Source organism: Undibacterium sp. TC4M20W (assembly GCF_049340245.1).
In the GTDB taxonomy this organism is placed as follows: Bacteria; Pseudomonadota; Gammaproteobacteria; order Burkholderiales; family Burkholderiaceae_D; genus Undibacterium.
On the sequence record NZ_JBMPPI010000037.1, the window covers coordinates 1 to 49,998 of the forward strand.

A 49,998-nucleotide genomic window follows, 5' to 3' on the forward strand; every position below is an offset into this window, starting at 1 on the left:
ATGTCACGTAAGGGCAATTGTATCGACAATGCGGCTATGGAGAGTTTCTTCGCCGTGTTGAAGTCAGAGTTCTTCTATCTCAACAAATTTAGCAGTGTTGAAGAACTGCAAGCAGGCATCAAGGATTATATTCACTACTATAATCACGACCGGATCAAGGTCAAACTAAAAGGACTGAGTCCTGTGCAATACAGAATTCAGTCCTTGGCTACTTAAATAATTAAACGTCCAACTTTACGGGGTCACTTCACAAGGTCCGCTTTTTTTCCTGCAGCCTGCATTAAGCTTAGCGCACTGCTGTATGCATGGATGCCGTATCCATCAAGAGTTCCGGGTCTTCGGCTTCTTCCACGGTTTCGTTATTCAAACGTCTTTGCATCTTGACGGTGTCCACATCATTCCCCCATTTGGCAACCACTACCGTGGCGACACCGTTGCCGATCAGGTTCGTCAGTGCACGTGCTTCTGACATGAAGCGGTCTATGCCGAGTATCAGTGCCAGGCCAGCAACCGGTACGCCGCCAACTGCAGACAGCGTCGCTGCAAGTACGATGAAACCACTACCTGTAATACCTGCCGCGCCTTTCGATGTCAGCAGCAAGACTGCCAGCAAAGTGATTTGCTGCATCAGGGTCATCGGTGTGTCTGTAGCCTGGGCAATAAATACCGCAGCCATGGTCAGATAGATAGACGTGCCATCCAGATTGAAAGAGTAACCGGTAGGGATCACCAGGCCAACTACAGATTTTTTCACACCCAGGTTTTCCAGCTTGGCCATCATGCGTGGCAACACTGATTCTGAAGAAGAAGTGCCGAGTACGATGAGCAATTCTTCCTTGATGTACTTGATGAATTTCCAGATGCTGAAACCATGCACCTTGGCGATAGTGCCAAGTACCACGAAGATGAAAATCAGGCAGGTTGCATAGAAAGTTGCCATCAGGAAACCGAGTTGCACCAGCGAACCGACACCATATTTACCTATCGTGAAAGCCATCGCACCAAAGGCACCGATAGGAGCAACTTTCATGATATAGCCAACGATGACAAACAGCACGTGGGAGAATTTTTCAACCAGATCAAATACCAGCGTGCCACGACCGCCAAAACGGTGCAAAGCAAAACCAAAGAAGATGGAGATCAACAAGACCTGCAGTATCTCACCCTTGGCAAAAGCATCGGTGAAAGTAGTAGGGATGATTGCCATCAGGAACTCTGTCGTGGTCTGCATCTTGCCAGGACCGGCAAAGGCAGCGATGCCCTTGGTGTCGAGCGTATGCACATCGATATGCATGCCGGCACCGGGTTGCACCAGATTCACAATGATGAGGCCAATGATCAGTGCCAGGGTGCTGACAACTTCAAAATACAGCAATGCCATGCCACCTGTCTTGCCGACTTTTTTCATGTCTTCCATACCGGCAATACCAACTACCACAGTACAGAAAATAATCGGTGCGATCATCATCTTGATGAGCTTGATGAAACCGTCACCAAGAGGCTTCATGGCGGCGCCGGATTCAGGATAAAAATGGCCAAGCATCACGCCCAGAATGATGGCGGTGATGACTTGAAAATACAGGGATTTGTAGAAGGCTTGAGCTTTCATCCTTGGTCTCCTTGGGATGGTAGAAAGTCTCGCACATCATGTAATCCGGTGGCGAGCACGTTGAGGGATATTTTTTCCCTTCAGTGCACGCATTATGGAAAATCCCAGTGGCAGCCACAATTGTGGCTTTCCACAGTGACTAATTTTTATGCAGCAATATGTTGTCTTGATGCAGAAGAATGCGTTGCCTGATGCTGAATAATGCGACCCAGTAAACGCATCGCATCATCCAGATCCTGGGTATATGGGATGCCGCAATTGAGACGCAAAAAATGATCAAAACGATTTGAATTGGAATACATCAAACCTGGCGAAACCAGGATACTCTCCTCTAGAGCGGCATCAAAAACAGCGCGGGAAGACGTGCCTGTCGGCATCTCCACCCACAAGGAAACACCACCGGCTGGCATGGTCACGCGCGTGTCTTCCGGGAAGTAAGTGGCTATCGCTTCAGCCATTTTTTCTCTTTGCACGGCGAGGCTGCTACGTAGTTTCCGCAGGTGCCTGTCATAAGCTGATGACAGCAAAAAAGTCGCTGTGACTATCTGTGACAATTCTTCGTTATAACGCGTGTGTGCATACTTCAGCATGTTCACCCGTTCTTGCCAGCGGCCTGCCAGTATCCAGCCTACGCGCATGCCGGGAGCAAGTATCTTGTGCACGGAGGCGCAGTAAATCACGTTGCCGCTATGGTCCCATTGTTTGAGTGCGGTTGGTATCTTGTCGCCATCGGCGAGCGCGCTGTAGGAGTCATCTTCTATCAGCGGTATGCCTTGCTTTTCACACAGCGCCACCAGCTTTTGCTTGTGCTGGTCAGGCATCATGCTGCCCAGCGGGTTTTGCAAATGCGGCACCACCACGACTGCCTTGATATTGTCATAGGTTTGCATCGCCAGCTCCAGCGCTTCGACAGAAATGCCGGTACTCGGACTGGTCGGTATTTCCAGCGCCTTCATGCCCAGGCTTTCGAGCACCTGCAAGAGGCCATAAAAAGTTGGCGATTCGACAGCGATGACATCGCCCGCTTGCGCCACCGCACGCAAGGCCAGGTTCAGGGCTTCGATACAGCCATTGGTGATGATGACCTGGTCAGCCGAGGTACTGATGCCAGAATCGAGTGCGCGCTTGGCCAGTGCCGCTTTCAGTTCGCGATTACCGCCCGGCGTAATTGCCTTGGTCAGCAGTTCAGGATAGCGGCGCAAGGTGCTGACAGTCAGGCTGCGTAATTGCTGGTGCGGGTACAGGGCAGGGCCGCCAGTTGCGCGTGCCAGATTGCATTTCACCAAGCGCTGGCCCTGAGCGATGATTTCAGAGACTTTTTCATGAATGCCGACAAACTGTGCCGGGTCGATGATCTTGCCTATGGTTGGTTCCTGCGCCGGTATCAGGCGCACCCGGCGTGGCTGCCGCACAAAATAGCCGGAACGCGGGCGCGCTTCCAGCCAGCCCTCGGTCTCCAGCTGGCGACAGAGCTGCAAGGCCGTCGATAGACTGACACCATGCACATGCATGAGTTTGCGCACCGAAGGCATGCGGTCACCCAGTTTGAGCGTTCCGCAACGGATAGCATTCAGATAATGGTCGGCCAGTTGCCTGTAGAGAGGTAGGGTTTGCATAGCTTGACGATGTAAAGATGCTCAGGGCCTGCACAGATACAGTTCAGGGCTAACGATACAATAACAGATTATGAATTCGCTGTCTGATGCGATACAGATGTGTATTTTCTGTGTCTGTGCAGGTCCGCAGGCCAGGCCTATCCTGATGCCTGTATCCAAAGCTCTTTTTGGATCATTTTCAGGAGCATTACCATGCATAGCAATAGCATCAGGCAAGACCAGAGCATGCACTGCCTGTTAGCGGCAGGCAGCACCTTATATGTAAAGACAGGGAAGCTGCGTTTAATTGCCTGGCCGCAATTTGTCGAGGGGCTGGCATGGCAGGCCGACACGGTATTGGACACAGGCAGTGTGTATCAGGTGCCCAATGATGGCTGGGTAGAATTGCGGGCGTTGCAGGCTAGTGATGTACTGTTGCATAAGCCAGAGCCTGCACACTGGCGGCACGCGCTGGTACAGGCCTGGCAATCATTACGGGCGGGCTGGCGTGGTCACCAGCCGCACTAAGGAAAATTAAGAGAAATTAAGGGAATTAAGGGAAAAACTCTTTCAGCAAAAAGTTTTCCAGCTCGGCAGAATCTTCTGGCCGGGCTGACTTGACGATGACGCGGCCCAGCCGGCGGGATTCCCAGTTGAAGTCGCCCTTGTATTCCATACGTATGATTTCTATCATGCGGCGCACTACTGCCAGGCGTACGTCACCACCAAGGCCGGCATCGACTTCAAAGGACTGCTTGCCATTCGAAGCAATGACACGGGTGTTCCAGCCACGGAAAGTGAAGTTGGCTACCCGCGTGCCTACTGTCCCCAGTTCAAACACCCCGCTGCCGCCACCACGGTTGGCTGCTTGCTGCATGCTGCGTTTGACATTGGCTTCGGCCACTTCCTGTGGAGTCATGCCGCGGCCTGCCTGACGCGCGCCTTCATTTTCCTGGGCGGCGGCCTGTTCTGCCGGACGGCGGCGTTCACGCGCAGCATTGGCCAGGGCCATCATGTCCATTTCTGGCGGCGTCTCTTTGGCTTGTGGCGGCGGCGGTTGTGCTATTGGCGAGTCTGTGACTGGCGGTGGCGGTATCTTGGGTCGGGTGATTGCGTTTTTGGATGGTGGCACCCGCACCGGCTTGGATTCAGCTTTTTGCTTTTGTGGCGCAGTTGCCTGCTTGGGGGCTTTGGCCACCTTGTCCATGATAAAGACCATGGGCTCACTGGAACCAGCCTTGTCGAGTTTCTTCTTGATCACATTCATATGCAGCAAGAAGTAAAGCAAGAGCCCGTGGACCAGCAAAGCCAGCAAGATGCCGAACATATTCGCAGGGCGAAACCGGATATGCAAATGAATCTCGCCCGGCAGGGCAACTTCATCCTCAGGCGCTTCTATGCTCAACTTCATGGACTATATGAACCGGTGTGCAGAATTTCAAGGTGGCAAGGATACCTCAAACTATGTCTCTCCCTGTAACAAAGATTGTCTGTCGCTGAATCGGCAAACCGGCGCATGCTGATAAAAAACGAAAGTGTAACAAATGACGCGCCCGGTTTTTGAATCTTTAATGCTATTTACATTTGCAAGTAACAAACTATATAGAAAATTAGCCTAACTCCTGACAACTGCTTACAAATGGGTAATAAGTAATTTACATGGCTGTTCTAGTCTGCATTCTGGGTAGCAAGAATGAATAATCTAGACCCACCTACCAATACAGGGAGACAGAACATGGAAGAGCAGCTAATCGCCACGGATATGAATACTCAGACCGTAGCGGATCAGAATACGTTCAATCAACAGGCAGAATTGAAGGCAGCGGCGCTGCTGGCATCGACGGCCTTGCTGGCCGCGTGCGGTGGCAGCAATACTACGGCGCAAAATGACACTGGCAGCAATGCTGCCATGGCGGCACCGCCGGAACAACCAGCGCCGGCGCCCGACCCCAGTGCGGCAGCAATTACCGCCAGCGAGGCTGCGCGCTTCCTGGCTCAGGCCAGCATGGGTACCAGCCGTGCCCAGATCGCCAGGGTACAGGCCCTCGGTTATGCAGGCTGGATAGATGAACAACTGAGCCTGCCTGGTAATGGCACGCGCTGGGATTGGCTGGTGTCCAAGGGCTTTAACGATATCAGCTACCGCAACAGTCAGGCAGGTTTTGATTCCACCGCCTGGCGCAAACTGATCAGCTCGCCCGATACCCTGCGCCAGCGCTTCACTCTGGCCTTGTCAGAAATTATCGTGGTTTCCATCGATGGCCTCATCGATGGTGGCTGGAAGGCATTTGCTGCAGCGGCCTGGCTGGACATGCTGGAAGTAAATTGTTTTGGCAATTACCGCGGCTTGCTGCAAATAGTCTCGACCAGCCCTGCCATGGGGCAATACCTGACCTTCCGTGGCAATGCCAAATATAATGCGCAAACCGGTGCCATGCCGGATGAAAACTATGCGCGTGAACTGATGCAATTGTTCAGCATAGGTTTGCTCGAACTCAAGCTCAATGGCACGCCGCGCCAGCAAGATGGCAAGAATATAGAAACCTATGATCTGACCGATATCACAGGTCTGGCACGTATCTTCACAGGCTGGGATTTTGACCTCGCTGGTGGCAAGGCCGACAAGCCTGACTTCTTGCACAGACCCATGACACAGGTACCGATCAGGCATGAGACCGGTGCTTCCACTTTTCTTGATAAAACCGTAGGCGAAGGGCTCAATGGAGCCGATGCACTGAGTGCCGCACTCGACATCATTTTTGCCCATGACAATGTGGCACCCTTCATCAGCCGCCAGCTGATACAAAGACTGGTGACCAGCAATCCCTCAACTGGCTATGTCTCCAGAGTTGCTACGGTATTCAATGATGATGGCAGCGGCTCAGCCAGCAAGAAAGGCAATCTGACAGCCGTATTGAAAGCCATATTGCTCGATGACGAGGCGCGCAAGCCAGCTAATCTCAGTGACCCGCAGTTTGGCAAATTGCGTGAACCCATGCTGCGTTTCCTGGCCTGGGCGCGTGCCTACAATGTCACGGCAACCAATGATATCTGGAACCTGGGCAACACCAGTGATCCTGCTACCAGGCTGGGGCAAAGCCCCTTGCGTTCACCATCGGTGTTCAATTACTTCCGCCCCGGTTATGTGCCGCCCAATACTGCTATAGCAGCAGCCAGCCTGGTCGCGCCCGAGTTACAGATCACCAATGAATCTTCAGTCGTTGGCTATGTAAATTACATGCAGCGCGCTATCAGCAGCGGCATCAGTGATCTCGTGCCTGATTACAGCAGCCTGACGCCGCTGGCAGATACCGCGCCCGCCCTGCTTGATGAAATCAACCTGGTGCTGGCAGCCGGGCAGTTAAGTGCGGCGACTTTGCAAAACCTCAGCACGGCTGTCGATAGCATGCCGCGTGGTACAGATACCCGCCGCAAACAAAGAATCTATGCGGCACTGACTCTGGTGCTGGCTGCTCCCGAATTCATCGTTCTCAAATGAGCGCACTTGCGCGCCAATAATAATTTGCTGCCATCACTACAGGAAAGCATCATGAAAAATTCAAATACGATGAATGCCTCACGCCGCGCATTCTTGCAACGTGCTTCTGCACTCTCCATCGCCGGTGTCGCCACACCCTGGGCGTTGAATCTCGCTGCCATGGCCGAAGCCTCAGCCGCCACGGCTGACGATTACAAAGCCATCGTCTGTGTATTTTTATATGGCGGTAATGATTACGCCAATACGCTCGTGCCTTACGACAGCGCCAACTACGCCGCTTATTCGCGTCTGCGCCCGACGCTGGCCTATGGACGCGACAAACTTGATGCAACAGCCTTGCAGGGTGTGAATGTGCCGGTCGATAGAAACGGTGTCAGTCACCAGTATGCGCTGGCACCTGAGCTGGCACCGCTGCTGCCCATCTTCAATACAGGCAAGATGGGTATCATGCTCAATGTCGGCACCCTGATACGGCCTACTACCAAGCTGGAATATACGAACAAGACCGCGATGTTGCCGCCCAAGCTGTTTTCGCATAATGACCAGCAATCGGTATGGCAATCATCTGCAGCCGAAGGGGCAACATCGGGCTGGGGCGGGCGCATGGGTGACCGCTTTGTGGCGGGCAATGGCAATGCGACTTTCACATGCGTGAATGTCTCCGGCAATGCAATTTACTTGTCTGGCAATACTGCCGTGCAATACCAGGTTTCGACCAATGGTTCCGTGCCACTTGCAGGTTTGCAGGCGCCGCTGTTTGGTTCTGCCGCCTGTTCCACGGCTTTGCAAAATCTGGTCACGCAGGCCCGCACGCATTTGTTTGAAAATGAATATACCCGCGTCAGCAAACGCTCGATCGATGCCAATGATGTCCTGACCACCGCATTGGCGGGGGCACCAGCAATCAACACGCCATTCAATGAAGACAACAACCTGGCCATGCAATTGAAGATGGTGGCGCGCATGATTTCCTGTGCCGGTGCCTTGGGCGCAAAACGCCAGGTGTTCTTTGTTTCCATGGGTGGCTTTGATACCCATGATGGTCTGGTCAGCACTCATCCGGGTTTGCTGGCCAGTGTAGCCGAAGCTCTCAATTCATTTTATGAAGCGACCAAGGAATTGAAGGTCGATAGCAAGGTTACCGCATTCACCGCTTCCGATTTTGGCCGCACCCTGACCGGTAATAATGATGGCTCTGACCATGGCTGGGGCAGCATGCATTTCATGCTCGGTGGTGCAGTCAACGGCAAGCGCTATTACGGTACCACCGCTGGTGGCTACCGATAGTGATGACGATGTAGGGCAGGGGCGTCTGTTGCCGACCACCTCGGTCGATCAATATGCCGCCACGCTGGGCAAGTGGCTGGGTGTATCAGATACGGACATGCTGGATTTGCTGCCCAACCTCAAGTATTACGATGCGAGCCAGCGTTATCTTGGATTTGTCTGACTGTTTTTGTCTTCAGATCAGGCCAAACCAGCCCAGTGCAGCACCACCCGCCAGTAGCCACAGCAAATGCAGGCGGGTGCGCCAGACTACGACGGTGCAGACTACGGTCATCAGCCATAAAGGCCAGTCCCTGCTGGCCTGGTCATGCGATGCTGCCATGATCCAGCCGGTAGCAAGCAAGAGGCCGATGACTATCGGTGCCATGCCCAGCTTGAACGCGCGCACACTGCGCAACTCACGGTTGGCATGGCCCCAGCTTGCTGCGACATAAGTCAGGGTGGTGCTGGGCAAGAGTATGCCTGTCATGGCGACGAAAACACCTATCAATGCTGTCCACATGCCACCTGCATTCATGCCCACGTTCCAGCCCATCAGGGCGATGAACAAGACATTCGGGCCGGGGGCAGCCTGGGCAATCGACACAGAGGCATTGAATTGCGCATCCGTCAGCCAGCTCTGTTGCGTGACCAGGTAACGGTGCATGTCAGGCAGAGTGGAAATCGCCCCGCCTATCGACAACAGGGAAAGCATCATGTAATGCAGGAACAACTGCAACCAGTCATGCCAGTTCATCGTAATGTGCAGGGCACCATGCAGGGTATCAGGCATTATTTCAGCCTCCGGTAAACCAGTGCGCAGGTGATGGTGCCGAGGGTGAACAAGACATAGGCCAGCGGCAGGCGCAAGAGAGCGATGCCGGCAAAACACAGTGCGCTGAAAACCAGCGCAGTAAGTCTGCCAACAGGATTATTTTTGAGCGCCGGTACCAGCTTGAGCGCTGTCGCAATGATCAGGCCGGCAGTCACCGCACTCATGCCACGTAGCGCACCGACTACCTGAGGATATTGTGAAAATTGCGCATACACCACCGCCAGCATCACGACGATCAGCAAGGGCACTGACAACATGCCAGCCAGCGCTGTCATGGCACCGGCAAAACCGAAATGGCGATGGCCTATCATCAGCGACAGATTCACGACATTCGGCCCCGGCAAAATCTGTGCAACAGCCCAGTCTTCGACGAATTCTTCCATCGTCATCCAGCGTTTCTTTTCCACGAGTTCGCGCTGTACAACCGCGAGTACGCCACCAAATCCTTGCAATGCCAATAAGGTAAATGAAATATACAAATCCGCAAGGGAGGTAGGTCGCTGGCTGGCAAGTTCTGTGGACATGATGATGGCAGCCTGGCGGCTTGGCATAGGGCAGGCTTACATTGTAAAGCAGGAGTGAAAATGCTGCTGGGCAAATATTTCATCTATTCAAATTTCCGCAGATATCGCCATGCCCAGCGAAGCACCTGATGCATAAAAAGTAAGGACTTGTATCAATTGAAACGAAGTCATGCACTTGCTTAATTGTCAGTCAACTTTGCGCTACAGTGTTTTTATTTTACTGGTCAAAATCATGAGCGAAGACAAGATAGTCATGTATGAAGGTGCCAGCCCTGCTATGCAGGCGGCGGCTGAACAGGCGCGCGAGACTTTCAAGTATTTCTGGCGCGAGCTGTCATGGGAGTACCGACGCATTATTCCCGGACTAGGCCTGGCTGCAGTCAAGGTCGCGTTTGCGACTGACCCGGGTAGTGAAGGGCCAGAAGTCGAGCACATGTGGATCAATGAAATACAGTTTGATGGCGACACCGTCTCAGGTGTTTTGCTGAACAATCCGCAATGGCTGGACAGCATTGGCGCTGGCGATCCTGTCAGTGTCCCGCTGGCGGAGATCGGTGACTGGATGTACACCATCAACGGTAAAGTATATGGTGGTTACAGTATTGATGTCATGCGCAGCGACATGTCAAAAGCCGAACGCGATGATCATGACCAGGCCTGGGGTCTGGACTTTGGCAAGCCAGGTGAAGTCATGATCGTGCCCACCGCTACGCAAGAAAAACAGGGCTTTTTATCTGGCCTGTTTGGTAAAAAAGAACAGCCCATTATTCTCAACACAGCAGACTTGCCTGAACATCCCATGAGTGAAAACATGGCTGAGAAAATGGAGCAGGGTTTGCGGGATGAACCAGCGTTTACCCGCAGCGTCGATGCTGATGGCTGGACCCTGCTTCAGAGAGACGCACTGGCAGGTAATCTCGCGCCGGTGAGTTTGCTGGTCAAACATGGTGCTGATCCAGGCGCGCTCAATCCCAAAGGCGAATCTGCACTGGATCTGGCACGCAAGATGGGCTGGCCGCGGATAGTTGCCTTGCTTGAAAAGAAATTCCATTAAGCGTTTTTTCAAACACAAGAAAAAATCACGATTCTCTTTGCTTATGGTGTGCGCGTATGCGCGCACGCCATTCACCCAGCACGGTCAGTGCACTCTGAAATTCTTTTTCTATCAGGTCGGCTTCTGCATCCGTAATCACACCATCGATCAAGGCAGTTGATACTGCCTCTGCTACGTCGCCAACGCGGCTCATGACGCGGCAGACTGTTTGCGACAAATCATCTTCACTGACCTGGTCAGGCTCAGGTATCACAAATGCTGCCATGCCATGACGGCTTAACAGCGCATGTAGTGGCAGATGGGCATCTTTGACGCCCGCGTCATGACAGAGTTCAACGATCAGCGAGAGTTCTTCAAACGAAGGGTAGTGTGACTCTATGCCCGGTGCCAGCTTGTTGCGCAAGACATTCACCGAGACTTCCATGCGGCCCGCCAGGGCTTCCAGGCCACCAGGATAGGCGCGCGCAATCTTGTACAAGGCGTCGTGCTGGTTCATGTCTGAATATTTTCGTGTCATGGTGAATTCCCTAATTTATTACCGATGATCTTTGTGTTTTTGCTCACTATGATGACATCCATCAAGCGTTGAGGGATTGTACAGATAGCTTAACCATATTTCTATAGATGAGAACCATGAACAGTTTTAATAACAAATTAATAGCAATCATGCTGGCGCTGGTCTTGCCACTCTCGGCCAGCCTTGCGCATGCTGCCGGGCGTTCATCCGCGTCTTCTGGCGGTTTTCGTGGTGGCTTCTCTTCGCAAAGAAGTATCAGCAAGCCTGCACCATCGGCACCCTCCAAGACAGGATTTGGCAGCTTCAATACCAGCAAGCCTGCGTATGCAAGCAAGAAGTCTGATTCTGCACTGAACCGTGACCTGGAAAAAAATCAGGCACAGGCAAATGCGCAAAAGAGCATGGATGCACGCCAGCAGACAGCGCAGCAAAGCCAGCGGGGCTTTGGCAATAGTGTCAGTGGCAACAATGGTGTTAATAACAGCGGCAATCAACAGGCTGCCAATCAGTCTGCCAACCAGCCTGCCAATCAGTCTACATATGCAACACCACCTGTGACGCAATCCGCACCGGTCATGATGCAGCCGCAGGTCGCGCAGAGAGGCAGTGGCATTTTGCCTGCCGTTGTCGGCGGCGTGATACTGGGTAGTGTTATGAGTCACCCTCAGGCAGCAGAAAACCGCCAGTCCCAGCAACTGGAACCGATTGCCAATATCGGGACAGGCAGTAGCAAGGATGAGGTCGCCAGCAGCGCTGCCGCAGTGGGTGACAAGACACTTGCACTGAGCAGTTCAGATGCAGAAAACGCAGCGGCCACAGTAACAGCGACAGCGACCAAAGTGACCCAGGAGAACGGTGATTTTAAATTGCTGCGCACCGTTCTCGTCATCTTGCTGTTCGCTGCGCTGGCCTGGGCAGGCTGGCAATTCCTGCTCAGCAGACGCAACAGGCGCAATAAGCGCAATAAGCAAGACAGTGCAGTTCATTACAGTTTAGGAGGAAATTAATACCATGGCCTGGAAAGATGCATATCAGTATGTAGGCAAGCTGTTCAACAAACACGACAAGGATGAACTGGTCGCAGATGACATGCATGCAGAGAGTGGCAGGCAGGATGCTTCCCTGCCACTGGGTGCGCGTATAGGCAGTGTCGTCAATTTGCAAAAGACACCGTTGATACGTGCCATCAGCCAGGGTTCGTTGATCGCCATGCCGGATGAAGCTGAAACCCGCATCGTTGCCATCAGCCGTGTGCAACTGCCGATCAGCGGCAAGATGTACCGCTATTACCTGAACCGCGACGCCGATGGTAACAATGGCGGCGAGAAATTCCTGCAGCTGTATTGCGATGCCAGCGGTGAATTGCAAGAGCTCTTGTATTGCAGCCACCTGACAAGACTGATACCGGAAACCGTCGAAGACCAGCAAGCCTTTCTCGGTGAAAACGGTGCTGGTCTGGGCGACCGCAATTACAGCCTGTGGCGCGAGCAACTGGTGGGCATAGGCTGGGATGAGGCCAGCCTCGACAGTGTATTTGCTGATGCTGACAGTCTGCAATATGAACGCGATGCCGGTGACCCGGCCCAGGAATTCGTTGCTCCCTTTAAAGGAGTGGAAACCCGCATCGATGATGCAGCAGGCAAACTCGGCTTGCAACAGGATGTGGTCTTCATGCCTTACCGCAGGAGTTTGAGTGAGGCTGGTGAGCAGTCCGAATTACTGCTGATCAGCACCGAGATTTTACGCAGCAAGGATGGCAGCAGCAAGCGCGACATCCATGTTGATTTTATGATTGCCCTACCCCTGGAGGCGGAAAGGCTGCTGGTGCAATAGCACCGTTTTGATGTAGTACCCGTAATACTGTATTTGACCATTACCGCATCACACACTGAGAGGATTACCATGAGCAATATGAATGGCTGGGGCCTGACCGCACGTTTGATTTCCAAACACTTTGGCGCACTCGGCGACAAGATCTCTGAAGCGATCGCCAATTTTGATCCTGAGACAGCGACCGAAGCTGACCGTGACCGTCTGGCAGCCGCCCTGCGTGATACGGCACAAAAACTGGCCGCGGCCCGCGCCTCTTTCGACAAAGAGCATAATGATGTAGTGCGCCTGCGTGAGCTGATTGCGAACGATGAAAAAGCCTCGGCAACACTGGCAGACCGTCTTGCGGCAGGCAAGATTTCTGAAGCAACGGTCAGCCTGTTCTGTGATGAGCTTGAAGCCAACAAGGCACGTCTGCCACTGGAAATTCAGGAAGAAGCAGATGCCAGAGAATACATGGATGAATTGCAGAAGATCGTCGATGCCTTCTCCAAACAACTGGCAGACTTTGATGCTGCTGCGAAAAAAGCCCTGCAAAGCCTGGCTGCGGCCAAGGCACAGAAAGACTTGCAGCAACTGCGCATGGACAGACAGGAGCAACTCAGCAGCCTGTCCAGCATGGCCAGCCATTCAAGTGCCTTGAATGCCCTGACCCGCCGTGCGCAGACAGTCAGTAACGAAGCAGCAGGTTTGCGCATCGTTGCCGATATTGCACAAAAACCGCTGGACCAGGCGGCAGAGATTGACGCCATCCGCAAATCGGTGGCGCAGGCTGATACCGCCGGTGAGAGCACGCTGGAAAGACTCAAGCGTCTGTCCAGCCAGACCGCAACAGCGGCCTAAGCCTGTCTGCTGACCCTTTGGGTCAGCAGTGTCAGCCAGCGGTCTGCACCGGTGACTTCGCTGATGACTTGCGAAAAGTCACAGACGGTGCGGGCCGCTCTTTCGAGTAACTGTATGTCGGCTTCATGCTGGCGTGCCACATGCGGGTCTTCGAGGAACAGGATGCGGCGTATCTGCCGGTCGAGCACCAGCTCTGCCAGTTGCGCATCCCCACCGAGGGGGCCGGAAAGATAAGGGGTGACCCAGTTCTTTCCAGCCTCTTCTCCCTTGATTTTTTGTGCCAGCTTGTTCAGCAGGCCACCGGTGGTGCCGGTTGCATAGCGGTGACCAAAGCTGTCGAGCAGCGCAAAGTGTTTCTCTGCCATGAGCAGCATGCTGTCCTTCATCGCATCATGGGCGATCAGGGCGATACCTTCATTTTGTAATTCAAAAGTCGGGTTCAGTTTGTGGTCTGTTGCTGCACCGCTTGCCGTGGCTTCGAGTTCCAGCCATTCCCTGGCGCTGGCCAGCGTCGCCAAAAAAGGTTTACGGTGTATCACGCACTGACGCTTGAGTGCATGGGCTTCCGGGAAAACCGAAGAAGGATCGACCGGATCTATCAGGTAAATCACCGCATCCACCGCCCTGGCCGGGTCTTTATCGACCACCCTTGATACCAGTTTCATGAGCCCACCTTCGCGGCCATAGGGAAAACGCTCGACCGCAGGGCAGCTTTCCAGCAGGCCATGTGAAATAATGGCGTCCAGAGTACGCCCGACGATGACTAGTTCAGCCTGCAGATGTCTTAGCGCTGGTCCGCCACCATGTAGTAGCTGCACCAGTGCAGAATTCGGGGCGTCCTGGTGAGATCGGTTGGCAATCAATCCTATGCGTAGCTTTTTTGCTGAGGTCACGGCATCTGCTTTCATGGCTGGTGGGGAAACTGTCTGTCCCTGTAGTTTACTCTCAGAGTGGCTGCACTTGCTGACTGGTGGCTACATTTTGTTACCTAATCCAACAGTCGAGACACACGCAAAAGGCAGGATAGGCGTAGCATTCTGTACATGAAGTAAAACAGGTGAGGATAAAATGAAAAAATGGCGGCATCTGCTGATGGTGCTCATGATCATGACGACCTGTGCCTCGGCTTTGGGTGACGATGATTTTGATGATGAAATGCAAGTCCGGCGCTGGGCCCTGCTAGGGGACACGCAGGCACAGAATATGTTGGGCTTGCTCTACCTTGAGCCCAGTGAGAACCTGCAAAATCCTCAGGAAGCAGCTTACTGGCTGGAACAGGCAGCCGACCAGGGACATGCCGGTGCCCAGGCTAACCTCGGTGTCATGTACCTGACAGGCGAGGGTGTCGACACTGATGAAGGCCAGGCCTTCCGCCTGTTCCGCCGCGCTGCCCTGCAAGGTCTGACTTCTGCCCAACTGGCCCTGGGCTATATGTATGCCAACGGCAAGGGCGTGGAAGAAAATCCCGAAGAAGCGGTATTCTGGTATCAACAGGCTGCTCATCAAGGTAATGCCAGTGCCCAGCATTACCTGGCGCTGGCCTTGCAGGATGGTACCGGGATAGAAAAAAATGTTGCGCAGGCTGCTCACTGGGAAACGCTGGCCGCTGACCAGGGTTTATCAAGTGCCCAGTTTCAAATGGGTTTGCGTTATTTACATGGTGATGGAGTAGAGCGTGACACGGTGACAGGCTACCGTTATCTGCTCAAAGCCAGTGTCAAGGTTGGCAGCATGGCGATGGATAGCCGCGAACTGGTCAGCAATGACCTGACCAGTGAACAGATTGCCGAGATTCGCGATGATTCACGCTACTGGAAAACGCATCTTTGATTTGCCCTGATGCTCAAATGCACAAATGAAAAAATGCCGCTCATTTTTAGCGGCATTTTTTTATGTGTCCGGCAATTTAGCTTATTTTCAGCGCAAATCTCAGCGCAAATAACGCTGTTCAAATTCTTCTGCCGACATCGCGTGGGCAAACAGATAGCCCTGCATTTCTTCGCATTGCAGTTGCTGCAAAAAATCCCTTTGCATCTGGGTTTCGACGCCTTCGGCAATCACGCGTAATTTCAGGGCATGGGCCAGGCTGATGATGGCGGTGACTATTGCGATATCGCTTTCATTGCCGGGCAAGTCATTGATGAATGAGCGGTCTATCTTGAGTTTGTAGATAGGGAAGCGTTTCAGGTAACTGAGGCTGGAATAACCGGTACCAAAATCATCAATCGCCAGCTTGACGCCGAGGGCTGCCAGGGCTTCCAGTTTTCTCAGTGCATCTTCTGCATCCTTGATGAGTATCGACTCTGTCAATTCCAGTTCTATGCATTGTGGCTGCAAGTCATGTTCCTGCAAGGCTGCCGCAATGCTATCGACAAAATTGGCTTGCTGGAATTGCAGTGCAGAGACATTGATCGCCACCCGCATGGACTTGCCATCACGGTTCCATAAGGCGGCCTGCCGTATCGCTGTTTGCAGGACCCAGTTACCTATGGGGACAATGACGCCCGATTCTTCTGCCACCGGTATGAATTGTGAAGGACTGACTTCGCCCAGGTCTTTGTCCGTCCAGCGCAATAAGGCTTCGACACCCAGCAACTTGCCGGTAGCCAGCTCTATCTGAGGCTGGTAATGCAAGCGGAATAACTCATGTTCCAGTGCTTGCCGCATGGCATGGTCGAGCTTCATGCGTGACAACAGACCGATATTCATCTGGCGCTGGTAAAAACGGAAGTCTGAACGCCCGCGTTCCTTGACGTGGTACATGGCACTGTCGGCATTCTTGATCAGGTCAGCCATGCTTTGTCCGTCTGCCGGATAAAGCGCAATGCCTATGCTGGCCGTCACAGTGAAATTCATGCCATCCAGTGAAAACGGTGCGGACAATTCTTCCAATACTCGCCTGGCACAAATCTCTGCGCCTTCGGCATCTGCTTCATGCAGGAGCAAGACAAATTCATCGCCGCCCAGTCGCGAGGCAGTATCCACCTGGCGTATGCATTTCTTCAACCGTTCTGTGACTTGCAATAGCACCCGGTCACCAAAGGGGTGGCCGAGGGCATCGTTGATTTGCTTGAAATGATCAAGGTCGAGAAATAGCAGGGCAAAGGTCGAATGATTGCGGCTGGAAATCGTGATCGCCTGGCGTATGCGTTCATCCAGCAAAAGTCGGTTGGGCAAGCCTGTCAGCACGTCTGTGAAAGCCAGTTCCTCTATCTTCTGTTTTGCCGTATGGGTTTCGGTCCTGTCCTTGAAAAAACCTATGTAGTGCAAAGCACCACCTTGGGCATCGGCGACCTTGACCAGCGAAATCATGCACAGATAAGCATGACCATTCTTGCGGCGGTTCCACAATTCTCCTTCCCAGAAACCCAGGTTTTCCAGCTCATTGAGCAGGTTCTCCACCTGGGTGGCATTGCCTTCCATGGAAAAAAATTCCCTTGGCGTCTTGCCCAGCATTTCCTGTTCGGTATAACTGCTGAGACGTTCGAAACTGGGGTTGGTAGTGACTATTTTCTGTTCTGCATCGGTAATGAAAATCGCATCGGTACTCGATTCAAATACCTTGGCTGCCAGGCGCAGGCGTGCCTCATCTGCCAGGCGCTGCGTGATATCGCGGTAAGAATAAACCCGGCCTATCGGGCGTCCCCGTGCATACTGCGGCAGCGTCACTCTCTCGAGTATCTTGCCAGAGCGCAGGGTCAGTACATCGGTGGCTTCCATCAACGGCGAGCGGGTGATGGTACCCAGTCTTTCTTCATACTGGCGGGCATCAAGCATGCTCTTGTCCATCCAGGCATAGATGGCTTTGTCATCACGCTGTGTCATCAACCCGTCTGGCAAGCCCCATAGTTCAGCGAACAAATGGTTGTAACTGCGTATCGCACCATCAAGATCGGTGACCAGTATGCCGTCTGCCGTGGATTCCAGTGTGGCGCGCAGTTCGGCGATCAATTTTTCAAGCTCGTTCTCGACCTGGCGCTGACTGGAATGGTCATTGATGGCGACCACATAGACTGAGCTGTCCAGCCCCATTCTGAGCAGGGTTACCCGCCTTTCTATCTGGACTATGCTGCCATCAGCACGTTTCAGCAAGGTTTCGGAATGGATGTTTTCTGATAAACCTGCCGCCACATCTTCCCAGAAGAACACATCTTCAGGTGCCGCCGCCAAATCAACGATGCCCTTGCCAAACAGGCTGCCGGGCGGGACTTGCAGCAAGTGATGGATAGACTTATTGGCCGCGACTATACGCAGCTGTATGGGATCGACCAGTATCACTGCTTCCAGCAAACCTTCTATTAGTGATTGCCAGGGATGGGCTTTCATACGGCTGCCCCATCTTCGGTACGCGTTTCGGCCTCCAGCCCGCGTTCGAAGAAATAGCACAGGCGTTTGCGCGGCGACAAATAATCATAAGCCGCCTTCGGCAGTTGCAGCGGCTTTAAGCTGCGGTGTATGCACAGCGTGCTTTCATGCTCCAGATTGATGACCAGTGCCTCGTCACGAGGTATGGCCGAATTGTGGATGACTACCTTGGGTTTGATGGGCCGCGCAGAATTGACCGATACCACCATGGCGTAACGTTCATCTGTCAGTTGCACGACTGAGCCCGGCGGATAAATACCCATCATGCGGATAAAGGCGGTCAGGGTGGGGGCATGAAAGCGTGGTTTATGCTGGGTAAAAATCTGCGACAGCGCCTCATGCGGCGTGACTGCAAATGCCGGGTTGGCCGGATTACACAGATTATCGTAATGATTGACCAGCGCAACGATGCGGCTGATCGCGCTCAGTTTGTCACCCTGTACCTTGCTGGGGTAGCCCGTGCCATCGGCATGCTCATGATGCTGGGCAATGGCCAGCATGACATTCGCCGACAAGCCCATTTTGCGTGCCATTGCCAGACTATGCAGTACATGTTCATGATACAGCTCACGCTCGGCATGATTGAAATGCTCATCCTGCCAGCGCAGGCGGTCGGGTAATTCCATCTTGCCTATGTCATGCAGAATGGTGGCGACACCCAGGTCCAGCATCTCTGCCTTGCTCAAATGCAGCGCCCGGCCCAGCAAGAGTGAAATGACGGTCACATTGATGGAATGCAGCGAGGTTTTTTCACCGGCTTTTTCTGACAGCAGGCGTATCGCTGCTTCATCTTCACCGAGTATCTGGCCCAAGAAACCTTGTATCAATTGTTCGGCCAGTTCTTTGGCCTGGGAAGGCTGGGAATGGAGCAGATCCGTGACCTGCTTGAAGGTTTGTGCCGCGTGGGCAAACTGGCGCTCACAGACTTGCAGGCTGGCTTGCTGGCTGGCCAGCAATTCTCTTCTTTGCCGGGCAGCAAAGGCCGCAGGACTTTCAGTGGCCTTGATTTCCTGTTGGGCGGGCTGTTGTTCGGCAGTGCTGCTGGTTTCCGGCGTGCTTTTATCCGGCGCATAGCGTATACGCTCCAGACCCAGCGAACGTATGGTATCGATTTGCGACTGATTGCTGATCTTGAAATTAGAAACCGGGAAGGGATGGTCCATCCAGCCCACGTCCAAATAGACAAACATGCCTATGCGCAGTTGGCCAAGCTCAATAAACTGTGTATGAATATCAGTCATGACACCGGTGTCCGGAAATGTGACGCTTGAGCTCGGTTTTTAGCGTAGCTACTGCTGGCAGCGCGATGTGTTACGCGCAGCTTTATTCTGCATGTTACATCAGCTTTTTGTGTGTCTGTCTACAATTCCGGGGTGAATGTGGGTTTTATGCTCAAATTGTGCTGGTTCTGATGCAAAACAGGGATTTTTTGCCTTATTCAAGGCTTGGCACACTCACAGACGTCATTTCCCTTATCGAAAATGATACGCCAGACCCCCGGGCTTTCTTGCCGCCATATTGAAGTAAAGGTTGCCACCAGTTTACCTTGCGGGTCACGCACCGGTCCACTGCTGAGTGCCAGCTTGCCCGATTCCAGCACTTCTACTGTTTCCGGTGCCCATGAAAAAGGGGCGGCAGCACCTTCATAAAAGCGTTTCCAGGCCGTTGCCACTTCCTGTTTGCCGTGCAAGACTTTTTTGGTCGAAAAAAAGATGGTTTCATCCGCCAGGAATTCAGTAAAAGCCTTGTGGTCACGCACTTCCATGGTCCTGGCGAAGGCGGCTTCAGTTTGCATGACTTGTTTGACCAGAGTGGCATTGTCATCAGCGGCATGTGCATGCAGGCTGATGATCATGCCAGCTAGCATGCAGGCGGCCAGCAGCAGGCGTGAGTAAATGGCAGTCATAAGAAACCCCTTCAGATAGACATCAGCTTACAGATTTAAAAGAAACTGGCAATTTGCTCCAGTGGCTTCTTTTGTATATTCGGTACCAGGCAATGCTCTGCCGGGTAGCCGACTACCAACAGGATATAAGGTTTTTCATTGTCTGGTCTTTGCAGCAACTGGTTCAAAAACCCCATGGGGCTGGGGGTATGGGTTAATGTTGCCAGGCCAGCCTGATGCAGGGCTGAAATCAAAAAGCCAGTCGCAATCGATACAGACTCAGGCACATAATAATTTTTGACAGCGCTGCCGTCATCCATGAGTGTGGCTTTTTGCCCAAAGATGGCGATCAGGTAAGGGGCAGTTTCCAGGAAAGGTTTGTCCGCGTCCGTGCCCAGTGGTGCCAGCGCATCTTTCCACTCCTGTGGGGCACGTCTGTCATAAAACTCGCGCTCTTCTATCTCTGCCTCTATGCGTATCTTGTGCTTCAGGGCGGGGTCGGTGACCACGGCAAAATGCCAGGGTTGGTGATTGGCACCTGACGGTGCTGTACCTGCTGTCAGCAAACAGGTTTCTATGACTGCGCGTGGTACGGGGCGGTCAGAAAATTCGCGTATGGTCTTGCGCCTTTTCATGTCCTCGTAAAAGCTTTGCGCACGTGCCAGCATTTCAGTTTCCGGGTAGGACTGATAAGTCGATAGCGGAATGAACTGTGGCGATCCCTGATTGAATGACAGTTTGCTCATGGCTTTTCCTTGCAATACTGGTGAAAGGGATGCGAAGCTTTAATCGTTACGGTTTTTCCTGAATGCCAGCCAACCGGCAATCGCAGTAAACGTCGCCACGATGGCAACGACTATCCAGAAACCATTTTCATGTTGCGCTAATGGCACGCCACCAACGTTCATGCCGAGCAGGCCGGCGATGATATTGATGGGCAGGGCCAGTACGGTGACGATCGTCAGCACGAACAGCGAGCGGTTATTCTGTTCATTGACACTGGCGGCGATTTCTTCCTGCAGGAGTTTAATGCGCTCCTGCAAAGAAGCCATGTCACTGAGCACCACGGCAAATTCTTCTGTCGATTGACGCAACTCCTGTACATCACGCTCAGCCACCCAGACCGGTGGTCTTTGCAGCAGACGGAACAGGGCGGCGGGTTCAGGAGCCAGCAATCTTTGCAGGCGCACCAGCACCCGCCGTAATTCGCCGAGATTGGCCCGTTTGTGATTTAAACGATCGGCCAGCAAATGGTCTTCGATGTCGTCGATCTTCTTGATGACATTGCGCACTATGCCTATCAGCACATCAGCCTGGTCACGCAATAAATGGGTCAGTAATTCTGTCGGTGAGCTGAAATGTTCACCCTGGTTCACCGCATTGCGCAACCGGTCTACCGACTTCAGCGGTTTGCGCCTGGCGCTGATCATGACATTGCTGCTGACATTCAGCCACAGGGTGGCAATGTCCGAGGCTTCAAAGGCAAAGTCATGCAAGACATCATTGACGACCGCGATCAGACTATGGTCAGCGTGTTCTATGCGGGTAGAACGTGAGCCTTCATGCAGGGTTTCAAAAAATTCGTCTGGCAGGGACGCATGTTCGCGCAGCCATTTTTCGGCAGCGACATTGGATAAATTGAAATGCAGCCAGATAAAAGAATCATCACGGCTGCTGTGCGGTGATTGCAGCCATTCGACCGCCTCTTTGGTATACAGGGGCTTGCCGGGCTGTTCATGTGCAAAAACATAGCCACAAATCAGCCCTGACTGATCTGAACCATACGATAAGTGATCTGTTTGCATTTGCTGTCCAGGCGAAGAAACTGGACACATTGTAAATCAGCCAAGCATGTTCATGCTTAGAACGTGTTTATGATCTGTAGCGAGCGTGCGTCAGCGGGGAGAAGAGCAGCGCAAAAAGCGGAATGTACTTGAGTACATGAGCATTTTGAGCAGCACATGAGCCCCGATCACGCTCGCGCAGTAAGATCATAACCACGTTCTTAGCCTATCAGCATGTTTTTGTAGGATTGCGAAGCCTGGCGTATGCAATCCTGGAAGGTCAGGGCTGCATGGGACAAAGGCCGGGTCTTGTTCCATATCATGCCTACCGGACTGGGCAGGTGACCCAGGTTCAGGGGCAGGATTTGCAAGACACCTTCAGACACCAGTTGGCGGGCCGCCGACAGCGACAACAAGCCCAGGCGTGGCGGTTCCATCAGCAAAGGCACGTTGACTGAGCGCGACACTGATTCGATGACGTCGGTAGGTTTGTTCAAGCCATTCTTGGCCAGCAGGTTGATCATGCGTTGATGCGTCGGTGATTCTTCTACCGACAAAATCCAGGGCAGGTTATTCAAATCCATCCAGGTCAGGTTATCGCGTCTTGCCAGAGGGTTCTTGCTGGACGTGACGATGACGAGTGGATCGTCATACAAAACCTCTTCCTGCAGATGTTCTGCCGCACGTTCAGAAAACACACGGCCTATGACCATGTCTATCTTGCCTTCGCGCAGTTCATGCAAGAGCTGATCAACCGTGCCATCCATGATGCACAAGGTGACATTGGGCCAGCTGGCCTTGAGTATCTTGACCGCCTTCGGAATGATGGTGGTCGAGACCACACTCAGGATGCCGACTGTGACTTTACCGACGGTGCCGGTAGCCAGTGAACGCATCTCCTGATGTGCTTTTTGTAAATTGAATAAGACTTCTCTGGCATGTCTGATAAGACATTCACCAGAGGGTGTTGGTTTTATACCACGGCCAGCACGTTCAAATAATTTGACACCTATTCCTTCTTCCATTTCACCCAGCATCTTGGAAACAGCCGGCTGGCTGACATGCAAAGTCGCCGCAACCTGAGCAACCGTCTGCTTATCCGCCAGTTCTACCAGCAGGCGCAGATGCTTGATCTTGAGTTGCCGGGCGAAGTATTTTTCTATGGGTAAGGTATCAATCATAACGATAATTATATACGTCTTTATGAAATTCTCATTGGACGGTAATGAAATTGTAATGGGATCATTCTGAGATGCAACAAAGTGTATCGAATTGTTAGTGTTGCGCAGACTGTGGAAAACCATAGGTTTTTGGCAAAACACTATCGCGTAAGAACAAGACGATATGCACATTGTTTAAGCAACGTTTAGGTTCGACCGCGAAACCTCAAGTCAGTTCAAGAGACTTAAGCGATTGTTGCCATCATTGCAGGCTATACCTGTTCATGTTCCACCAAGGAGATTCTGGATGTTTTATCAAGAGAAGAAATGTGCTTATGCTGTCAAGCTGGCACTGGCAATGTTGTCTGGCAGTATGCTCGTCAATGCTCATGCACAGACTGAGCCAGCAGAAAAAATTCAAAAAATTGAAGTTACTGGTTCCCACATCAAGCGTATTGATAAAGAAGGTACTTCTCCTATCCAGACTCTGACAGCAAAAGATATCAGCCAAAGCGGCGCGACTTCTGTTGCTGAATTGCTGCGTACTATCCCTGCCCTGGGCAGCGGTAGCGCATTCGATGCAGTTGATGGCGGCTTTTCCCGCGGCGTAGCGACAGCATCCCTGCGTGGCCTGGGTTCCAGCTCCACGCTGATTTTGTTGAATGGCCGTCGCATGACACCATCGGCTTATGCCAATCCTAATCAAGGTCAATCGACACTGTACGATATCAACAGCATTCCTTTGTCCATGCTGGAACGCGTAGAGATATTCAAGGATGGTGCATCTGCAGTGTACGGTTCTGACGCTATCGCCGGTGTAATCAACTTTATCACCAAGAGCGATTACCAGGGTCTGCAAATGAACGCCAGCATAGGCGCGAATGATAACAACCAGTTCAAGAAAAAAAGCATCAGTGGTTTTGCCGGTTTTGGTAACTATGCACAAGACGGTTACAACGTTACTGTCAGTGCTGAAATATCCAAGCGTGACCGCGTCTCCATCAAGGATGCCAACGATGTAGAAAAAGACCTGTACAGCATACTGAACAACCGTCTGTCGCCATACTCCAGCTTCGCGAGTAACCAGCCATTCTTTTACCGTGAACGCACATCAGGCAGTAACACCTTTTTCTCTGCCAATGACGCCAACGTGGTTAACCGCACTAATTGCGATCCTTCCCGTTTGATCACAGGCGGCGCGCAATACAATATTGCTACTACCAGCGCTTTGTATGGCCGTCAGTTCTGTAACTACAATCTCGACGACTTCGCCGAAGTACAAGGTGCAGGCCAGGACATCAGCGCGATGTCACGTGGTATTTACCAGATCAACGATACGCTGTCCGCTTTCGCTGAAGTTGCGTACAACAAAACTGACCGTGACTACACCGGTGGTTCACGTACTATCGATGGTCGCACACCATCCACAGCGTTTGCCCTGTCTGGCGCAGGTTCACCATTCCAGGCTATCTTGCCGGTTGGTCATCCTGACAATCCTTTCCCGACCAGCCGTGCAGCCGTGGTTTACCGTTTTGAAAACATCGCGGGTGGCAGCAATACCACCAATGAGTCCCTGCGTTTCGCTTCTGGCCTGAAAGGCACTTACAAGACCTGGGATTGGGAAACTGGCGTTCTGTGGAACCGTTCCGAGCGTACAGATATCGCCAATGGATTCCTGTTGCTGCCAGAAGTGCAAAAACTGATTAACCAGAACATGTCTTTGGCTGATGTTGCCAAACAGCCTAACCTGAGCCGTCCGCTGAAGAGCGTTGGTGTTGCTGAAATCGCCCAGGCTGATTTCAAGGCAAGTACAGAATTCGGTAGTTTGCCAGGTGGCGCTATTGGTTTTGCTTCCGGTGTTGAATTCCGTCAGGAAAAAATGACACTGACACCAGACAATCTGACCAGTTCTGGCCAGGTTCTGGGTCTGGCTAACCAGTTTATCCAGGGTCAACGCAACGTCACTTCCGCTTTCGTTGAAGTACGTACACCGTTCCTGAAAAACTTTGAAATGGATTTTGCTGGCCGTATTGATAAATACCCTAGCTTCAAAACCAATTTCGTACCAAAAGTTGGCGCAAAATGGACAGTCAATGATTCCCTGGCTTTCCGTTCCACATATGCACAAGGTTTCCGTGCACCAGCGCTGGTACAGGTTACTGCAGGTGGTACCCAGACTTTCCTGAACAGCCTGGTTGATCCTATCCGCTGCCCAGATGGTAAGACACCTTTGACTGGCGCAGACAACACTGATTGCTCCAGAAGTATTTCGACGCTGATCCGTCAAAATCCTAACCTGAAGCCAGAAACATCACGTAGCTTCTCGCTGGGTATGGTCTTGTCACCTACACGTGACTTCGACATCCTGGTTGATTACTACAACATCCGTAAGGAAGACGAAGTTGCGGCCCTGTCATCCACACTGATCCTGAATAATCAAGATGCATATCCAGGCACAGTGATTCGTGACACCAATCCTGTCAATTTCGTCAAAGACAAGAACGGCAATGTCGTTCCTAATTCTGGCCCGTTGATCTCCTTGCTGCGTAACTACATCAACCAGGGCAGTACCGTAGTCAGTGGTGTTGACGTCGAAATGGCTTTGCGTAATAACCTCGGCGACAATGGCAAACTGGATACACGTTTCCGTACTTCCTACACGATAGAATTCCGTCGTGCAGAAAAACCGGGTGATCCAGAAACCAATCTGGTTGGTACACGTGGTGGTATTTCCAACTTCTCTACCAGTGTTGGCGACATTCCACGTCTGCGTGCAAGCCTGTCTTCTTCCTGGACCAAGGCAGCGCACACAGTCAATGGTGCCATCAACTTCACTGGCGGCGTATCCCTGATGCGTTACACCAATGCTGCTGAAACTTACCCAGTGTCTTATTGCCACTATGGTACTGGCCAGCCTTCCACAGCGACATCCTTGGGTGGCGTTGCGAAGTACCTGACTTATGTACCAGATTGCGCAGTTGCCAGCTGGACTACAGTAGATCTGGGCTATACCTACAAAGGTATCAAAGACCTGACTATCGGTCTGCGTGTATTGAATGCGTTGGATTCCAAAGCACCATATGATCCTAACTACCCAATTGCAGGCTACAACGATAGTTTACACAATGCCTATGGCCGTGCATTCCGTCTGAACGTAGGTTATGTATTCAAATAATCTGCTTGCAATGCAAGAAGTAGTATAAGAACAGGGGCCTAGGCCCCTGTTTTTTATTAAGCCTTGCAAAGTTTCAGTATAATCAGGGCAATTAAGACATCTGTCTCTGGTAAACCAGCTTACACGCGCAGGCAGGCAAGGCAGCGTGGCAATGGGCTGGATTTTTGATACAAGTAGAAAGCACGCCATGTTTAGTTGGTTCAGTACAAAAGAAGAAAAAGCGTTCGGTCTGCAGCTTGCTGAATTTGTCATCAAGGAAATACCCTTGGAAATGGCCAAAAAAAAGCAAGACAAGACCGTGGCCAAACGCCAGAAAGTCATGCAGCAGGCGGCAATCAAAGTACTGGAATTTAAACGGGATCACCGTCTGAACGTCTACAAGAAAGCCCAGCTCGGCAACAGTTTCAAGTGGCGCTTGCTGGAAGAAGGCTTTGACCCCGAGGTTGCCAGCGAACTGACTACGATAGTAGTCAGGGAAATGGGCTAAGTTTTATACAGCATCCTGCGGCAGGCCACAGTATGCTAGTTAAGTGAAGCAGGGCCAGACTCCGGTCCCCTGGCGCTTACAAATTCGGTGCCAGCCAGCGTTCTACTTCATCCTTCGGCACAGCACGGCGTTCTGCCATATCCGTGACCTGGTCATCAGCGATCTTGCCTACACTAAAGTACTTCGATTCAGGGTGGGCAAAGTAAAAGCCCGATACTGCCGCGCCCGGTATCATGGCCCATGATTCAGTGATGTACATCTCTATCTCTTCACATTGCATCTGCTTGAACATCTCGGTCTTGACCGTATGTTCAGGGCATGCCGGGTAGCCGGGAGCAGGGCGTATGCCTTTGTAGTTTTCCTTGATCAGGTCTGCATTGCTCAGGTTTTCATCGGCGACATAGCCCCACAGGTCTTTACGCACGCGCTCATGCAGGTATTCGGCAAAGGCTTCGGCCAGACGGTCTGCCAGTGACTTCAGCATGATGCTGCTGTAGTCATCATGCGCATCTTCAAAGCGCTTTTCATACTTTTCTATACCCAGGCCAGCCGTCACGGCGAACATGCCTATATAGTCCTTGATGCCGCTGTCTTTTGGTGCGATGAAGTCTGACAGACACTGGTTGGGTCTTTGCACACCATCAATGATGGGTTTCTCGGTTTGCTGGCGGGTGCCGTAATAGGTCAGCGCCACCTGACTGCGTGTGTCGTCGGTATAAATTTCTATATCGTCGTCATTAACGGTATTGGCGGGCAGCAGGGATACTACGCCATTCGCCGTCAGCCAGCGGCCTTCGATGATTTTCTTCAGCATGGCCTGGCCTTCGGCAAACACCTTGGTGGCTGCTTCGCCGACCACTTCATCCGTCAATATCGCCGGGAAAGGTCCGGCCAGATCCCAGGTCTGGAAGAACGGACCCCAGTCTATGTAATTGGCAATCGTCGCCAGATCGATATTCTTGAACAGACGGCGGCCGATGAACTTGGGTTTGACCGGCGCATTGCTGCCAGTGAAATCCACTTTCATTTTATTCGCACGGGCTTGCGCCAGCGTGACCATGGGCGTGGCTTTTTTATTCGCATGCTGGGTGCGGATACGTTCGTAATCACTACCAAGGTCAGCGATGTACTGGTCACGGCTTTCCGGCGTCAGCAGCGACTGCGCAACCGACACTGAGCGCGAAGCATCAGCCACATACACGACCGGGCCTTCATAATTAGGCGCAATTTTCACCGCAGTATGGGCGCGGCTGGTAGTCGCGCCACCTATCAGCAGCGGGATCTTGAGCATACGGAAATGTGGGTCACGCTGCATCTCTTTCGCCACATAGGCCATCTCTTCCAGCGAAGGCGTGATCAGGCCCGACAAGCCTATGATGTCGGCATTTTCTGCCTTGGCCTTGGCCAGAATTTCCGAACAGGGCACCATCACGCCCATGTTGACTACTTCAAAATTATTACACTGCAAGACCACGGTAACGATGTTCTTGCCTATGTCATGCACATCACCCTTGACGGTGGCGATGACGATCTTGCCCTTGGGCTTGTTGTCGCCACTGCGCTTCTTTTCTTCTTCGATGTAAGGGATAAGATGGGCGACCGCCTGCTTCATGACGCGGGCAGATTTGACCACCTGTGGCAAGAACATCTTGCCCTGGCCAAACAGATCACCAACGATATTCATACCCGCCATCAGCGGGCCCTCAATGACCTGGATAGGGCGACCGCCAGCATCCATGATGGCAGCGCGGGCTTCTTCAGTATCTTCGACGATCCAGTTGGTGATGCCGTGCACCATCGCATGTGACAGGCGTTTTTCTACCGATTCATTACGCCATTCCAGCGTCGCTTCTTCTTTCTTGCCGCCGGCTTTCAGCGTGGCAGCAATTTCTATCATGCGCTCGGTCGCATCTTCACGACGGTTCAGTACCACGTCTTCAACACGCTCACGCAATTCGGCATCGAGTTCACTGTAGACACCGACCATACCGGCATTGACGATGCCCATAGTCATGCCTGCCTTGATGGCGTGGTACAGGAATACCGTGTGTATCGCTTCACGTGCCGGGTCATTGCCACGGAAAGAGAAACTCACGTTCGAGACACCACCGCTGATCTTGGCACCGGGCAGGTTTTTATGTATCCAGTCTGTCGCTTCGATAAAGTCGACGGCGTAATTATTGTGTTCTTCAATACCGGTGGCGACCGCAAAAATATTCGGGTCAAAGATAATGTCTTGTGGATCAAAATCCAGTTTGTCGACCAGCAGGCGATAAGCACGTTCGCAAATTTCCACCTTGCGCGCATAGGTATCCGCCTGACCTTTTTCATCAAAGGCCATGACGATGACGGCTGCGCCATAACGCTTGCACAACGTGGCCTGGCGAAGGAATTCTGCTTCGCCTTCTTTCATGGAAATCGAATTGACGATGGCCTTGCCCTGCACGCATTTCAGACCTGCTTCGATGACCGTCCACTTCGACGAATCGATCATGATGGGCACGCGGGCGATATCCGGTTCAGATGCGATCAGGTTCAGGAAGCGTGTCATCGCTGCCAGTGAATCCAGCATCGCTTCATCCATATTGATATCGATGACTTGCGCGCCGTTTTCTACTTGCTGACGGGCGACTGCCAGGGCTTCATCGTATTGCTCATTCAGGATCAGGCGGGCAAACGCTTTTGAGCCAGTGACGTTGGTACGTTCACCAACGTTGACGAACAGCGATGTTTCATCAATCGTGAACGGTTCCAGGCCAGACAGGCGCATCGCTGCCGGTACGGTCGGGATATCGCGTGGCGTGCGGGTTTGCAGGATGTCAGCAATCGCCTTGATATGGTCAGGCGTGGTGCCGCAGCAGCCACCGGCGATATTGATGAAACCGGCTTCGGCAAATTCTTTCAGCAGAGCCGAGGTATCGGCCGGCAATTCATCAAAGCCGGTATCGCTCATGGGGTTGGGCAAACCGGCATTCGGGTAAATGCAGACAAAGGTGTCGGCAATCTTCGACAATTCTTCTGCATACGGGCGCATCAGCGCAGCACCAAGGGCGCAGTTCAAACCTACTGTCAGCGGTTTTGCATGACGTACCGAATTCCAGAACGCCGGTACTGTCTGGCCCGACAGGATACGGCCAGACGCATCGGTCACCGTGCCAGAAATCATGATGGGCAGGCGGGTGCCAGTTTCTTCAAAAAACTGGTCGATGGCGAACAACGCAGCTTTACAGTTCAGCGTATCGAATATGGTTTCCACCAGCAGCACATCGGCACCACCTTCGACCAGGCCGCGGGTTTGTTCCAGATAAGCGGCCACCAGCTGGTCGAACGTGACGTTACGCGCCGCCGGGTCATTCACATCGGGTGAAATAGATGCCGTCTTTGGCGTAGGGCCAAGTGCACCTGCGACATAGCGTGGTTTGTCTGGTGTTGAATATTTATCGCAGGCAGCGCGCGCGATTTTGGCTGAGGCGACATTCATCTCATAGGCCAGATGCGCCATGTGGTAGTCATCCTGCGCGACAGTAGTGGCACCAAAGGTATTGGTTTCTATGAGGTCGGCACCAGCAGCCAGGTATTGCTCATGGATTTCTGAAATGACATGCGGCTGTGTCAGCGACAGCAATTCATTATTGCCCTTGACGAAGAGTTCACGCACGGTTTCGGGGCCACTAAAATCCTTGAAACGCTCGCCGCGATAATCTTCTTCTGTCAGTTTATAGCGCTGTATCATCGTACCCATGGCGCCATCGAGTATCAGGATGCGCTTTTGCAAAATCTCGCGCAAACGGGTTTCGAGGGCAGATACAGGCAGGGTCGTAGTCATGATGTTTACTCTTAATAAAACAAAACCCGATCAGCTTGTGTGTGCAGGCGGATCGGGCGACGTCCTTTTAGCAGCACTTATTACGCGCCCGCAATCTGAATCTCAAATCGGCGCAAGAAAGCATAAATTATACGTCAAATCAAGGGCTTGGGTATGGCGGGTCATGGAGCTGTCGGTTTTTTACCATCACAAATGGCTTAGCAAAACGCAATTCAGATGATAAAAAGATCAAGACTTGCAGCTAATTGAAGCGTGTCTGCAAGCCACACCGTATCTGAACTAACAGTTTTTACTTGCCGAATTGCAGTGGCGGCATCAATATTCTGTCTGCACTATTAATTAAAGGTAATACCTGTGTACGACGCTCACTTTTTGCCTTCCTGCCAATAAATCAGATGAAAATTTCTGCCCTGATTATTGAAGACCACCCGATTTATCGTGATGCTTTGCTGCTATTCATGCGTCACCTGCTGGGGGAAGCACAAGTGGCCGCGGTTACTTCAACCGAAGAGGCCCTGGCACAAGCGACCACGCACACCGGGCTGCGCCTGATCTTGCTCGATCTGCGTCTGCCGGGCATGAATGGGGTAGAGGCCATCTGTTCTTTACGCAAGCATTATGCAGATGCTGCTATCGTCGTAGTTTCTGCTTCTGAAGACAGGCGCGAGGTTGATGCCACCCTGCGTGCCGGTGCCAAAGCCTTTATTTCTAAAGCCGTCTCCACCGATCTGATGATAGAAGTGGTGCGCAAGATACTGGCCAATGAAGTGCTGGATACGCCGTGGATCACTTTGCGTGGCAAACAGGCCAACAAGGAAGAACCCCTGCTGGCTTTGACACCCAGGCAGCAAGAAACCCTGATACTGCTTTGCCAGGGCCTGTCAAATAAAGAGATAGGCCTGCGCCTGGACCTGGCAGAAATAACCGTGAAAATGCATGTGACCTCGATATTCCGGGTGTTGAATGTCGTCAACCGCACCCAGGCCGTACTGGCCGCCCGCAGCCTCGGCTTATACACACCAGATCAAAACTGAGTACTTACTTACAACTGTTTCAAAAGTTGTTACAATATGTAAGTAACGAAATGTAGGTATGCTGATCTGGCTCCACCTGTTTGGCAAAGCCCATATCCATCCTGGCTGATGTTCGTAGCCTGGCTCTCCTTCGTCGCCTTTATCCTGGCCGTATTCATTAAACGGCAGGGATCTTGCGCGCCTTGCAAAGCCAGCGAACACTTGCCCAGGAGCTGACCCAAGCATGTTTCCGTATTTTTATCTTCTATCGAAAAGGCTGTCTCATGGGCATCAATGCCAGCACCATACAAAAACTGTATATCGCTTACTTCAACCGTCCAGCTGATGTGGCTGGTTTGACTTACTGGGAAGGGCAATTGGATACCAACAAGATTTCTCTTGCCGGGTTGGCCCAGTCATTCAGTGAGCAAGTTGAATATGTCGCGACTTATGGTGGGAAAAGCACGGCAGATGTTGTTACGTCCTTGTACAAAAACCTGTTTGGCCGGGCACCAGATGCGGCTGGTCTGACATACTGGGCAACCCAAATCGATACGCGTGCCGTCAATCTGGGTACGGCAGCATTGGCCATCCTGAATGGCGCGACACCAGACAGTCTTGACGGCATCACGATACAGAATAAACTTAATTTCTCTGCCAACTTCACCGCCAGCCTGAACACTGCAGAAAAAGCAAACCTGTATAGCTCTGCTTATACCTTCGAGCTTATGCGCAGCATACTTTTAACCGTGACAGGTACCGGGCCTTTACCCGCTTTGAAACCAATTGCTGCAGTAAAAATTGCTGCAGCAAGTAATGGCATCAATATGTTGGAAAAAGCAGCCGGCATGGACGTGCTGGTTGATTTGACAGGTATGCAAGCCGCTACGGGTTTTCAAATCGAATTGATGAATGGCGATAGTCCATTCACTATACCCATTACCCATGTTTTGACAATGGACGAGGTGATTACCCACAAGGCTGTCATCCATATTCCCGGTGGTGCAAACCTGGGACCAGATGGCTTAAAAAACATAGGTGTACGAGTCAGTGATATTTTTGGAAATACCGGCAAGGCAGGGGGGCAATTATACGTCCTGCTGGATACAACGCCGCCAATTTCTCCTGCGAATGCTACTTATGAAACATGGTGGGTTTCAACCGGGGGCGGTTATGTTGACTTCGTTCTTGGGGATATTCGTTACGCCATTCTTCCGGGCCAAATGACTGGCGGGAGTGCAACCTTGCTGGACAACGGTACAGCAATAGGGAAAATTACATCCATAGGCAGTAAAGATACCGTATTGGATTTTGTCATTGACCCCAAAATTGGCAAACAGGTATATAACGACCATTTTAAAGATAAAAATCTCACCCTGGTCTTGACGGACGCTGCTGGTAATGTGACTACCAGCAAAATTGATTACTCGATCCCCGCTGTATATAAGTATAAGGATGGAACTCCAGCATCCAATATCAATATCTATGCAGATGGCAATGGACTGACTGTCAAGGCTAGCATCAATGGTATGGAATACCTCAACTCAAAGGCCTATTTGAAAATCAACGGACAAGTTGTTGCAGTCGACTCTTCCGTCAATGCGAACGACATATCGGTAGACTTCAGCCTTTCAAGTTTGGCTAGCCAGCAATTGCGCAATCTGGTCAATGCGGGTGGTGTGGTTTCTGTCACGATGGTGGACATGAATGGCAAGCTGGTCGACAGCATTAATAGTGCGACTCTTGGACCTAACCAGTTTGGTAGTAAGGCGACATTAAATTCTATTCTGGACACGCCTGCATTGCCAACCAGAGGAAAGTTATTCACCACGACTGACGCTGGTTATGTCGGTATGAGTGAAATCCAGTTCTCGATGATATCTGGACAAAATACGGGTGGCTCCGCAGCCTTGATGGAAAATGGGACCGTCATTGCGAAAATTACCAACATCGGCGCCAACGATACGATGCTTGATTTTATTTTTGACCAGCCCCTGGGAAGGCGAGTCTATGACGACTATTTTACGAATCGTAACCTGAGTCTTGCTTTGACCAGCTCATCAGGGAATACGGTCATCAGCAAATTCTCCGATTACCAGATATATATGGATTTAGTCTCGAAAGAGGGGACACCAGCAACGAATATTAGCTTGAAACCTGTTGGTGGCAATATTGTCGCAAACAGCCTAAACAACTCAAATACTAATTTGTTGGTTAGCGCAACGATCAATGGTTATTTATATGCCAGTTGCCGGGCTTACCTCGAAATCAACGGCCAAATTGTCGCTAAAGATGACTACATCTTAAGCTACGATACAACGGTTGATTTTGATCTGGGTACGACCAATAATGTTGATTTGCAAAGCATAGTAAGAAACGGTGGTTCAGTTTCAGTCGTGATGATTGACATGAATGGGAAGGTGGTGGAAAGCTCTTCCAACCCTTATCTTGTAACCAATTTCACATCAGCTTTTGCCTCCCATGATACAAAGCTGGCAACTTTAGCCGAAACGCCTGAGCACATATCACTTGCCATTATCGGCCAGCCAAAGCAAATGCAGCATATCGATATGGCCATGAACTAAAAAAAAGCACATCACGGTCTTGCTGTGATGTGCCAAGGGGAATCGTAATTAAGTGAAGTGGTTTGGTGTTCAGTCAGCCTTTTTGCGGCTGGTGAGCAGGCTGGCAATAATCGAGCTGCCAAGCAGGAGGCCGATAACAATCAGTGAAACACTGGTAGGTACATGCATCCATTTCACGATGAGCATCTTGATACCGACAAACATCAACACAAAAGCCAGGCCAAACTTCAGCAGATGGAAGCGGTCAGCCATGTCTGCCAGCAAGAAGTACAGTGCACGCAAGCCCATGATGGCGAAGATGTTTGAGGTGAAGACGATGAACGGGTCTGTCGTCACAGCAAAAATAGCCGGTATCGAGTCCACAGCAAAAACAACGTCGGATATTTCTATTAATATCAATACCAGGAACAGTGGCGTGAACAGGCGCTTGCCGTTTTCCTTGATACTGAATTTTTCTTTGTGAAACTCATTAGTAAAGGGCAGCAGTTTTTTCGCAATTCGCAAGACCGGATTAGCTTCCAGATCTGGCTCTTCATCCGAGTTCTTCAGCATGCGGAATCCCGTGACCAGCAAGAAAATACCGAACAGATACAGTACCCATGAGAACTGCGTAACCACCCAGCTGCCCGCCAGTATCATGATGATGCGCATGACGATGGCACCCAGTACGCCGTACAGCAAGACCTTGCGCTGATACTGCGGCGGTACGGCAAAGTGACCAAAGATCAGCAGGAAGACAAACACATTATCTACCGACAGGGACTTTTCTATGACATAGCCGGTCAGGAACTCCATGGCCTTGGCCGTCGCGACTTCCCGGCCTACCGTGTCAGACAAATAAATCCACAAGCCAAAATCGAATATCAGGGCCAGACTGACCCACACGATAGACCATGCCGCCGCTTCCCTGACGCTGACTTTATGGGCGCGTGAGCCACCGAGGGCCAACACGTCAATTGCCAGCATGAGTAGAACAAAAGCGATAAATACTGCCCACATCCAGGGCTGAGCGACGGAATGGATCATTTCTTATTCTTTCTCTATAAAGCCCAGCAACTGCAAGAGGCTGGTGAACAGGTTGAAGATGGTGACGTACAGGCTGACAGTCGCCATGATGTAATTGGTTTCGCCACCATGAATGATGTTGCTGGTTTCAAACAGGATCATGCCCGACATCAGCAAGACCATGACGGCAGAAATCGTCAGCGACAGGGCAGGTATCTGGAAGAAAATTGCACCCAGGCTGGCAACAAAAGCCACCAGCATGCCCACCATCAAAAAGCCCGCCATGAAACTGAAATCACGCTTGCTGATCAAGACATAAGCAGACAAGCCCATGAAGATCAGACCTGTCATGGCCATCGCTGTCATGACGATGCCAGTACCGCCAGGCATGCCCAGGTAACGTGTCAGGATAGGGCCCAGGGTATAACCCATGAAACCAGTAAGGGCAAATACAGAGGCAATACCCCAGCCACTGTTTTGCAGTTTAGTGGTGGCAAACAACAGACCAAAATAACCGGCCAGTGTCAGCAAAAAGCCAGGGCCAGGAATATTGAAGGCAACCGTTGCTCCCGCAGTCACTGCAGAAAACAATAGCGTCATGGACAACAACATATAGGTGTTGCGCAAGACTTTATGGCCAGAGCTGACATTGCTGTCTCTATAGGCGACGGTTTGTGCGTCTGTGGCAGAGCGACTCAAGATTTTCATGCTTTTCTCCTGAAATGTTGAAGCCATGCATATGTGCAAAATGGCTGCACCTTCTCAACAGAAGGTAGAGATAGTGTAGGTCTTGCTGATAAACAAGAAAAGTCGAATATAATTGAAGATATGTTCGTAAAAACCGATGTATTGTCATAAAGAACGAATTCATATGTCCAAGCTTAACTACAAGCATTTGCATTATTTCTGGATGGTCGCCAAGACTGGCAGTATTTCCCGCGCCAGTGAGCAATTACATCTGACGCCGCAAACCATCAGTGGCCAGTTAAGCCTGTTTGAAGAAATCCAGGGAGAAGCCTTGTTCCGCAAGAGCGGGCGCAATCTGGAATTGACCGAGGCCGGGCAACTGGTCTTGAGTTACGCCGATGATATTTTTGCATTGGGGCAGGAACTGGAAGAGGTTTTACATCACCGGCCCACCGCGCGCACCGTGCAGTTAAGGGTGGGGGTCTCAGACGCTTTGCCCAAGACCCTGGCTTACCGCTTGCTCGAACCTGCCCTGAAGCTGGAGCAAACCCTGCGCATCAATTGCCGCGAGGGCAAGCTGGAAGTCTTACTGGCTGACCTGGCCACCCATAAGCTCGATGTCGTCATGTCGGACAGCCCCATGCCCGCCAGCGCCAATGTGCGCGGGTATAGCCATCAGTTAGGGGAGTGCGGCATCAGTTTTTTTGCCACCGGAACTTTGTTGCAGCAATATCCGCAGGCTTTTCCTGCAAACCTGGATTCAGCCCCGTTCTTATTGCCGGGTGAGGATGCGGCCTTGCGCGCCCGTTTGCTGCAATGGTTTGATCAACAGGGTTTGCATCCACGCATCGCCGGTGAATTTGATGACAGTGCGCTCATGAGCGCCTTTGGCCAGGCCGGCGCAGGGATTTTTGCCGCACCGACTGTGGTTGCCGACATGATCATGCGCCAGTATGACCTGCAGTTGTTGGGTCAGACGGATGAAATCAGGGAACAGTTTTATGCCATTTCAGTACAGCGCAAGCTGACCCACCCTGCCGTGCTGGCAATTAGCCGCGCGGCGCGTATCGATCTGTTTGCCATGGGGGAAGAATGAGCTAGCCTCATGTTGGCGGGCAATCCGCTGGAAATAAAAAAAACGACAGCAATGCTGTCGTTTTTTATGTCTGAAGAAGCTGCCCCGGATTAACGACGACCCAACAGAGTTTTGATGTTTTTATCCATAGGGATAGCGTAATCAACAGAGCTGATGACGGTATTGTCACTAGGTCGAACCAGTTTCAGGTTCACAAACACCAGCTTGTCACCTTCGGCGTAAGTACCGACTATCACTGCCTGGGCGCTGTGGTTTTGCGCGACATCCTTGATTTCACGTGTCAACAACAATTCACCGACATTTTGTTTCATGAATACTTTGTCGCGGAATTTCATTTCCACCATTTTGTAGTCACGACGGGTGAACTGACCCGAAAGCTGTTCAGCAATGATGCGGCCAAAGGTAGAAGACTCTTCGAGGAAGTTGATATTGGCAAGAGTAGCAATAATCAATGGACGCGAAGGATCAAGCTTCAAACCGGCATTGTTGATCAGCGCATCTGCTGCACGCTGGTTAGCCGGGATGAATTCATTGGATTCAGCATCTTTCCAGGTTGGCACTGGTGACGCCGCTGCTGGCGGTGGCGTATTGCCCAGGCCCAGATTGGCACAAGCACTGAGTGCAATAGCTGAAGCGATAACGAGAGCTGCACTTTTCATCATTATTGGCCCCCAACAACACGGAAGTTGAAATCAGTGTCTTTATTGTAAAGCGTCCAGTCGTAATCCGAAACATAGTACGCGTCAGTACGACGGGCGATATATTGTGAATTCTTTACCAAAGATGTCGTTACGATCAACTCGTGCTGAGGCGTACGGCCTCTGGCATATTCCTGATTGACCCAGGTAGTCCAGTCATAAGCGCCTGCCAGCGCGAGGCCGCCAAGAACTGCATCCGTTTTGACCGGTATGCCCAGGCCATGGATAGCAGCAATACCTGCGCCTATCGCAGTCACGCTGGTAAAGCGTTTATTTTGATGGCGGTCAGGAGAAAAACGTACCAGCTGGGTTTCAATATTGATCACCTGAGCTGTACCGTCATTGATTTTCCTGACGACCACGCCCTGATTCACCAGCGAAGTAATGATCTGGGTGTAGAAAGCCTGAGTGAACTGGCTGTCTTTCTCTGGTGGTGCAACGTAAACCGGTGCGCCTATCTTGTCGGTTCCGAGTTTGATCTGCTCTGCTACATCTTTTGCGATGATGAGCCAGTGCGACGCCGCTTGCAATTTATTTTGCGTCGTCGTCGGGAAATTGCCTGCTAATGGCGTTTCACTGTATGGAGTTGCACAACCTGCCAACAGCGCGGCTGCCAGGGCAATGGGAAGAAATTTCTTCATGAGCTCACCTTTTTTTAGGTCTTAGTCAGAGTTTTTGTTATCGAAAACGAAAATGGCAATAATTCAGTGTAAGAGAATACAACAAGTAGCCGCAGGCAACAAAGATTTTGCTTGCATCAAGGCATTAATTGAACTATTCCCGCAGATATCATGCACAGACCACTGTTTATTAAGGAAAGTTGTAGCTTTTTTGCTTCATTTTTTCAGCTAACTGAAAAATTTTCCTTCATTTAAAGCATAGCCTTGCAAGAAATCTGCTACCGAAAGTCGTTTACCGCCGGGTTTTTGCAATTCGGTCAAGCTGAGCGAGCCTTGGCCACAGGCAACAATAACACCTTGCTCTGCATTCGCCGATAGTATTTGCCCAGGTTTATGGTTACCAGTTGTTTCAAACAGCTTTGCACCCCAGATTTTAATGGTGGTTTCAGCATATTGAGCATGGGTGCCGGGAAAAGGGTTGAAGGCACGTATCTTTCTTGCAAGTATCTCTGCAGGCAAGTTGAAATCCAGCGCAGCTTCTTCTTTACTGATTTTTGATGCGTAATTGACGCCAGCCTCGGGTTGAACGACAGGCGAGAGTTTGTCAGCGCTCAATTGTTGCAAAGTAGCAACAATCATTTCACCACCCATGGCAGCCAGTTTGTCATGCAGGATGCCTGTGGTATCCATGTCTTTAATGGCAACACTTTGCTTCAACAACATAGGGCCGGTATCAAGGCCTTCTTCCATTTGCATGATCGTGATGCCGGTCTCAGTGTCGCCTGCTTCTATCGCCCTGTGAATAGGCGCGGCTCCGCGCCAGCGCGGCAGCAGTGAGCCATGAATATTCAGGCAGCCCAGGCGCGGTATATTTAATACCGACAGCGGCAGGATCAGGCCATAGGCCGCCACTACCATGACATCATGTGGCGTGCCCTTAAGCAAATCATGTGCTTCTTTGGCAATATCTGGATACTTGCCATCCAGGCGTAGCGATTGTGGCTGCGCCACAGGGATGCCGTGCTGCAGGGCAAATTGCTTGACGGCAGAAGCATGCAGTTGCATGCCGCGGCCAGCCGGGCGGTCTGGCTGTGTCAGTACCAGCGGTACTTCAAAACCGGCCGCATGAATGGCTTGCAAGGCAGTGGCGGCAAATTCCGGCGTACCGGCGAAGATGACGCGCATTAACGTTCAGCCCGTCTGCGCTGTTCTTCGCGTTCTTCTTTCAGCATCTTGGTTTTGATACGGTTACGCTTCATGGGCGACAGGTATTCGACAAATACCTTGCCCTTCAGGTGATCCATTTCATGTTGTATGCAGACTGCCAGCAAGTCGGTCGCGTGGATTTCAAAAGGTTTGCCATCGGCATCGAGGGCGCGCACCTTGACTTCGGCCGGGCGTTCCACGCCGTCGTAAATGCCAGGTACCGACAGGCAGCCCTCGTCATACACCTTGCGTTCTTCACTTTCCCAGAGTATTTCAGGATTAATGAAGACCTGGAGCTGGTCATTGGTTTCAGACACATCGATGACCACCAGTTGTTCGTGTACATCGACCTGGGAAGCCGCCAGGCCAACGCCGGGAGCGTCGTACATGGTGGCTGCCATATCGGCCACCAGGGTTTTCAGGCGTTCATCAAATTGTGTTACCGGTTTTGCCACTTTATGGAGGCGCGCATCTGGGTAGCGCAGTATATTTAGTATCGTCATAAGACTTTTCACAACAAGCTTTGATGCTTATTGCGCAGTTTTTCTTGCTAGTTCAAGGATTTATGGGCAGAATTTGATTCAATTTGGCAAGTTTTGCAAGATTGCGCCTGCCTGCGCGCCTTCACTTGCGGTATTGCAGTATTTTGCATCGGATATTATTCATGAAAAAGTTTAGCACAATCGCTTCCATCTTCGCTGTCAGTCTTCCCCTGATTTCTACCGGGGCGCTTGCTGCTGGTGGACAGGCAACCACCGCACAGGCAGAAGTTGTCGCCAGCAAAACCAAGTGCGAATTCTTGCCAGAAGCGCCGGACAAGCATGTCGTTGTCAAAGGCGACACACTGTGGGGAATCTCCAGCATGTTCCTGAAAAACCCCTGGTGCTGGCCAGTAGTCTGGGGCATGAACCAGGAAGACATCAAGAACCCGCACTGGATTTATCCTGGTCAGATTGTCTATTTTGACCGCGTCAATGGCCGTTTGCGCCTTGGCAACCCCGGTGGTGTGCCAACAGTCAAGTGGAATCCAAAATCACGTGTACAGGGTCTGGGCGAGAACGCGATACCGGCTATCCCTGCTTCTGTGATTGAACCTTTCCTGTCCCAGCCGCTGATTCTCGAAGATAATGACCTGGCAGTAGCGCCACGCATTATTGCTACCAAAGAAGGCAGGGTTAACCTGGGTCTGTATGAACAGGCTTATGTCCGTGGTGAGCTTGATGGCGGCACTTCCTTCCAGGTTTTCCGTCCGGGCAAACCACTGCACGATCCCGTCACCAAGGCCATTATCGCCTATGAGGCGGAATATCTGGGCACCGTCAAACTGGAACGCGAAGGCAATGACGAAAGCGATGTCCATACTTTTTCAGTAGTCCGTTCAAAACAGGAAATGGCCGTAGGTGACCGCCTGATGCCTATTCCACCTTCGCCAATTTTGAGCTATGTGCCTCATCCACCCAAGGAAGAGGTCGATGCCCGTATCGTGTCTGTCTATGGCGGCGTGGGTTCTGCTGGACAAAACCAAATTGTCGCTATCAATCGTGGCAAAAATGATGGTTTGAATCTGGGTACGGTATTGACTCTGTATAACTACGGCAGAGTGATACAGGACAAGACAGATGCGAATAAATCGATCAAATTGCCGGATGAGCCTATTGGTGAACTGTTCATTTTCCGCGTGTTCAGCAATATATCTTACGGCCTGATCATGCAGGTAAAAGACATCGTCAAAGTGGGCGATGCAGCCAAATCACCACGATAAATTACAACGATAATACAGTTTGTAGATGGAGCATTTGCCGGATGCACACCAGGACTTGATCGCCTGGTTAAGGCTGGAGCAAACACCTGGTGTAGGCAATGAAACAGCGCGCCGTTTGCTCGCCCGTTTTGGTTTGCCTGCGCAGATTTTTGCTGCCAGTCATGCCGCGCTCAGTGAGCTGGTTTCACCAAGGCTGGCTAAAGCACTTTTAGCCAGCCCACCTGGCTTTCAAGAGCAAATAGATAAAACACTGGCGTGGCAGGAGCAGCCGGGTAATCTTATTTTGACACTGGCAGACGCTGGCTATCCACGCTCTTTGCTGGAAATCCCCGATCCACCCCTTATGCTGTATGTCAAAGGCCATGCTGCCTTGCTGGAGGCCGCTACGGTCGCCGTGGTCGGCAGCCGCAATGCCACTGTGCAAGGCATACGCAATGCCGAGCAATTTTCTGCGTCTTTAAGCAGTGCCGGTCTGTGCATCAGTTCAGGTTTGGCTGCCGGTATTGATGCTGCTGCCCATCAAGGGGCATTGACTGGCCCTGGCTCCACGATTGCCGTCATTGGTACCGGGGCTGATATTGTCTATCCGGCGCGCAACCGCAATCTGGCCCATCTGATAGCCGAGGGCGGTTGCATAGTTAGCGAGTACTCGCTTTCTACGCCGGCTCTGGCCCCCAACTTCCCGCGTCGCAATCGCATCATCTCTGGCCTGGCCAAAGGCGTGCTGGTGGTAGAGGCGGCAGCGCAATCCGGCTCCCTCATTACGGCCCGTATGGCAGCAGAGCAAGGAAGGGAAGTCTTCGCCATTCCTGGTTCTATTCATTCACCCTTGTCCAAAGGTTGCCATCAGTTAATAAGGCAAGGTGCCAAACTGGTCGAGTCTGCGCAAGACATATTGGAAGAATTGCAATTCCAGTCTGCGGTGGCGATCAGGCAGTCTCAGTCCCAGGCCGGATTGATGGAGCAGTCTGAAACGGGCTTGTTAAAAGAAATCAGTTTTGACCCTGTTCACATGGACATGCTGGCCAGCCGCACAGGTATGGACATTGCTGGCCTGACAACAGAATTGTTGAACCTGGAATTGAACGGCCAACTGGAAGCTTTGCCAGGCGGCTATTACCGCCGGCTTGCCTGATTGCCAACTGGAAAGTCCACTGATAACAAATTGGCAGGGGCTTGTTTGAAATCGCTGCAAAGGCTACAGTAGCAGCATGTTTGATATTCTTGTTTACCTTTACGAAACCTATTACCGTCCGGATGCCTGTCCTGACACGGCGGCGCTGACTAAAAAATTGTCGGCTGTTGGTTTCCCTGAGGATGAAATTTCCGAAGCATTGGACTGGCTGACGGGTCTTGCTGTGAATACGGCAGAACCAGCCACGGCAGTACCAGTCTCCAAGGGTTTCAGGATTTATGCTGAGCAAGAAATTGTGGCTCTGGGTACGCCAGCCCTGGGTTTTATACAATTTCTTGAATCTGCCGGGCTGCTTAATGCCAATCAACGCGAAATCGTGATTGAAAGGGCATTAGTTGTCAATGAGTCACCCCTGCCACTGGATAAGCTGCGCATTATTGTCTTGATGATGCTGTGGAGCCAGGGCGCCGAGCCTGACATGCTGATGTTTGATGAATTATTGTTGTCAGATGACGACAACACAGGCAGGCTTTTGCACTAATCATTTCCTAAATGGAATTTTTATGACAAAAATCGCGCTTAGATTGCGGTTTTTCGTCTATCACGTTTAACATTCCCCGCAAATTTAGGTTAGTCTTACGCTTATTTTGCGAAATGTTGCCTATTAGACATTGGCAGCCACGCTTTACACTATTCGAGAATCCCGAAATGACAAAAACGCTCATCATTGCCGAAAAACCCTCTGTCGCTAATGACATAGCGAAAGCGCTGGGTGGCTTCACCAAGCATGATGACTATTTTGAATCAGACAATTATGTATTGTCGTCTGCCGTAGGCCATTTGCTCGAAATCACCGTTCCAGAAGAATACGATGTCAAGCGTGGCAAATGGAGTTTCACTCATCTGCCGATGATACCGCCGCATTTCGCCCTGAACCCGATTGCCAAGACCGAATCGCGCCTGAAGGTCTTAAACAAGCTGATCAAGCGCAAGGATGTTACCGGCCTGATTAACGCATGTGACGCGGGCCGCGAAGGTGAGTTGATTTTCCGTCTGATTGCCCAGAATGCCAAGGCCAAGCAGCCAGTCAGCCGTCTGTGGCTGCAGTCCATGACCACGGGTGCGATACGCGACGGTTTCCAGAAATTGCGCAGCGATGCAGAAATGATGCCTCTGGCCGATGCAGCGCGTTGCCGCTCTGAGGCCGACTGGCTGATCGGTATCAATGGTACCCGCGCCATGACGGCCTTCAATTCCAAGGAAGGTGGCTTTTACCTGACGACAGTGGGCCGCGTGCAGACGCCAACCTTGTCCATCGTGGTCGAGCGTGAAGAAAAGATCAAGAAATTCGTTTCCCGTGATTATTGGGAAGTGAAGGCAGAATTCGTCTGCGCCGCCGGTATCTATGAAGGCCGCTGGCAAGACCACCAGTTCAAGAAAGATGAACACGATCCTGAGAAGCGCGCAGAACGTCTGTGGAGTAAAGCTGCTGCCGAATCCATCGTAGCTGCCTGCCGCAACCGTCAGGGCAATGTCACTGAAGAATCCAAACCAGCGACGCAAATCGCGCCACCGCTGTTTGACCTGACCAGTTTGCAGCGCGAGGCCAATGCCCGTTTCGGTTTTTCAGCCAAGAATACCCTGGGCCTGGCCCAGGCCTTGTATGAAAAACACAAGGTACTGACTTACCCGCGTACTGATTCCCGTCATTTGCCAGAAGATTATCTGCCTACGGTGAAAGAAACTCTGAGCACCATCTCAGAGACCAATAATTATCATCAGTTCGCTTCGCAGATTCTGAAAAATAACTGGCTCAAACCAAACAAACGTATTTTTGACAATACCAAGATCAGTGATCACTTTGCGATCATCCCAACCGGTCTGGCACCAAAGAATTTGTCCGAGCCTGAGCAAAAACTGTATGACCTGGTGACACGCCGCTTCCTGGCAGTGTTCTTCCCGGCCGCAGAATTCCAGGTGACGACCCGTATTACTGAAGTATCCGGCCATCAGTTCAAGACTGAGGGCAAGGTCATGACCGCCGCTGGCTGGCTGGCCATTTATGGCAAGGATGCGCTGGAAGAAAAAGTAGATGGCGAAAGCAAGGGCACTCTGGTTGCTGTTGCCAAAGGTGAAAAAGTCCTGACTGACCAGATCACTGCAAATGCGCTGGTCACCAAACCACCTGCCCGTTATAGCGAGGCGACATTGTTGTCCGCCATGGAAGGCGCAGGCAAACTGGTTGATGACGGTGACCTGCGTGAAGCCATGGCAGGCAAGGGCCTGGGCACACCAGCCACCCGCGCCGCCATCATCGAGGGTTTGCTGAACGAGAAATATCTGCTGCGCGAAGGCCGAGAAATGATGCCTACCGCCAAAGCCTTCCAGTTGATGACCTTGTTGCGCGGTTTGGGTGTAGATGAATTGACATCACCTGAACTGACCGGCGAGTGGGAATATAAATTGTCGCAAATGGAAAAAGGCAAGATCAGCCGCGAAGAATTCATGCGCGAAATTGCCCAGATGACCCAGATCATCGTCAAGCGCGCCAAGGAATACGACAACGACACCATTCCTGGTGACTATGCGACCCTGCATACACCATGCCCCAACTGTGGCGGCGTGGTCAAAGAGAACTATCGTCGTTTCGCCTGCACCAAGTGCGAATTCTCGATGAGCAAGACACCAGGTAGCCGTCAGTTTGAATTGGCTGAAGTCGAAGAATTACTGGCCAAACGTGAAATCGGCCCGTTACAAGGATTTCGTTCCAAGAAAGGTTTTCCATTTGCAGCGATGCTGAAAATTGTGCCCGATGCTGATCGCAACAACTTCAAAATGGAACTCGATTTTGGCAAGAACCCTGATGAAGATGAAGATGGCGAACCTGTCGATTTTTCCGAACAAACTTTACTTGGACCTTGTCCAAAATGTGGGAATGGCGTGTATGAGATGGGCCTGGCCTATGTCTGCGAAAAAACCATGGCCAAGCCCAAGGCTTGTGATTTCCGTAGTGGCCGCATTATCCTGCAACAAGAGATACTGCCTGAGCAAATGAGTAAATTGCTCAATGACGGTAAAACGGATTTGTTGCCTGGTTTTATTTCGCAACGTACCCGTCGCCCGTTCAAGGCTTTCCTGGTGCGTGGCAAAGACGGCAAAGTCAGTTTTGAATTTGAAGAGCGCAAGGCCAAAGCCCCTGCCGCTGGCAAATCCAAAGCCAAAGCTGAGCCTGATGCAGAAGCCACGACTGAAGTTGCAGCAGCCAAGACGACCAGGGCCAAGGCAACAACTGCAGCCAAAGCAGTGCCAGCCAAAAAAACCGTGGTCAGGAAAAAGAAGGCAGCCTGATCATTTATCCTGCTGAATCAGGATAAACTTTGCCAGTAAAGCGCCATGTCTGGCGCTTTACTGGCAGAGTCCGTCATTTTCGCGTATTGTTAAAAGGTGATTTTCTAGATATAGGGTGCACATGGCCGCAAACGAGTCTTTATCCAGTGCTCGCGCTGAATTTACTCATGCATTTAATCATGCAGTACCCGGCATTCTGCCCGAAGCTTTGGAAGCATTACTGACCAAGGCGAATTACAACGGTACCTCGTCGGCTGACAAAAGCCGTATCGTCAATGCACGTGCCATCCTGCCAGAAAAATGGGATGCTATTTCCCGTGCCATGCCTGTCCATCTGGTGCAATTACTGGACCGCAGTATTACCACCGCCTACAGCACCTTCAGGCCAGCCTCTGCCTTGGGCAAAGCGACTGAACTGGCTTTACTAGACTCTTCCACCTTCGAGACCACACTGCGCTTTAATGAAATGACGCAGAATTTCCGCGACAAGGCAGGACAAGCCTTGCTGGATTTGAATATACGTATTGCGGTCTTGTTTGGGCAGGATGACATACGCGAAAGGGAAAATCCCTTCCGGCCTTATTTGCTGGCACGCTGTATTTTCCTGGCGGTAGAAGAACAGAAATTATCGCAAGAAAGCGAAGCCATCCTCATCGAGCAACTCGGCGAAACCTTTGCCTCTACCATGGCTGGTATCTATGAAGCGGCCAATTCTGCACTCGAACGCCAAGGTATCAGTGCCAGCCTGGCACTCAAGATCAGCAAGGCACCTGAATCACTGCAGACACGCAGCCCGGCCGCTGGCGGGCAAGGTGGCTATGGTGGTACGGGCGGTGGTGGTGGTGGTCCCAGTGGCCCCGGCGGTGCCGGAGCTGGCGGCGGGCAAGGTGCTTACTCCACCATGCAGGCCGGTGTGTTCCCTGGTGCGCAGGCAGGGCAGGGACAGGCCCAGGTACAAAACCAGGGCGCATTCCCAGCGGCGCAACAAACATCCATGGCCAGCCCCGGCGTGCGCCTTGAACAATTATTCCAGACCGTGCGCGGCAAACCGCTGTCCCTGCCGGCTGCGACTCCCGTACTTGCACAAAATGCTGGCGCCATGCAGGCGGCAGTACCCAACCCCTATGCTGACATGCCATCGCCGGGCAGCCCTCCCGCCAATGCCGGGCCAGCCTGGCTGAGTGGCGACAGGGCACTGGGTGGTGTACTGAGACAGGCTTTTGGCGAAGCCTCTCCCGTCAGCCAGCACAGGGATAAACATAGCGAAGGCGCTATTCCGTTTACTGCCAGAGAAAATCCCCAGAGCAGTTCAGCCCAGGCAGGTGCTCAGGCACGAACTGGTCAATTTGCCCATTCAGGCTTGCCAGCTGCGGCAGGCCCGGGTAGCAATGACCTCATACAAGTACCAGCCGCTCTGGTCGCCTCGCACCTGCAGAATATAGAAAGCCAGTTGAAGCAAAGGGTGGAAGCACAAGCGCTACCTCCAGAAATGAGCATGGGTTTGTCCAAAGTCCTGGGGCAAATGCACAAGGTCATGGTGCCTGACAGTACGGCCATGAAGGATGAAAAGGGCGAAATCCGTAACCTGATACGCGAACACAAAGATGCCTTGTACAGCCTGGCCAAGGATACTGAAGAACAGATGTGTATAGATCTGGTTGCCATGCTGTTTGAAGTCATGCTCTGTGATGAGCTGGTGCCCTTTAATATACGTATCAGCCTGGGACGCCTACAGTTCCTGATCCTGCAACTGGCCCTGAAAGAAAAAAGTCTGCTCAGTGATGGCAAACATCCGGCCCGTCTTTTGTTGAACCGGATTTGCTCGATTGCCTATAGTGCCCAGCAAATCGGTGATGTCGATAACCACGTTACAGAAGAAATTGCCCGCATCATCAAGACACTGATGCGGCATGACAGTGATGTTCCAGAATTGTTTTCACGCATACAGAACAGGTTTGAAACCTTTATTTCCCGTGAGTTGCGTACCAATAACCAGCACATACACCGCACCGTAAAAGCCCTGGGTGAAGCCGAGATCCGTTTCATGCGCTTTGCCTGCATCGCTGTGGCGATTAACAAGGCCATGCCAAAAGTGAATGTGGAGATGTCATTCCGCAGCTTCCTCAGGAAAGAATGGGTCAGGGCGATAGAAGCTGCTGAAAGAACCGATGCCCTGCTGGCCAGGCGTTATCGCCTGTTGGTACCGGACTTGTTATGGAGTGTTTTCCCCAAACTCGATAACGACGACCGCAACCTGCTCTCGTCCATGCTGCCAACCATGGTGGGTACACTGCGTCATGGCATGGACTTGATGGAACTGGAAAAATCCAGGCAACAAAAACTATTGAACTGGCTGGCAGAAGCCCATGCCCAGGCCCTGCGCCCGGCAGCAGACAGCAAAAAACCGCAAGGCCTGAGCCTGCCTGCCATGCATGAACGCTTCGAACAATTTACCAATCAACCAGATACGATAGAACATTCCGAAGTTCATCATTATGAATTCGCCAGGGAGATCTATCAGCAAGACGTGTTCGCGGAACTGGGTTTGCATACCAGGATGCTGGACAAGGAAGTGAAGAGGCCTGAGCTGCCTGCTGAAACGGCGATTGTTGCTGATGCACCAACTGAGCCTGAACTCAATCCAGCCTATCTTGAGCGCATAGTCTGCGGTGCTCTGGTCGATATCAAAACCGAGAAGCTCAATGCCAAAGCCTGCTTGCGCTGGGTAGATCCGAATCTGATGTATGTTGTGCTGAGTCTCAAAGGGGACGACTTCCCTGCGGTACTCAGCATACGCGTGCTGTGCCAGTTGCTGGACACGGCCAGACTGCGTTTTGTTGAAGATGAGCCTCTGTTTGAACGCGCCATCCGCACACTGCTCAGGTCTGCTGATGAAGTTGATAATGTGCGGGTATAAGACCCGCACATTTAATACTGATACGTCTGCTTAGTCGTCGGTACTATCGATATCCGGCTCAAAGAAGCACCACTTCGCCTGTGGCCAGTTGCTTTGTATGCCGTCTTCCACTTCATTGATGGCAGTAATCAGCGCCTGGTCAGAGCCCTGAGGGCGCATTTTTGCCTGTACGGCGATCATCAGCTGTTCACCCCATTGCAAGGTAATCAGATTGATGACGTGATCAACATGCGGGTGGCTCTCTATATGGGCACGAATCGCATCATTGACTTCTGGTGCAGCAGACTCACCGGTAATCATGGCCTTGACTTCCCTGATGACAAAGAATGCCACCGCCATCAAGAGTACACCCACGACGATAGAACCTATCGCATCCCAGATCGGGTTGCCAGTTACGACCGAAAGCACCACCGCAACAAAGGCCACCGCCAAACCAGCCAGGGCAGCGATATCTTCACCCGCCACCACCATCAATTCAGACTGACGGGTTTCACGGAACCAGCGAAAGAAAGACTTGCCACCAGCTATCTTGCGTATCTCCAGCATCGCCCCATACAGTGAAAATGCTTCGAGGGCGACAGAAATACCCAGCACCACCAGCGCAACAATAGGGTTCTTCAGTGGCTCAGGATGTTTCAGGCGTTCCACGCCTTCCAGGACAGAAAACGCACCACCTAAAAAGAACAACAACAAAGCCACCATCATGGCCCAGAAATAAACCACCCGCCCATAGCCCATGGGGTGAGATGCATCCGGTGCCCGCTTGGCCTCCTTCAAACCCACCAGTAAGAACACTTGGTTAATGCAATCTGCTGTCGAATGGATCGCCTCTGCGAGCATGGCCCCCGAGGATGTGAAGATAGCCGCGCCAAACTTAGCCAGGGCAATACCGCCATTGGCACCCAGCGCATAAAAAATCGCCTTGGTAGAACCTTCTGAATTCGCAGACATGAGAATAATTAAAAGTGAGAAAAACCTAACCTTACTTGATTTCTCTGCAAATAATCAATCAGGCATTCTGAATGTTTGCCTTTGCAGATTTTGTTTTTGGTGGATACATATATAGAGAGCTATTTGCTTGGATAAAGCCGTCTCACTTCACGAAACAAAGCGAGGATGTCGCAGAGCCATGAAACTCCTTCCCCTTCAAGGGGATGGCGTCGGGGTTTCACAAAGCCTGCTTTGTGCCGACAGAATCTCAGCCGCCTATGAGCGGCGCAGTGGATGGCAGGGATGGGGATGGGTTCCGGTCGATCAGCGAAATCAGCACTATATAGATAGCCCCCCGAACTCGTCGCTCCTGCGCAGGCAGGAGCCCAGCGTCGTCCGGTGATGAACGGCGAAGCTGGTAACCAGGGCATACGCCAAACACCAGGGGCAGTAGGGTGCGCCGTGCGCACCGTTCCCCTATTTCCTATATATACATACAGACATAGCCTTGACCCTATAAGCACTAAGAAGTAGCACACTGCTCCCCCTATAAAATCAGCATCCTCCAACAATTCCCTAAATAATTTACGCTGAGGTCTTGCAAAGGGGTGAGGAAGTTTGCTATAGTTCGCCTCCCGCTGAAGAGCGGGCGAGAAGAGAAGCAAGACTGGAAATTGAGCGGAGAAGTAAAAGCTGCGGAAAGATCTGGTTGCTGTGAATAGTTTGCAACGGTTTAGCGAGT

General features: G+C 51.7%; 39 protein-coding genes and 1 pseudogene. 19 read left to right on the forward strand and 21 right to left on the reverse strand.

Annotated features, from left to right (window positions below; all coding sequences use genetic code 11):
* Window positions 1–216: transposase (locus tag ACO0LL_RS27050; RefSeq protein ID WP_422953921.1), on the forward strand; the 216-nt coding region annotated here is incomplete at its 5' end.
* Between the two features lie 70 nt (window positions 217–286).
* On the opposite strand, the gene ACO0LL_RS27055 is transcribed toward ACO0LL_RS27050, so the two are convergent.
* Both ACO0LL_RS27055 and ACO0LL_RS27060 read right to left on the reverse strand, forming a co-directional pair.
* Window positions 287–1,609, reverse strand: a complete 1,323-nt coding sequence (locus tag ACO0LL_RS27055) for a dicarboxylate/amino acid:cation symporter (protein ID WP_422953922.1) — start codon at window positions 1,607–1,609, stop codon at window positions 287–289.
* A gap of 146 nt (window positions 1,610–1,755) precedes the next feature.
* Window positions 1,756–3,225 carry a PLP-dependent aminotransferase family protein gene (locus ACO0LL_RS27060; RefSeq protein ID WP_422953923.1) on the reverse strand — a complete coding sequence of 490 codons (1,470 nt, stop codon included), beginning with the start codon at window positions 3,223–3,225 and terminating at the stop codon, window positions 1,756–1,758.
* A 192-nt stretch (window positions 3,226–3,417) separates the two neighbouring features.
* Here ACO0LL_RS27060 and ACO0LL_RS27065 point away from each other — a divergent pair, with 192 nt between their 5' ends.
* Window positions 3,418–3,732 (forward strand): hypothetical protein, encoded by a 315-nt coding sequence (locus tag ACO0LL_RS27065; protein ID WP_422953924.1) that lies wholly within the window; start codon window positions 3,418–3,420, stop codon window positions 3,730–3,732.
* Window positions 3,733–3,757: 25 nt separating this feature from the next.
* Here the strand turns inward: ACO0LL_RS27065 and ACO0LL_RS27070 are convergent, their stop codons facing one another.
* Window positions 3,758–4,615, reverse strand: coding sequence for a hypothetical protein (locus ACO0LL_RS27070; RefSeq protein WP_422953925.1), 858 nt, complete (start codon window positions 4,613–4,615; stop codon window positions 3,758–3,760).
* Between the two features lie 324 nt (window positions 4,616–4,939).
* Between ACO0LL_RS27070 and ACO0LL_RS27075 the strand changes: the two genes are divergently transcribed.
* Both ACO0LL_RS27075 and ACO0LL_RS27080 read left to right on the forward strand, forming a co-directional pair.
* A complete protein-coding gene (locus ACO0LL_RS27075; RefSeq protein ID WP_422953926.1) occupies window positions 4,940–6,703 on the forward strand; it encodes a DUF1800 domain-containing protein in 1,764 nt (587 codons plus the stop codon).
* Between the two features lie 51 nt (window positions 6,704–6,754).
* Window positions 6,755–8,153, forward strand: a pseudogene (locus tag ACO0LL_RS27080) (DUF1501 domain-containing protein).
* A 12-nt stretch (window positions 8,154–8,165) separates the two neighbouring features.
* Here ACO0LL_RS27080 and ACO0LL_RS27085 read toward each other — a convergent pair.
* Both ACO0LL_RS27085 and ACO0LL_RS27090 read right to left on the reverse strand, forming a co-directional pair.
* The gene (locus ACO0LL_RS27085; RefSeq protein ID WP_422953927.1) at window positions 8,166–8,762 is read right to left on the reverse strand and encodes a chromate transporter; all 597 of its coding nucleotides are present in this window, start codon (window positions 8,760–8,762) and stop codon (window positions 8,166–8,168) included.
* Window positions 8,762–9,328 (reverse strand): chromate transporter, encoded by a 567-nt coding sequence (locus tag ACO0LL_RS27090; protein ID WP_422953928.1) that lies wholly within the window; start codon window positions 9,326–9,328, stop codon window positions 8,762–8,764. The genes ACO0LL_RS27085 and ACO0LL_RS27090 overlap by 1 nt, the downstream gene beginning before the upstream one ends.
* Window positions 9,329–9,560: 232 nt before the next feature.
* Here ACO0LL_RS27090 and ACO0LL_RS27095 point away from each other — a divergent pair, with 232 nt between their 5' ends.
* Window positions 9,561–10,382 carry a DUF2314 domain-containing protein gene (locus tag ACO0LL_RS27095; RefSeq protein WP_422953929.1) on the forward strand — a complete coding sequence of 274 codons (822 nt, stop codon included), beginning with the start codon at window positions 9,561–9,563 and terminating at the stop codon, window positions 10,380–10,382.
* 25 nt (window positions 10,383–10,407) lie between these two features.
* Here ACO0LL_RS27095 and ACO0LL_RS27100 read toward each other — a convergent pair whose 3' ends face one another.
* Window positions 10,408–10,899 carry a phage regulatory CII family protein gene (locus ACO0LL_RS27100; protein WP_162043959.1) on the reverse strand — a complete coding sequence of 164 codons (492 nt, stop codon included), beginning with the start codon at window positions 10,897–10,899 and terminating at the stop codon, window positions 10,408–10,410.
* Between the two features lie 116 nt (window positions 10,900–11,015).
* Here ACO0LL_RS27100 and ACO0LL_RS27105 point away from each other — a divergent pair, with 116 nt between their 5' ends.
* From ACO0LL_RS27105 to ACO0LL_RS27115, 3 genes are all read left to right on the forward strand, one after another.
* Entirely contained in the window at window positions 11,016–11,906 is an 891-nt protein-coding gene (locus tag ACO0LL_RS27105; protein WP_422953930.1) for a hypothetical protein, read from the forward strand.
* Between the two features lie 4 nt (window positions 11,907–11,910).
* Window positions 11,911–12,732 carry a hypothetical protein gene (locus ACO0LL_RS27110; protein WP_422953931.1) on the forward strand — a complete coding sequence of 274 codons (822 nt, stop codon included), beginning with the start codon at window positions 11,911–11,913 and terminating at the stop codon, window positions 12,730–12,732.
* A 69-nt stretch (window positions 12,733–12,801) separates the two neighbouring features.
* Complete coding sequence (locus tag ACO0LL_RS27115; RefSeq protein ID WP_422953932.1) at window positions 12,802–13,572, forward strand: hypothetical protein; 771 nt, start codon at window positions 12,802–12,804, stop codon at window positions 13,570–13,572.
* Here the strand turns inward: ACO0LL_RS27115 and ACO0LL_RS27120 are convergent.
* Entirely contained in the window at window positions 13,569–14,480 is a 912-nt protein-coding gene (locus ACO0LL_RS27120; protein WP_422953933.1) for a methylglyoxal synthase, read from the reverse strand. The genes ACO0LL_RS27115 and ACO0LL_RS27120 overlap by 4 nt on opposite strands.
* Window positions 14,481–14,640: 160 nt before the next feature.
* Between ACO0LL_RS27120 and ACO0LL_RS27125 the strand changes: the two genes are divergently transcribed.
* Window positions 14,641–15,402, forward strand: a complete 762-nt coding sequence (locus ACO0LL_RS27125) for a tetratricopeptide repeat protein (protein ID WP_422953934.1) — start codon at window positions 14,641–14,643, stop codon at window positions 15,400–15,402.
* A 99-nt stretch (window positions 15,403–15,501) separates the two neighbouring features.
* Here the strand turns inward: ACO0LL_RS27125 and ACO0LL_RS27130 are convergent, their stop codons facing one another.
* From ACO0LL_RS27130 to ACO0LL_RS27155, 6 genes are all read right to left on the reverse strand, one after another.
* Window positions 15,502–17,898, reverse strand: a complete 2,397-nt coding sequence (locus tag ACO0LL_RS27130) for a sensor domain-containing protein (protein WP_422953935.1) — start codon at window positions 17,896–17,898, stop codon at window positions 15,502–15,504.
* Window positions 17,895–19,178, reverse strand: coding sequence for an HD-GYP domain-containing protein (locus tag ACO0LL_RS27135; RefSeq protein ID WP_422953936.1), 1,284 nt, complete (start codon window positions 19,176–19,178; stop codon window positions 17,895–17,897). The genes ACO0LL_RS27130 and ACO0LL_RS27135 overlap by 4 nt, the downstream gene beginning before the upstream one ends.
* 197 nt (window positions 19,179–19,375) lie before the next feature.
* A complete protein-coding gene (locus tag ACO0LL_RS27140) occupies window positions 19,376–19,843 on the reverse strand; it encodes a YybH family protein (protein WP_422953937.1) in 468 nt (155 codons plus the stop codon).
* Between the two features lie 35 nt (window positions 19,844–19,878).
* Window positions 19,879–20,568 (reverse strand): nitroreductase family protein, encoded by a 690-nt coding sequence (locus ACO0LL_RS27145; RefSeq protein WP_422953938.1) that lies wholly within the window; start codon window positions 20,566–20,568, stop codon window positions 19,879–19,881.
* A 39-nt stretch (window positions 20,569–20,607) separates the two neighbouring features.
* The gene (locus tag ACO0LL_RS27150) at window positions 20,608–21,627 is read right to left on the reverse strand and encodes a transporter (RefSeq protein WP_422953939.1); all 1,020 of its coding nucleotides are present in this window, start codon (window positions 21,625–21,627) and stop codon (window positions 20,608–20,610) included.
* 200 nt (window positions 21,628–21,827) lie between these two features.
* Window positions 21,828–22,787 (reverse strand): LysR family transcriptional regulator, encoded by a 960-nt coding sequence (locus ACO0LL_RS27155; RefSeq protein WP_422953940.1) that lies wholly within the window; start codon window positions 22,785–22,787, stop codon window positions 21,828–21,830.
* A 286-nt stretch (window positions 22,788–23,073) separates the two neighbouring features.
* Here ACO0LL_RS27155 and ACO0LL_RS27160 point away from each other — a divergent pair, with 286 nt between their 5' ends.
* Entirely contained in the window at window positions 23,074–25,941 is a 2,868-nt protein-coding gene (locus tag ACO0LL_RS27160) for a TonB-dependent receptor plug domain-containing protein (protein ID WP_422953941.1), read from the forward strand.
* Window positions 25,942–26,128: 187 nt separating this feature from the next.
* The gene (locus tag ACO0LL_RS27165) at window positions 26,129–26,428 is read left to right on the forward strand and encodes a hypothetical protein (RefSeq protein WP_162043948.1); all 300 of its coding nucleotides are present in this window, start codon (window positions 26,129–26,131) and stop codon (window positions 26,426–26,428) included.
* Window positions 26,429–26,504: 76 nt separating this feature from the next.
* On the opposite strand, the gene metH is transcribed toward ACO0LL_RS27165, so the two are convergent.
* Window positions 26,505–30,254: a methionine synthase gene (metH, locus tag ACO0LL_RS27170; RefSeq protein WP_422953942.1), complete on the reverse strand. Its 3,750-nt coding sequence runs from the start codon at window positions 30,252–30,254 to the stop codon at window positions 26,505–26,507.
* Between the two features lie 395 nt (window positions 30,255–30,649).
* Here metH and ACO0LL_RS27175 point away from each other — a divergent pair, with 395 nt between their 5' ends.
* Both ACO0LL_RS27175 and ACO0LL_RS27180 read left to right on the forward strand, forming a co-directional pair.
* Window positions 30,650–31,288: a response regulator gene (locus ACO0LL_RS27175; RefSeq protein WP_422953943.1), complete on the forward strand. Its 639-nt coding sequence runs from the start codon at window positions 30,650–30,652 to the stop codon at window positions 31,286–31,288.
* Window positions 31,289–31,461: 173 nt separating this feature from the next.
* Entirely contained in the window at window positions 31,462–33,852 is a 2,391-nt protein-coding gene (locus ACO0LL_RS27180; RefSeq protein ID WP_422953944.1) for a DUF4214 domain-containing protein, read from the forward strand.
* Between the two features lie 69 nt (window positions 33,853–33,921).
* Here the strand turns inward: ACO0LL_RS27180 and ACO0LL_RS27185 are convergent, their stop codons facing one another.
* Window positions 33,922–34,878, reverse strand: coding sequence for a TerC family protein (locus tag ACO0LL_RS27185; protein WP_422953945.1), 957 nt, complete (start codon window positions 34,876–34,878; stop codon window positions 33,922–33,924).
* 3 nt (window positions 34,879–34,881) lie between these two features.
* Window positions 34,882–35,565 carry a Bax inhibitor-1/YccA family protein gene (locus ACO0LL_RS27190; protein ID WP_422953946.1) on the reverse strand — a complete coding sequence of 228 codons (684 nt, stop codon included), beginning with the start codon at window positions 35,563–35,565 and terminating at the stop codon, window positions 34,882–34,884.
* 163 nt (window positions 35,566–35,728) lie between these two features.
* Here ACO0LL_RS27190 and nhaR point away from each other — a divergent pair, with 163 nt between their 5' ends.
* A complete protein-coding gene (gene nhaR / locus ACO0LL_RS27195) occupies window positions 35,729–36,640 on the forward strand; it encodes a transcriptional activator NhaR (protein ID WP_422953947.1) in 912 nt (303 codons plus the stop codon).
* A gap of 89 nt (window positions 36,641–36,729) precedes the next feature.
* Here the strand turns inward: nhaR and ACO0LL_RS27200 are convergent, their stop codons facing one another.
* The 4 genes from ACO0LL_RS27200 to def form a co-directional block, all read right to left on the reverse strand.
* Window positions 36,730–37,299: a FlgO family outer membrane protein gene (locus tag ACO0LL_RS27200; RefSeq protein ID WP_422953948.1), complete on the reverse strand. Its 570-nt coding sequence runs from the start codon at window positions 37,297–37,299 to the stop codon at window positions 36,730–36,732.
* A gap of 2 nt (window positions 37,300–37,301) precedes the next feature.
* Window positions 37,302–37,979: a hypothetical protein gene (locus tag ACO0LL_RS27205; RefSeq protein WP_422953949.1), complete on the reverse strand. Its 678-nt coding sequence runs from the start codon at window positions 37,977–37,979 to the stop codon at window positions 37,302–37,304.
* Window positions 37,980–38,186: 207 nt separating this feature from the next.
* Window positions 38,187–39,143, reverse strand: coding sequence for a methionyl-tRNA formyltransferase (fmt, locus tag ACO0LL_RS27210; protein ID WP_422953950.1), 957 nt, complete (start codon window positions 39,141–39,143; stop codon window positions 38,187–38,189).
* Window positions 39,143–39,667 carry a peptide deformylase gene (gene def, locus ACO0LL_RS27215; protein WP_162061322.1) on the reverse strand — a complete coding sequence of 175 codons (525 nt, stop codon included), beginning with the start codon at window positions 39,665–39,667 and terminating at the stop codon, window positions 39,143–39,145. Before def ends, fmt begins: the two co-directional genes overlap by 1 nt.
* A 161-nt stretch (window positions 39,668–39,828) precedes the next feature.
* Here def and ACO0LL_RS27220 point away from each other — a divergent pair, with 161 nt between their 5' ends.
* The 5 genes from ACO0LL_RS27220 (at window position 39,829) to ACO0LL_RS27240 (ending at window position 48,326) form a co-directional block, all read left to right on the forward strand.
* Window positions 39,829–40,926: a LysM peptidoglycan-binding domain-containing protein gene (locus ACO0LL_RS27220; protein WP_422953951.1), complete on the forward strand. Its 1,098-nt coding sequence runs from the start codon at window positions 39,829–39,831 to the stop codon at window positions 40,924–40,926.
* Between the two features lie 25 nt (window positions 40,927–40,951).
* Window positions 40,952–42,061, forward strand: a complete 1,110-nt coding sequence (dprA, locus tag ACO0LL_RS27225; protein WP_422953952.1) for a DNA-processing protein DprA — start codon at window positions 40,952–40,954, stop codon at window positions 42,059–42,061.
* 76 nt (window positions 42,062–42,137) lie between these two features.
* Window positions 42,138–42,602, forward strand: a complete 465-nt coding sequence (locus tag ACO0LL_RS27230; protein ID WP_422953953.1) for a DUF494 family protein — start codon at window positions 42,138–42,140, stop codon at window positions 42,600–42,602.
* Between the two features lie 167 nt (window positions 42,603–42,769).
* Window positions 42,770–45,409, forward strand: a complete 2,640-nt coding sequence (locus ACO0LL_RS27235) for a DNA topoisomerase III (RefSeq protein WP_422953954.1) — start codon at window positions 42,770–42,772, stop codon at window positions 45,407–45,409.
* 121 nt (window positions 45,410–45,530) lie between these two features.
* On the forward strand, window positions 45,531–48,326 hold the full coding sequence (locus tag ACO0LL_RS27240; protein WP_422953955.1) for a DUF1631 family protein: 2,796 nt from the start codon (window positions 45,531–45,533) through the stop codon (window positions 48,324–48,326).
* Window positions 48,327–48,356: 30 nt separating this feature from the next.
* Here the strand turns inward: ACO0LL_RS27240 and ACO0LL_RS27245 are convergent, their stop codons facing one another.
* Window positions 48,357–49,277 (reverse strand): cation diffusion facilitator family transporter, encoded by a 921-nt coding sequence (locus ACO0LL_RS27245; RefSeq protein ID WP_422953956.1) that lies wholly within the window; start codon window positions 49,275–49,277, stop codon window positions 48,357–48,359.
* Window positions 49,278–49,998: the final 721 nt, after the last annotated feature.

Coding starts and splice junctions, on each gene's coding strand:
- ACO0LL_RS27185 (WP_422953945.1), bottom strand. CDS start 34,878: ATGATCCATTCCGTCGCTCAGCCCTGGATGTGGGCAGTATTTATCGCT.
- ACO0LL_RS27130 (WP_422953935.1), bottom strand. CDS start 17,898: ATGAAAGCCCATCCCTGGCAATCACTAATAGAAGGTTTGCTGGAAGCA.
- ACO0LL_RS27230 (WP_422953953.1), top strand. CDS start 42,138: ATGTTTGATATTCTTGTTTACCTTTACGAAACCTATTACCGTCCGGAT.
- ACO0LL_RS27140 (WP_422953937.1), bottom strand. CDS start 19,843: ATGACTGCCATTTACTCACGCCTGCTGCTGGCCGCCTGCATGCTAGCT.
- ACO0LL_RS27100 (WP_162043959.1), bottom strand. CDS start 10,899: ATGACACGAAAATATTCAGACATGAACCAGCACGACGCCTTGTACAAG.
- ACO0LL_RS27110 (WP_422953931.1), top strand. CDS start 11,911: ATGGCCTGGAAAGATGCATATCAGTATGTAGGCAAGCTGTTCAACAAA.
- ACO0LL_RS27245 (WP_422953956.1), bottom strand. CDS start 49,277: ATGTCTGCGAATTCAGAAGGTTCTACCAAGGCGATTTTTTATGCGCTG.
- ACO0LL_RS27090 (WP_422953928.1), bottom strand. CDS start 9,328: ATGTCCACAGAACTTGCCAGCCAGCGACCTACCTCCCTTGCGGATTTG.
- ACO0LL_RS27085 (WP_422953927.1), bottom strand. CDS start 8,762: ATGCCTGATACCCTGCATGGTGCCCTGCACATTACGATGAACTGGCAT.
- ACO0LL_RS27065 (WP_422953924.1), top strand. CDS start 3,418: ATGCATAGCAATAGCATCAGGCAAGACCAGAGCATGCACTGCCTGTTA.
- ACO0LL_RS27115 (WP_422953932.1), top strand. CDS start 12,802: ATGAGCAATATGAATGGCTGGGGCCTGACCGCACGTTTGATTTCCAAA.
- ACO0LL_RS27235 (WP_422953954.1), top strand. CDS start 42,770: ATGACAAAAACGCTCATCATTGCCGAAAAACCCTCTGTCGCTAATGAC.
- nhaR (WP_422953947.1), top strand. CDS start 35,729: ATGTCCAAGCTTAACTACAAGCATTTGCATTATTTCTGGATGGTCGCC.
- ACO0LL_RS27200 (WP_422953948.1), bottom strand. CDS start 37,299: ATGAAAAGTGCAGCTCTCGTTATCGCTTCAGCTATTGCACTCAGTGCT.
- ACO0LL_RS27095 (WP_422953929.1), top strand. CDS start 9,561: ATGAGCGAAGACAAGATAGTCATGTATGAAGGTGCCAGCCCTGCTATG.
- ACO0LL_RS27135 (WP_422953936.1), bottom strand. CDS start 19,178: ATGACTGATATTCATACACAGTTTATTGAGCTTGGCCAACTGCGCATA.
- ACO0LL_RS27120 (WP_422953933.1), bottom strand. CDS start 14,480: ATGAAAGCAGATGCCGTGACCTCAGCAAAAAAGCTACGCATAGGATTG.
- ACO0LL_RS27160 (WP_422953941.1), top strand. CDS start 23,074: ATGTTTTATCAAGAGAAGAAATGTGCTTATGCTGTCAAGCTGGCACTG.
- ACO0LL_RS27165 (WP_162043948.1), top strand. CDS start 26,129: ATGTTTAGTTGGTTCAGTACAAAAGAAGAAAAAGCGTTCGGTCTGCAG.
- ACO0LL_RS27060 (WP_422953923.1), bottom strand. CDS start 3,225: ATGCAAACCCTACCTCTCTACAGGCAACTGGCCGACCATTATCTGAAT.
- ACO0LL_RS27190 (WP_422953946.1), bottom strand. CDS start 35,565: ATGAAAATCTTGAGTCGCTCTGCCACAGACGCACAAACCGTCGCCTAT.
- ACO0LL_RS27070 (WP_422953925.1), bottom strand. CDS start 4,615: ATGAAGTTGAGCATAGAAGCGCCTGAGGATGAAGTTGCCCTGCCGGGC.
- ACO0LL_RS27145 (WP_422953938.1), bottom strand. CDS start 20,568: ATGAGCAAACTGTCATTCAATCAGGGATCGCCACAGTTCATTCCGCTA.
- ACO0LL_RS27240 (WP_422953955.1), top strand. CDS start 45,531: ATGGCCGCAAACGAGTCTTTATCCAGTGCTCGCGCTGAATTTACTCAT.
- metH (WP_422953942.1), bottom strand. CDS start 30,254: ATGACTACGACCCTGCCTGTATCTGCCCTCGAAACCCGTTTGCGCGAG.
- ACO0LL_RS27075 (WP_422953926.1), top strand. CDS start 4,940: ATGGAAGAGCAGCTAATCGCCACGGATATGAATACTCAGACCGTAGCG.
- def (WP_162061322.1), bottom strand. CDS start 39,667: ATGACGATACTAAATATACTGCGCTACCCAGATGCGCGCCTCCATAAA.
- dprA (WP_422953952.1), top strand. CDS start 40,952: ATGGAGCATTTGCCGGATGCACACCAGGACTTGATCGCCTGGTTAAGG.
- fmt (WP_422953950.1), bottom strand. CDS start 39,143: ATGCGCGTCATCTTCGCCGGTACGCCGGAATTTGCCGCCACTGCCTTG.
- ACO0LL_RS27055 (WP_422953922.1), bottom strand. CDS start 1,609: ATGAAAGCTCAAGCCTTCTACAAATCCCTGTATTTTCAAGTCATCACC.
- ACO0LL_RS27150 (WP_422953939.1), bottom strand. CDS start 21,627: ATGCAAACAGATCACTTATCGTATGGTTCAGATCAGTCAGGGCTGATT.
- ACO0LL_RS27105 (WP_422953930.1), top strand. CDS start 11,016: ATGAACAGTTTTAATAACAAATTAATAGCAATCATGCTGGCGCTGGTC.
- ACO0LL_RS27220 (WP_422953951.1), top strand. CDS start 39,829: ATGAAAAAGTTTAGCACAATCGCTTCCATCTTCGCTGTCAGTCTTCCC.
- ACO0LL_RS27205 (WP_422953949.1), bottom strand. CDS start 37,979: ATGAAGAAATTTCTTCCCATTGCCCTGGCAGCCGCGCTGTTGGCAGGT.
- ACO0LL_RS27125 (WP_422953934.1), top strand. CDS start 14,641: ATGAAAAAATGGCGGCATCTGCTGATGGTGCTCATGATCATGACGACC.
- ACO0LL_RS27155 (WP_422953940.1), bottom strand. CDS start 22,787: ATGATTGATACCTTACCCATAGAAAAATACTTCGCCCGGCAACTCAAG.
- ACO0LL_RS27175 (WP_422953943.1), top strand. CDS start 30,650: ATGAAAATTTCTGCCCTGATTATTGAAGACCACCCGATTTATCGTGAT.